Origin of the sequence: Streptomyces sp. NPDC048192 (genome assembly GCF_043202415.1) — a bacterium.
In the GTDB taxonomy this organism is placed as follows: Bacteria; Actinomycetota; Actinomycetes; order Streptomycetales; family Streptomycetaceae; genus Streptomyces.
Genome location: NZ_JBIDAL010000002.1, coordinates 56,163 through 111,129, shown reverse-complemented (window position 1 = coordinate 111,129; position 54,967 = coordinate 56,163). Strand labels below are relative to the sequence as shown.

The following is a 54,967-nucleotide window of genomic DNA, read 5'->3' as shown; positions in this document are numbered from 1 at the left end:
CGCTGCGATCAGCCGGGGCACGCGGACCGGGGGCCGGTGCCGGACGAACGAGCGGTATGCGGCTATTTCGTGGCGGATCCGCTCGGCCCACGCGGGCGAGTGGTCCAGCAGACACTTGGCCACGGCCGTGCCGCGCCCCGCCGTCCCGACCAGGAGGACGGACCGTCCGCTGCGCCGCAGCACCTGCGCCGGAGTGAACTCCGGGCAGATCCGGTGCACCGCGGCGATCGCGGTGCGCAGCTGCGCGCCCTGGGGGCCGGACAGGTCCAGCCTCCCGCTGAGCGGCTGGGGGCCGGGCTGGCCCGGGACCCGCCGGAGCCGGCCCGCGACCGGCGCGGGGCCGCCCGGGCGCGCCGCCGGGTCCAGGTACGGTCCGCCACCCGCCGGGCGGGTGCGAAGCGGCCGGGGCGGGGCGGACACGGAGGACGATGCTGCGTACATGGGAGATACAGATCCCTTCGTGTGCCTGCGGTGCCTGCCTGTGGTGCGTGCTCGGCGCACATGCCAGGGGCCGGGGCTCGTGAGAGCCCGTACTCCGTTCGCATGCACTGCGAGCATCCGCCTGCCCGGCCCGGTCGCCCGGGTGCACCCTGGGGAATGCACCCGCCGGGCTCCGTGAGGTGCGAGCGGCGACCGGGTCGGGATGGCGCGTTCCTACTCGACACCCGATGCCCAGTGGCACACCATCTGGCGGACCCTGGCGAACCCTGGCGAATAGTCGCCCGGCAACCTTCACCGGGCTAGTGTCCAACTCAGCCGAGAACCTGGGGGCTTACGTGAGCGGACAACCCAACACCCGTCTGGCGGACCTGTTCGGCCTGGCCGGCTGGTCCAAGGGTGAACTCGCGAGGCTGGTCAACAAGCAGGCGGCGGCCATGGGCCACCCCCAGCTGTCGACCGACACCTCCCGGGTCCGCCGCTGGATCGACATGGGAGAGATCCCGCGCGATCCGGTACCGCGGGTGCTGGCGGCCCTGTTCACCGAGCGTCTCGGCCGTGTCGTGACCATCGAGGACCTCGGTCTGGTACGGCACGGGCGTACGGGGAAACGGCAGGGCGACGGGATCGAGGAACATCCCGACGGCGTGCCGTGGGCGCCCGAACGGACCGCCGCGGTCCTCACCGAATTCACGGGAATGGACCTCATGCTCAACCGACGCGGCTTGGTGGGCGCGGGTGCCGTGCTCGCCGCGGGATCCACGCTCAGCAGTGCCATGTACGACTGGTTGCACACCGACCCGGCCCTGAAGGCCGACGCCCCTGTCCAGGGCGATCCCCTGCACGCCGACCCCGCTGGGTACGACCGCTACGAGGCCGCCCCCATCGGGTCGCAGGAGATCGAGGAACTGGAGAACTCGGTCAAGGTGTTCCGCGCCTGGGACGCGGCCCGTGGCGGCGGGCTGCAGCGCAAGGCGGTCGTGGGCCAGCTCAACGAGGTGGGCGGCATGCTCGCCTACCACCATCCACCCCATCTCCAGCGGCGCCTGTGGGGCGTCGCCGCCAACCTCGCCGTCCTGGCGGGCTGGATGTCGCACGACGTCGGCCTGGAGCCCACGGCGCAGAAGTACTTCATCATCGCCGCCCATGCCGCCCGGGAGGGCGGTGACCGGCCGCGCGCCGGCGAGGCCCTGTCGCGGGCGGCCCGGCAGATGGTGCACCTGGGCCGGCCCGACGACGCGCTGAACCTGATGAAACTCGCCCAGTCCGGCGCCGGCGACCGGCTGCAGCCGCGCACGAAGGCGATGTTCCACACCATCGAGGCCTGGGCGCAGGCGTCGATGGGCAAGGGGCAGGCGATGCGGCGCACGCTCGGGCAGGCGGAGGACCTGTTCGTCGCCGACCGGGGCGACGAGGCACCGCCGGACTGGATGCAGACCTTCAAGGACGAGGATCTGTACGGCATGCAGGCGCTGGCCTACCGCACGCTCGCGGAGTTCGACCCGAGCGCGGCCACGCACGCCCAGTACTACGCGGAGAAGGCGCTCTCGCTGCGGATCGACGGACGGGAGCGGTCGAAGATCTTCGACCATCTGTCCATGGCCTCGGCCTGCTTCATCGCCGACGATCCCGAACAGGCCGACCGCTACGCACGGCTGGCCCTGATGTCGATGGGCTCGAACTCCTCCCGGCGCACCTGGGACCGGCTCCGTCAGATGTACCGGCTGACCGCGGAGTACGCCGGCTATCCGAAGATCCACGAACTGCGGGAGGAGATCCGGCTCGCCCTGCCCAAGCCGAGGTCGAAGGGCGGCGACAGCGCACAGGCGTGAGCGCACGGGCACCGGTCCCGCGCGCGGGACCGCGGGAGCGGCCTTTGCGCCTTCACTTCACACGGTGCACGCGTTCACGCGGTGACCCTGGCGACGAGCACACAGGCGTCGTCCTCGCGTGCCGCTCCGCCGAACGCCTCGACCACCGTCCGTACGCAGTCCTGCGCGGTGCGCGCCGCGCCGAACCGCGGGGCCAGGCCGAGCAGGCGGTCCACGGCCGCGCCCGGGCCGTGCCCTGGCACCAGTCCGTCGGTGTGCAGCAGCAGGACGTCGCCCGGCCGGAGGGCCTCTTCGGCCTGTCCGTAGACGGCGCCCGAGGTGGCGCCGAGCAGGACGCCGTCCGGCGCGTCGAGCAGACGCCCCGTTCCGTCGCGGTACAGCAGCGGGGCGGGGTGTCCCGCGCGCGCCCAGACCAGGGTGCGGGTGTCGGGCCGGTAGCGGCAGCAGACGGCGCTGCCGAGGGCGGGCTGCACGGTGGCGTCCAGCAACTGGTTGAGCATGCCGAGCAGTTCACCGGGCCGGCTGCCGGCCAGCGCCATGCCGCGCACGCCGCCGAGCAGCATCGCCATGCCGGTGGCGACGGCCACCCCGTGCCCGGTGAGGTCGCCGACGCTGAGCAGCGTCTCGCCGTCGGACAGTTCGAGCGCGTCGTACCAGTCGCCGCCGAGCGGTGTGCGGTGGGCCGCGGCGAGGCGGCGGGCGGCGAGGTCGAGGGTGCGCGGGCCCTGGTGCGGGAGCCGCAGGGAGCCGCGCCATGGCGGCAGCACGGCTTCCTGAAGCTCGACCGCGATCCGGTGCTCGGTCTGCTCCTGCCGGCGGTGACGCTGCAGCGAGTCACGGGTCTCGTGCACGGTCGTCCGGCAGCGGCGCAGTGCGCTGACGTCGCGCATCACGGCCCACATCGAGGCCGCGCCGCCGTCGGCGCCGAGCACCGGTTCGCCCATCATGTGCACCGCCCGCACCGAGCCGTCGGGCCGTACGACACGGAACTCGCCGTCGATGGGTTTGCCGTCGACCAGGCAGTCCGTCACCAGCGCGGTCAGCTGAGGCCGGTCGTCCTCCAGCACCAGCGAGGGCAGCTCGTCCAGGGTGAGGGCGGGGGAGTCGGGGTCCAGGCCGAGGATCTGGTACAGCTCCCCGGACCAGGTCGCCTCGTCCGTCAGCAGGTTCCACTCCGCGCTGCCGACGCGGCTGAGCAGCGAGCCGTGCGGGGCGCCGGCGGGTACCGGCCGGGCGGCGGGCGCCTCGGTGCTCTCGGCGGCCGGCCCGTCCCTCAGCTGGGCCAAGTGGGCGTCCAGGTCGTCGAGTTGGTGCAGCGCGAGGTCGTACAGGGCGCGCTGCCAGCGTTCCTCCGGGTCCGAACCGTCGCTCGGGGTGTCCCGCCGTACGGCGTCCACGTCGCCCTTGAGCCGCCGCGTCTGCGAGATCAACGCCTCGACCGAGCCGCGTCCGGGCGGCTGGGCGGCTGAGCGGTCCGTGGAGACCGGTGACGGCATGACGCACTCCGTTGGGGAACGAGACGGCCGGGGGACGACGGGGGACCGTTACCGACTCTGGCACAGCCCGCGACGCCCCGTAAGGGATTCGGCAACACACGATACGGTGGTGCTTTTGGCATATGCCAGAGTCTTCCCGGAGTGATTCCCGCACACGAATGCCGTACGCGTCCGGCAGGTCAAGTCTTAGTCCCGCTACGGCAGTTGCCTGGTGCAGGCCGCCTTTCCCCCGACACTCACGCGTGTGTTCGTCGCTCTTGTGTTCCCCTGCGCGCGATGCGTCTTGTACCCGCCGAACTCTGACCGGAATTCGCGGCATGCGAGAAGCCCGTACGGACTCCATTAAGGCATGGATGCCATCACCGTCGCACAGCTCGCCCAGGCCCGGCTCATCACGGCCGAGGACCAGGAGATCCCCGTGTCGGCCACGCTGCGGTACACCACCGACGACCCCTTGGCCGTCTTCGTCGACTTTCCCGCCGAGGCGGCCCTGGACGGCGAGGAGGTCACCTGGATCTTCGCGCGTTCCCTGCTCGACCAGGGGCTGCGGGCCCCGGCCGGCCACGGCGACGTCCAGATCTGGCCCTACGGCCGCACCCGGACGGTCCTGGAGTTCCACTCGCCGCACGGCCTGGCCCTGCTGCAGTTCCCCTCCTCGGCGCTGCGCCGCTTCCTGCTGCGCACCTACGGAGTCGTGGACGCCGGACAGGAGGACCTGGCCGGGGTCGTGGAACGGGGGCTGAGCACGCTGTTCGGCGGGGTGTAGGCGGGTGCCGGCGTCAGCGGCCGGCCCCGGCGCGGAGGTCGTACAGCCCCGGCCGCGGGGCGAGGTCGACCGCCACCCGGCCGCCGCTCTCCAGTGCCCGGACCCCCGCCTCGGCGACGACGGAGGCGGCGTAGCCGTCCCAGACGCCCGGGCCGGTGACCTCACCGCGCCGGGTGGCGTCCACCCAGGCCTGCACCTCGCGGTCGTAGGCGCCGGCGAAGCGGACGAGGTAGTCCTGCGCGACCTCCTCACGGGCGCTGCCCGCCGTGGAGACCACCATGCCGTGCTCCTCGCCGATGCGTGCGCTGCCCCTCTCGCACACGGCCTCGCAGCGCACCTGGTAGCCGAAGCCGCAGTTGACGAAGACCTCGACGTCGACGAGTGCGCCCCCGGCGGTCTCGAACAGCACGAACTGCGGGTCGAGCAGGCCCCCGGGAGCACCCGCGGACGGTGCGGGGCGCAGGACCGTGACCGCCGTCAGCTCCTGGCCGAGCAGCCAGCGGGCCGCGTCGATCTCGTGCGAGACCGAGCTGTTGATCAGCATGGCGCTGGTGAAGCCGGCGGGGGAGGAGACGTTGCGGTGGGTGCAGTGCAGCATCAGGGGCCGGCCCAGCGTGCCGCCGTCCAGCAGCGCCTTGAGCCGGCGGTACTCGGCGTCGTATCGGCGCATGAAGCCGATCTGCGCCAGCCGGCGGCCGAGCCGCGCCTCGGCCTCCACCACCCGCAGCGCTCCGGCGGAGTCCGGCACCATGGGCTTCTCGCACAGCACCGGCAGCCCCCGCGCGAACGCGGCGAGCAGCGCCTCCTCGTGGGCCGGGCCGGGGGAGGCGATCAGCACGGCCTCGACACCGGGCGCGTCGAGCGCGGCCACCGGGTCGGCGTGGACGGTGACCGCGTCGCGGCCGGCCACGGCGTCCCGGGCCCGCTCGAGGTCGGGATCGGCCACCGCCGCGACCCTCGCCCCGCTGACCACGTGGTCGAGGCGTCGTATGTGGTCGGCCCCCATGTGCCCGGCCCCCAGTACCGCCACTCCCAGCAGGTCACCCATGTGTGCGCTCCCTTACGCCGACGATCACGCCGTAGCGTACGCCGGGCGGGGAGCGCCGCCGGGGGAGGGCCGGGCGGCCGGGGCCGGGGTCCTCAGTAGCGCAGGACCCCCGCGATCCCGTTCGCGTCGCCGAGTGCGCCGTCGGGCACGAAACGCACCTCGGCGCCCGTCTCCAGGCACTGCTCGACGATCTCGTCCACGATGTCCTCGCGGGAGTCCAGATCGCCGGGCACGGCCGGGACCAGGTGGCTGCCGAGGTCGCTGACGGTCGCGCGGAAGTTCTCCTCCACGGCCAGCAGCCGGACCCGGCCCTCCCGGGCGCTCTGCCACAGCTCGTCGAGACCGGCCGCGTAGGTCCGGCGGCCGCGCGCCGAGGTCAGCTCCTCCAGCACGGCCGTGGTGTCCTTGCGGGCCTCCGCCTCCAGCGCCGGCCGCAGCGCCTGCCAGACCGCCTCCGGGCCGGCGTGCGCGAGGCCGCCGCGCGGAACGTGCACGGCGCACCTGGCGACGCTGCCGGCCTCGTCGAGCAGGGACAGCGCGGCCTGTTCGCCGGTGACGTACAGCGGCCGGGGCTGCTCGCGCAGGACAGCGCTCATGGCCGTGTCGGCCTCCCGGAGGAACTGCCGGGTGCCCTCGTCGCGGAAGGTGCTGGGCAGGTCGCCGATCCGCATCTGCCGCTCGGCGTCGAAGTTCTCCTGCCGGCGCTGAAGCGGGAAGCCGCCGGAGCGGTCCTCCACCACCCGGTCCTCACCGCCGCTCCACAGCGTGACGCGGTCCGCGGAGACCGACAGCACCCAGAAGGGACGCTCGGCGACCTGTGCGGCGACCAGGTTGCGGGTGAGGAAGGTGTCCGAGAGCACCACCCGCTCGGGGACGGCACGGGCCAGGGACCAGACCTGGTGTTCGCCGGGCGCGGCGAAGATCGCCAGGCCGTCCTCGGCGTGCGTCAGGTCCACCTCCGCCAGCGCCCGGTCGAGCTGCGCCACGACCTCGTTGCGGCGCTCGCGGGTGACGGCGGGATCGGACTCCAGGCGCCTGCGGGCCTCGGTGACGACGTTGCGCAGCCGGACGGGGTCCTGGCCGCTCTCTGGCTCACGGCGGTGCGTCGGGGTCAGCACGGACACCGCCGGATACGGACGCGGCCGCCGCAGTTCGGCGAGGGTCGCGGGACTCAGTGCGTGCTCCATGACAGCACGATAGGTCGGATTCACATGTACGGCATTCGGGGTAATCCGGACCGGATGCGGCTGTGGGCCGCGGTGCGCGGACCGGTGACGCGGGGGCCCGCGCACCGCTACCCTACCGGCCAGTAACCGGATCGTGGACCGGTTCGTGGCGCACCCAGGAGGCCTGACATGCCGCAGCTCGACGTCGCCGGAGCGGCCCTGACGTACGACGACGAGGGCCCCCGGGACGCGCCCGGGGCGCCCCTGGTCTTCGTGCACGGCTGGACCGCGGACCGGCACCGCTGGGACCACCAGATCGCGCACTTCTCCGCAACGCGCCGAGTGATCCGGCTGGACCTGCGCGGGCACGGGGAGAGCACCGGCGCCGGGGTGCGCACGATCGCGGAACTGGCGCACGACGTCCTGGCGCTGCTCGATCACCTCCAGGTCGAGCGGTTCGTCCTGGTCGGGCACTCGATGGGCGGGATGGTGGCGCAGACCATCGCGCTGGCGCACCCCGAGCGCGTGGAGCGGATGGCGCTGGTCGGCTCCATCGGCCGGATGACCTACAGCCGTGGCCGGGGCCTGCTCATGGCGGTGTCCACCCGGGTGCCGTACCGGCTGTTCGTGGCCGCCAACATCCAGCGCGCCTTCGGGCCCGGGTATCCCCGCGAGGAGATCCGCGCGCACATCCGCGCCTCCGCCGCGACCCCGCGCGAGGTCGTGATGACGCTGTACGCGGCGATGCGCGCCTTCGACGTCCTGGACCGGGCCGCCGAGATCCGTACGCCCACGCTCATGGTGCACGGCTACCACGACGTGCAGCTGCCGGTGCGGCAGATGCTGCGGATGGCGAAGGCCTATCCGGACGCGGTGGTCCGCATCCTCGACGCGGGTCATGAGCTGCCGCTGGAGAGGCCGGCCGAGCTGACCGCCGTACTGGACCGGTTTGTGACCGAAAAGATCTGAAGCACTCGGCGCTTGGGGAAGTTTTTGCCTGTGGCCGGTTCATGGCGGGGCCGGCCCGGCGGCACGGGCGGCGCGGGATTTCGCGTAAGCAAAACCCGTCCGAAATCATGGGGGTGCAGGTGTCGTCCGTGTTGCCCCCGAGTTGACTGCCTCGGGCAACCGGCGGAGGCTGGCGATATAGGTGCTACTTACAACTGGTTTGCCGGCCGGCCCTGGCTCACCCGAGGAAGCCCAGGTGAGCGCCGGAGCCGGCAGCGAGCCGGAGGCAGGAGACAGCGCATGTGCGGCATCACCGGATGGGTGTCCTTCGACCGTGACCTGACCGCCGAGGCCACCACATTGCATGCGATGACCGAGACCATGGCCTGCCGCGGCCCGGACGACCGCGGCACCTGGACGCAGGGCCCAGCCGCGCTCGGGCACCGCCGGCTCGCGATCATCGACCTCCCCGGCGGCCGTCAGCCGATGTCCGTGGACACCCCTGAGGGAGCCGTCGCCCTGGTGTACTCGGGTGAGGCCTACAACTTCACCGAGCTGCGCCGCGAACTCAAGGAGCGCGGCCACCGGTTCACCACCGACTCCGACACCGAGGTCGTCCTGCACGGCTACCTCGAATGGGGCGACGCCGTCGCCGAACGGCTCAACGGGATGTACGCGTTCGCCGTGTGGGACGGCCGCCACGACAAGCTCGTGATGATCCGCGACCGCATGGGCATCAAGCCGTTCTACTACCACCCCACCCCCGACGGCGTCCTGTTCGGCTCCGAGCCCAAGGCGATCCTCGCCAACCCGCTGGCCCGCCGCCGGGTGACCCTGGACGGGCTGCGGGAGCTGTTCGTCATGGTCAAAACGCCCGGACACGCGATCTGGGACGGCATGCGCGAGGTGGAGCCGGGCACGGTCGTCACCGTCGACCGCTCCGGCCTGTCCACCCGCGTCTACTGGCAGCTGCAGACCCGGGCGCACACCGACGACCGCGACACCACCATCGCGACCGTGCGCTCGCTCCTCGACGACATCGTGCGCCGCCAGCTGGTCGCCGACGTGCCGCGCTGCACCCTGCTCTCCGGCGGCCTCGACTCCTCCGCCATGACCGCGCTGGCCGCCCGGCAACTCGCCGCGCAGGGCGAGAAGGTGCGCAGCTTCGCCGTCGACTTCGTCGGCCAGACCGACAACTTCGTCGCCGACGAACTGCGCGGCACTCCCGACACGCCCTTCGTGCACGACGTCGCCGAACTCGCGGGCACCGACCACCAGGACATCGTGCTCGACGCCCAGTCCCTCGCCGACCCGGCCGTACGCGAGCAGGTGATCCGCGCCCGCGATCTGCCGGCCGGCCTCGGCGACATGGACGCCTCGCTGCTGCTGCTCTTCCGCGCCATTCGGGAGAAGTCCACCGTCGCCCTGTCCGGCGAGTCCGCCGACGAGGTCTTCGGCGGCTACCTGCAGTTCTTCGACGAGGAGGCGCGCCGCGCGGACACCTTCCCGTGGCTGGCCACCATGGGGCGCCACTTCGGCGAGGACGCCGGCGTCCTGCGCTCGGACCCGTCCAAGTCCCTGGACCTGGAGAGCTACATCGCCGACGGCTACCGCACCGCCGTGGCCGGCATCGAACGGCTCGACGGCGAGAGCGACTTCGAGTACAGGATGCGGCAGATGAGCCATCTGCACCTGACCCGGTTCGTGCGCGCCCTCCTCGACCGCAAGGACCGGATGAGCATGGCCGTCGGCCTGGAGGTCCGGGTGCCGTTCTGCGACCACCGGCTGGTCGAGTACGTCTACAACGCCCCCTGGGCGCTGAAGTCCTTCGACGGCCGGGAGAAGAGCCTGCTGCGGGAGGCCGCCGCGGACGTCCTGCCGCGCTCGGTGTACGAGCGGGTCAAGAGCCCGTACCCGTCCACCCAGGACCCGCAGTACGCCCGCGCCCTCCAGGACCAGGCCAGGGAACTGCTCGCCCGGCCCGCGCACCCGGTCTTCGACCTCGTCGACCGCGACCGGCTCCGCCGGGCCGCCGAACGCGAGGCGCCGGTCAGCACCCAGGCGGCCCGGCGCGGCCTGGAACGCGCGCTGGACCTCGCGCAGTGGCTGGAGCTCTACCGGCCCGAGGTGATCACCGGCTGAGGCCGATGGCCCGGTCCGCCGCCGCCCGCGTGGGCTGCCACCACGTCGTCACCGGCTCCCACACCACGACCTGCGTCCCGGCGCCGAGCCGCGCCGCGGTGAAGGAGCGGCCCCGGTGGGCGGCCGAGGCGGCCACGGTCACGGTGTCCACCCGGCGGGCCTCGGGGTCCGCCGGGTCGGCGACGGTCCGCACGTCGGCGTAAGCGGTCCGTCCGGCCGCGAGCGGGTAGTCGCCGGCGCCGCCCTCGGGCGTCGGCTGCGCGGCGCCGTCCAGGTCGCCGAAGGTCACCGTGGGCACGCGGTCGACGGCACAGGCGCGGGAGCCGTGGTTGGTGACGCCGAGCCGCAGCACGGCCGGAACGCCGGGCACGGCCCGCGCCCGGACCGTCAGCGCCGCCTCGGAGCAGCGGGCGGGCCGGACGGGATCGGCGGTGGCGGCCCGGCCCTGCGGCGCGGTCAGCAGCAGGACCGCGGCGGCGGCCGAGGCGGCGGGTACGGTGAGGGCGGCGCGGACGCGCATGGTGGTTCCCCCTGTCGTGGCGGGCGTATCGGGATGCGGTGGCCGGAGTCTGGCTGCCCGGTGTGACGGCCGGGCGGCCCGGCAGGTTGCGCCGGGTGCGCGGCCGTCAGCCGGACGGCCCCGTGGCGGCGTCAGCCGGCGGTGTCCGTGGTGGCGCTCCAGTCGCGGCCGTCCGCGGGGCAGGAGCTGCCGCTGGGCGGCAGTGAGCCGTAGAGCAGGAAGTCGTCGATCTTGCGGTGCACGCACGTGGAGGAGGAGTAGCCGGTGTGGCCCTCGCCCTTGTTGTCGAGGACCACCGCCGACGGGCCGAGCCGCGCGGCCGTCTCCTGTGTCCACCGGTACGGCGTCGCCGGGTCGCCGCGCGTACCCACCAGCAGCATCTTCGCCGAGTCGACGTCCTTCACCCGGTCACGGATGAAGTCGGTCCCCTTGGGACGGCCGTAGCACATGAGCAGCTGGGTCAGCCGGTAGCGGCCGAAGACCGGTGAGGCCTGCTCGTAGCGGGCCCTCAGGTTCCTGAGGTCCTCGGCGATCCGCGCCGCTCCGGGCCGGTCGGGGTCGTCGGCGCAGTCGATCGCCATCAGCGCGGCCTCGAGGTTGTCCGCGGGGATGTCCTGCGGGTCGACCAGGCCGCCGTTGCCGTGCCGCCCGCTGCGGGGCAGGCCCGAGCCGCCGGCGGCGAAGTTCAGGATCCCCCGTGTGTCGCCGTCCTGGACCAGGGAGGCCAGGGCGCGCTCCAAGGAAGGCCACAGCTGCTTGCTGTACAGGCCCTGCGCGAGGGCGCCCACCAGGTCCTGCCCGGAGAACGAGCCGCCGAAGTCCGCCGGCACCGGGTCGGCGTCGAGCGTGCGCACCAGCCGGACCACCTCGTCCCCGGCCGCACGCCGGTCCTGGCCGAACGGACAGGCGACATCCGTCGTACACCAGTCCAGGAAATCGTCCAGCGCGGTCTGCTGCCCCTCGGCGCCGGCCAGCCCCTGCTCGGACAGCGGCTCGGTCAGAGTGTCCACGCCGTCCAGGGCGAACCGGCCCACCTTGTGCGGGAACTGCGCCGCGTACACCGCGCCGAGCCGCGAACCGTAGGAGAAGCCCAGGTAGTTGAGCTTCTTGTCGCCCAGGGCCTGGCGGATGACGTCCAGGTCGCGCGCGGCGTTCACGGTGCCTATGTGGGGCAGCACCGGGCCGGAGGCGCGGACGCACTCCGCGGCGGCCTGGCGCAACCGCGCGAGCAGCGCCTTCGGATGGTCGAGGTCGGCGTCGCCGGCCGTCGCGGACGCGGCCTCGTCACTGCCCTCGCCGCAGCTGACCGGGGAGGAGCGGCCGACGCCGCGCGGGTCGAAGGTGACCACGTCGTAGCCGTTGGTCAGGTCCATGAACTGCGCGCCGTCGGTGGCGAGTCCGGCGACGCCCGCACCGCCCGGGCCGCCGAAGTTGAGCAGCACCGAGCCCTGCTTCTTCCCGGTCGCCCGGTAGCGGGCGAGGGCCACGTCCAGCGTGCCCGCCCGGGGCCGGGCGTAGTCGAGCGGGACGGTGACCTTCCCGCACTGCATGTCCGGCGGCATCTCGAGGCCCTTGCACGCGCTCCAGGCCACCTTCTGCCGGTAGAAACGGGCCAGGTCGGGCTGCGGCCGGTCGGCGGCGGCCGCGGGCAGGCCGGCTCCGAGCAGCGCCAGGGCGAGGACTCCGGTACCCGCGCAGCGCCGCACGGCGGGCCGTGTGGACAGCTTGGCCAGCATCGATCCTCCCGGGACGCCTGTCGCGGACCGGGCACGGCGCCCTCGGATCACCATAAGCGGGCCCCGCACGGCCCGCCTCCCGGCGAGCGGGACGGCCTGAGGCGCCGAGCTCTGGCCCCCATCGGACCCATTTGATGATCATTGAGGCCTTTACAACAGGTTCGATGCCACTGTCCCCCGACGGGGTGAAAGAGCGATCAGCCATAACCCGGATGGTTCACCCGCGTTTTACGGGGTGCGGGTGAGTGCCCGCGACAAGTCTGGAAGGCAGGGAACCTATGAGACGGGCTACCCGTAACGGTGTGATCGCCGTCGCCGCCGCGTCCGGCGCGATGGCCGTGGCGCTCCCCGTGTCCGCCGCCTTCGCGGCCGACGGCGCCACCGCCGACGGCTCCGCGGCCGGCTCGCCCGGGCTGATCTCCGGCAACGGCATCCAGCTGCCGGTGGACGTACCGGTGAACGTGTGCGGCAACACCGTGAACGTGGTGGGGCTGCTCAACCCGGCCGCGGGCAACACCTGCGCGAACCACGGCTCCGCGAAGGCCTCCGGGAAGGACGGATCGTCCGCGTCCGGCGGCGCCTCGGCCCGCGGCGGCGCGCACGACTCGCCCGGCGTGCTCTCCGGCAACGGCGTGCAGCTCCCCGTCGACCTGCCGGTGAACGTCAGCGGCAACACCGTCAACGTCGTGGGCGTGGGCAACCCGGTCCACGGCAACGAGTCGGTCAACGGCCCCGGCGACGAGCACAGCCCGGCCCCCACGCCTGCGGCCCCGAAGCCTCCGGCCCCGACCCGGCACGTTCCGCAGGCGCCGGCTCCCGTGGCACCGCCGACGACGTCCACCCTCGCCCACACCGGTGCGGACGCCACCGTGCCGGCCGTCGCGGGCAGCGCCGTCCTTCTCGTCGCGGGCACCGCGCTCTACCGCCGCTTCCGCCCGGGCCGCACGGGCTGACGTACGGCCCACCCCCTCCCAAGGGCCCCACCGGACGCCGGCCCGGTGGGGCCTGGGTGACGGGCGCGTGCCCGGCGCAACGGCTGATCTCCCCGTGGCGCGGCTCCTGTTGATCCGGAAGGATGCGGAACGCCAGTCCGGTCCCGACGGAAATGGAGCGCATCGATGACCTCTGCAGCCCCCCACGACCTCGTCGTCACGCAGGCCACCCTGGACGACTGGCCGGTGATCGCCGGATGGGCGGCGGCGGAGGGCTGGAATCCCGGACTGTCCGACGGGCCCGCGTTCTTCGCGCAGGATCCCGACGGGTTCTTCCTCGGCCGCATCGACGGGGAGCCCGTGTCGGCCGTCTCCGTGGTGAACTACGGCCCGGCGTACGCCTTTCTGGGCTGCTACCTCGTCCGTCCTGACCTGCGCGGACACGGCCACGGCCTCACCACGTGGAAGACCGCCCTCGCCCACGCAGGCAACCGCACCGTCGGCCTGGACGGGGTCGTCGCGCAGCAGGACAACTACCGGCAGTCCGGTTTCGAACTCGCCCACCGCACCATCCGGTTCACCGGCACGGCCCCGGCGGGCGAGACACCGGCGGGCGTCCGCCCGGCCGCGGCGGACGACCTCGCCGCGATCACCGCCTACGACAGCGCCTGCTGCCCGGCCGACCGCCCGCGCTTCCTCGCCGCATGGCTCGCCGCCCCCGGACACCGGGCGTTCGTCCGCCACGACGGCGCGCGGCTCACCGGATACGGCGTGCTCCGCCCCGGCCACGACACCCTGCGCATCGGCCCCTTCTTCGCCGACACCGCGGACGACGCCCGCGCCCTGTTCACCGCCCTCACGGCCGAGGCCGCCGGACGCGAGGTCTGCGTCGACGTGCCCGAACCGAACACGGCGGCTGTCGCGCTCGCCGAAGAGGCCGGATTCCGGGCCTCCTTCGAAACGGCCCGTATGTACACCGGCCCGGTCCGCGAACACGCCCGGCACCGCGTCTTCGGAGTCACCACACTGGAACTCGGCTGACGCAGAGGGGCGTTGCGCGTGCAGACGGCTGGCGCTCCCGCCTGCGGCGAGCCCAACGGCCCGTCGAGGCGCGTGACTTCATGTACGTCCGGCTTGCTCAGCTGACCCGCAGGGGTGTCGCGTGTGAAGGTGCCCGTGGCGCTCCGGCTCTGGCGAGCCCAACGGCCCGCAGAGGCAGTCGCGCGTGCAGGCGGCTCTCGGGCGTAATCCCGTTGCCCCGGACGTGCCGGCGTGATCGAGTTCTGTGCATGGATCATTCGGCGGTACTCGCCCTCTACGACCGGGACATGCGTGAGAACCCGGCTCCCGACGGCCCCGGCGCCCGGATCGAGCGGGCCGGTGCGGTGGTGCGTCACGTCGCGGACCCGCAGGGGTGGAACGGCGTGCTCTGGTCCGCCCTGGACGCGGCGGGCGCGGACCGGGCGATCCGGGACCAGATCGCGTACTTCACGAGCCTCGGCCGCGACTTCGAGTGGAAGCTCTACGGCCACGACCGGCCGCACGACCTCGGCGCCCGGCTCCTCGCCGCCGGATTCCGCGCCGGGCCCGAGGAGACCCTGATGATCGCCGAGACGGGCAGGCTCGCCCTGGACGCCGAACCACCCGCCGGCGTCCGGCTCGTGCAGGTCACCGACCGGGCCGGCGTCGACCTTCTCGTGGACGTCCACGAGAAGGCCTTCGGCACCGACGGCACCCGGCTGCGGCACCGGCTGCTCGCCCGCCTGGCCGACGATCCCGGTACCGTCGTCGCCGTGGTCGCGCTCGCCGGGGACGAACCCGTCAGCGCCGCCCGCATGGAACTGACGCCCGGCGCCCGGTTCGCCGGCCTGTGGGGCGGCGGCACCGTCGCGCACTGGCGGGGCCGGGGCGTCTACCGCGCCCTGGTGGCCCACCGCGCCCGCGTCGCCGCCGCCCTCGGCTACCGCTACCTCCAGGTCGACGCCGCAGCGATGAGCCGCCCCATCCTGGAGCGGCTCGGCTTCCACGCGGTGAGCACCACGACGCCGTACCTGTACGGTGGCTGACGGCGCGTCAGCGGCTGACGCGTGAGCGGTCCAGCGCCGCGATCCCGACCGCGGCCAGCGCGATCTGGATGAACCACTCGATCCAGTCGGGCCCCTTGGTGTCCGCGACCCCGAACCCGGCGGCGATCGCCGAGCCCAGCAGCGCGGCCACGATGCCGACGACGATGGTCCACAGGATGCCGATGTGCTGCCGGCCGGGAACGACCAGGCGGCCCAGCACGCCGATGACGAGGCCGATGACGATGGCGCTGATGATGCCCGAGATATGCATGTCCACCCCTTGTGGTGTTGCCTCCCCTCCCTCGTCTTCCCGCTGTGAGCGGAGGCAGTCCGCTCCGGTTATTGCCGGGACTTTCTGTTCACCGGCCCTTCATGCCATGTACCTTTCAATCAATCGACGCGTGTAGAACCCTCAAGCAGGCTCTACGCGCGCAGACTTGGCGCCCCCACCGCCTCTCCCCACCCCCTCACGGAGGTTCGCCGGATGCCTGGATCCCGCAGATCCCGCCGCAGACTCACCACCGCCCTGGCCGGTTTCGGGCTGCTCCTGACCGGAACCGCCGTCCAGGTCGGCAGCGGCACCGCCGCCCACGCGGCGACGACGCACCGCATCCTGTTCGACAACGCCCACGCCGAGACGGCCGGGAACGCCGACTGGATCATCTCCACCAGTCAGCCCGACCCGCTGGGCCAGGACTCGTCCCCGTCCACCGAGACCGACTGGACCGGCGCCCTGTCCTCCTGGGGCGTGGCCCTGCAGAAGACCGGCAGCTACAGCCTGAAGACGCTGCCGTCGGGTTCCAGTCTCAGCTACGGAGGCTCGTCCACGACCGACCTGTCGAACTTCGACACGCTGGTCCTGCCCGAACCGAACACGCTGTTCACGAGCGCCGAGAAGACGGCGATCATGAACTTCGTGAAGAACGGCGGCGGTCTGTTCATGATCTCCGACCACACCGGGGCCGACCGCAACAACGACGGCTACGACGCGGTCGAGATCCTCAACGACCTGATGACGAACAACAGCGTCGACTCCACCGACCCGTTCGGCTTCTCCATCGACTCCCTCGACATCTCCTCCGGCTACCCCGCGGCGATCAACGACAGCACCGACCCGGTGCTGCACGGCTCCTTCGGCACGGTCACCAAGAGCCTGATCGCCGACGGCACGACCGCGACCCTCAAGCCGTCGGACAACGCGAACGTCAAGGGCCTGGTCTACCGCTCCGGTTACTCCGGGAACACCGGCGCCTTCTTCCTCACCAGCACCTTCGGCAGCGGCCGGGTCGCCTTCTGGGGCGACAGCTCCCCGATCGACGACGGCACCGGCCAGTCCGGCAACACCCTGTACGACGGCTGGAACGATTCCGGTGCCACCAACGCGGCCCTCGCCCTGAACGCCACCGCGTGGCTCGCCGGCGCGGGCGGCACCAGCGGCGGCGGCGGTGGTGGTGGCACCGGCACCTGCACCGCCGGCCAGCTGCTCGGCAATCCGGGCTTCGAGTCGGGCAGCAGCGCCTGGAGCGCCAGCAGCGGGGTCATCACCAACGCGACCGGCGAGAAGGCTCGTTCGGGCTCGTACTACGCCTGGCTCGACGGCTACGGCACCGCCACCACCGACACCCTGTCCCAGTCGGTGACCATCCCGTCCGGCTGCTCCTCGGCGACGTTCAGCTTCTGGCTGCACGTCGACACGGCCGAGACCTCGACCAGCACCGCCTACGACACCCTCAAGGTCCAGGTGCTCAGCAGCTCGGGCACGGTCCTCGGCACCCTGGCGACGTACTCGAACCTCAACGCCGCCTCCGGCTACACCCAGCGCAGCTTCAACCTCAGCGGCTACGCCGGGCAGACCGTCACCCTGAAGTTCACCGGCACCGAGGGCTCCCAGTACCAGACGTCGTTCGTCGTGGACGACACCGCGCTCACCGTCGGCTGAACCGGCCGGGGGCGGGCCGCACCGGCCCGCTCCCGCCCGCTCAGGCCGCCGGGACCGTGCGCTCCGGAGTGTTCCAGCCGGAGACGCGCACCCTCGGCGCCGAGCCGTGCAGATCGGCCGTCCGGAAGGTGGCGGTCAGCGTCGCCGACTCGCCCGGCCACAGGCTCACCTCGTTGTCCGACCAGCGCACCGGCAGCACCGGCTCGCCCCGCGCGTCCACGAGGTGGACGTCCGTCAGCAGCGCCGGGGTCCTCCCGCTGCCGGTGTTCCGCAGGGTGACCGTCGTGGTCGACGTGCCGGCCGACGACCGGGTCGCCGCGGTCGCCGACACCGGAGGCTGCGCCATCGTGGCGAGCCCCGTCAGCTCGGCGTAGCCGGTCGTCGGCGTGTAGTACCAGGTGGTGCCGCTCCAGTCGAGCGTGTCGGGCCGGGTGGAGAGCCAGTACACGTTCCGGCTCACCTCCCTGCCGTTCGCGTCCGTCAGCTCAAGGCGGACCAGATACGTCCGCGGGAGGCCGCTCACCGACGATGGCAGGGTGAGAGCGGTGCTGTGCGCGCCGTCGCCGGGCACCGTCAGACCGGTCACGGCCTTGTCGTAGCGCTGGACGCCGTCGGGGTCGAACAGCGTGGCCCGGGCGGTGAGGCCGGTGGCGGAGGCGTGCCGGTGGTTGACGACCACGACCGAGCGGTCGTCGTACGAGTACTGGATGTGCAGCGGCTCGTTCGCCTTCTTCGCGCCGAAGTACGCCCCGCCCTGGTCGAGGTAGCGGTCCGTCAGCTGCCAGTGCAGAGAGGTCCAGCCGCTGTCGAACATCCAGTGGATCACCCCGGTCGAGGGCTTGGACGTGTCCGTGGCGTTGCGGTCGTACGCCTCGAACTGGGCGCGGACGTTCTCGTACTGGGCCAGCTGGGCCTTGCGGACGTAGTCGGAGAGGCTTTTCGGGGCGCCGTAGCGGCCGGTGAGGGCTGCGTCGTAGATCTTCAGTGTGCCGAAGACCGGGGACGGCGAGCGGTGGTACTGCCGGTCGTCCGGGTTCTTCCAGAGCGTGTCCCGTTCCGCGGGGGTCAGCATGCGGCGCAGCGTGTCGAGGGTGGGGATGCTCGGGCCCGCGCTGGTCTCGGAGTTGAAGCCGGTGGCCCCGCCCTCGCGCTTGGCGTACCAGTAGGCGGGCGGCACCCAGTCGTAGGGACCGGTCATCTTCATTCCCGAACTCCCCAGCCGGGGCGAGGACTTGGCCGAGGCGGCGGAGATCACCGGGTCGGGCCAGTCGGCGGCCTTCAGGGCGTCCAGGTAGGTCTTCTCGATCCTGGCGTCGGGGGCGAAGTCGCTGCCGACGAGGAAGGAGATCACGCTCGGGTGGTCGCGCAGCCGGGCGGCCTCGGCGGCCATCGACGCCTGCGCCACGGGATAGTCGGCCTCCGTCCACGTGTCACCGGTCTCACTGCCGTTGACCTGGCCCTCCCACTTGTCGCAGCACTCCCAGCCCGGCAGTGTGAGGACGCCGTAGCGGTCGGCCAGGTCGAAGAACTCGTCCGGCTCCAGATGGCCTTCCAGCCGGATCGTGTTGAGCCCCAGGTCGACGGCGTACTTCAGCCGGTCCTCGGCATAACCGCGGTCCCAGCGCAGGAACTCGTCCGGTGACCAGCCGCCGCCCCTGATCAGCAGCTTGCGGCCGTTGATCAGATACCGGCGCGCGCCGTCCGCGTCCAGCGGCGCCCGGACGTCACGGACGCCGAAGCTCTCGTGCACGGTGTCCGACGCCGTACCGGCGACGGAGGCGGTGAGGTCCAGGGTGTACAGCGGCTGCCCGCCCATCCCGGCGGGCCACCACACCTTCGGCGAGGTGAGGTGCAGGCCCGGGGTGTCGGCGGGGGAGAAGGCGACGGTCCTGGTCTCATGGGCGGCCAGCGGAACCCGCCGGGTGAAGGCCGTGGCACCGATGCGGCCGGTGATCTCGGCGGTGACCGGGGTGCCGGTCTCGTTGCGGGCCTGCGCCTTCACCGTCAGGTCGGCGGAGGCGAGCGACGGCACGGTCAGCCTGGCGATCACATGGGCGTCGCGCAGCGCCACCGGGCCGCCCCGGCGCACCAGCACGTCCCGGACGATCCCCATGTTGTGGTCGGGCGGCGGCTGGAGCCAGTCGATCCAGCCCATGGTGAGGTCCGCGTCCGGATCGTTGGGCCGGACGCGGAGGGCGACCGTGTTGGCGCCGGGCCTGACCAGCGAGGTGACGTCCAGTTCGTGGCGGGTGTAGGCGCCGGTGACCTCCGAGGCGGTCGCCGCCCGGTGGCCGTTGACGTAGACGTCGGCCGCCGAGATCACCCCGCTGAGGTCGAGGTAGGTCCGGCGCGCGGTGTCCTTGACGGTGAAGTCGGAGCGGTACCACCAGGGGACCTCGAAGTCGGCCCGCGGGATCTTCTGCTGGTTGGTGGAGAAGAACGGGTCGGCGTACACGCCGTCGGCGAGCAGCGCGGCCAGCACGGTGGAGCGGCGGCCCGCCGGGTACCAGCCCTTCGCCGGATAGCCGGGGGAGGAGACGGCTTCCGGGGAGTCGGTCACCTTGGCCGAGGACTGGATGGCGTACCCGGCGAGCGGGGTCTCGGTGCCGGCCGCGGAGGGCACACGGGTGGCCCGGGCCACCGCCGGTCCGTGTGGCGGTGACGGCGGCCGGGCGCCGGCCCATGCGCCGCCGGCCAGTGAGCCGAGCAGGCCGAGGGCCAGCGCCGCGACGGCGTACCGGCGGGCGGGGGCGGAGCGAGGAGGCATGAAGGGCTCCCGGCGATGTTAAGTTAGGAAACTTTACTAACCTGGCTCAAGGTAGGGGGCCTTGCGGGGCGTGTCAACGACCCCGCGACCGGTGTCGTTTGACGGTTCTTCAGTCAGCCGCCGTTCGGGTCTGCCGACCAGGGGCATGGCATGCCGTCGCCTGCCGGACGGTCAGGCTCCGGCGCCGGTCCTGCGCTCGAACACCACATCACGGGCCGTGTCCAGCGCCGTGGCGACCGCGCCGAGCAGCACCGCGTCCTCGCCGAGCCGGCTCGGCGCGATCCGCGGGCGCAGCGGCGTGAGGGCGCGTACCCGCTCCTGGACCGGGCGCAGCAGCAGGTCGACGCTGTGGCCCACGCCGCCGCCGAGCACCACCAGGTCCGGGTCCAGCACCGCGGCGGCCGCCGCCACGGTGTGCGCGATCCGCTCGCCCTCCAGTTCCACCGCCCGCCGCGCCGCCGGATGGCCCTGCCGGGCCGCGTCGAAGACCGCCTTCGCCGTGAGCTGGCCGCTCATCCCGAACTCCCGGGCGGCCTCCACCACGGCCACCCCGGACACCGCGTCCTCCAGCCGCTCCGGCTTCTGCCGGCCCGGCCAGGGCAGGAAGCCGATCTCGCCGGCCAGCCCGTGGGCCCCCGTGAACAGCCGCCCCTCGCTGACCACGCCCATGCCGAGTCCGGTGCCGATCAGGATGTACGCGAACAGCCGGCTGCCCGCGCCGACGCCGTACGTGTACTCGCCGAGCGCGGCGAGATTGGCGTCGTTGTGCACTTCCAGCGGTACGCCCAGTTCCTCGCGCATCCGGTCGACCAGCCCCGCGCGCCCCCAGCCCGGCAGATGCATCGCGTACCGCACCCGGCGCCGCTTCTCGTCGTAGACCCCGGGTGTGCCGACCACCCCGTGCACCACCTCGGCCGGGTCCACGCCCGAACCGGCGATCACCTGACGGGCGGTGTCCACGATCAGGTCGGCCAGCGCGGCCGAGGTGCGGGCCCGGTTGCGCACGTCGGTGCGGGCGACGAGCGTGCCGTCGAGGTCGGCGACCGCCACCCGGAGCCAGCCCCGGCCGATGTCCACGCCGAGCGCGTGCCCCGCGGCCGGGTCGGGGGCGTACAGCACGGCGGTGCGGCCGCGTTCCGGGGCGTGGGTGCCGACCTCGTGGACCAGGCCGGCCGTCTCCAGGGAGGCCAGCGCGCTGGAGACCGTCGGCTTCGACAGGCCGGTCTCCCGGGCGAGTTGGGCGCGGGAGGCGGCGCCGAGGGCGCGCAGCCGGTCCAGCAGGAGCCGCTCGTTGGTGCTGCGCAGCCGTCGGCGGCTCCAGGGCTGTGCTTGCTGCTCTTCGACGTCCCAGGCGGCCATCGGACCATTCTCAGGTATTACCGGCGCGTACTTGACGCGTCTAGTAAGGCTCCTTAACTTTATCGCCCAGTCAGCCCGCCGGGCGCCGTCGAGCGCGCCCGTGGCGTCAGGAGCCCCCATGTCCGGTAGCCCGCCACCCACGGGTGGTTTCGTCCGCCGTGTCGGCCTGTTCCAGGCCACGGCCATCAACATGAGCCAGATGTGCGGCATCGGGCCGTTCGTGACGATCCCGCTCATGGTCGCCGCGTTCGGCGGCCCGCAGGCGGTCATCGGCTTCGTCGCGGGCGCCGTCCTCGCGCTCGCCGACGGACTGGTCTGGGCGGAGCTGGGCGCCTCGATGCCGGGCTCCGGCGGCAGTTACGTCTATCTGCGGCAGGCCTTCCAGTACCGCACCGGCCGGCTGATGCCGTTCCTGTTCGTGTGGACGGCCATGCTCTTCATCCCGCTGATCATGTCCACGGGCGTCGTCGGCTTCGTGCAGTACCTGGGCTATCTCGCCCCGCACCTCGGGCGGACCGCGGGCGACCTGATCGGCCTCGGTGTCATCGCCCTGGTGGTGCTCCTGCTCTGGCGCGGCATCGAGCACATCGCCCGGATCACGGCCGTGATGTGGACCGTGATGATCGCCTCGGTGCTGATGGTGATCGCCGCCGCGGCCACCGACTTCAGCCCGCACCGGGCCTTCACCTACCCCGCGGGCGCCTTCGACCTGACGAGCGACCACTTCTGGCTCGGCTTCGCCGCGGGCCTGACCATCGGGATCTACGACTACCTCGGCTACAACACCACCGCGTACATGGGCGCCGAGATCAAGGACCCCGGCCGCACCCTCCCGCGTTCCGTCCTGCTGTCCATCGTCGGCATCATGGCGATCTATCTGCTGCTGCAGATCGGCACCCTCGGCGTCGTCGACTGGCACCGGATGACCGACCCGCACGACATCGCCTCCACCTCGGTCGCCTCGGCGGTGCTGGAGGACACCTGGGGCAAGGGCGCCGCCGACACGGTGACCGTGCTCATCCTGGTCACGGCGTTCGCATCCGTCTTCACCGGTCTGCTCGGCGGCTCCCGGGTGCCGTACGACGCGGCCCGCGACCGCGTCTTCTTCCGGCCGTACGAGAGGCTGCACCCCCGCCACCGCTTTCCCGTGCTGGGCCTCGCGACCATGGGGGCGATCACCGCGGTCGGCTTCCTGATCGGCCGGCACACCGACCTCGCGACCCTGATCCAGCTGCTCACCACGGTCATGGTGATCGTGCAGGCGCTCGCCCAGATCGTGGCCCTGACGGTGCTGCGCAGACGCCAGCCGGGCCTGCGCCGCCCGTACCGGATGTGGCTCTACCCGCTGCCGAGCGTGGTCGCGTTCACGGGCTGGTGCGTGATCTACGGCTACGCCGACCGGAACTCCCCGGGCCGCCACCCCATCGAGTGGTCCCTGGCCTGGCTGGCGCTCGGCTGCGTGGCCTACGTCGTGTGGGCGCGGCTGGAGAAGGTGTGGCCGTTCGGGGCGAAGGAGGTCAGCGAGGAGTATCTGGCGGGCGCGGACCCGGACGTGGCGCCGACCGGCTGACGGTCCCTTCACGGCGACACTCCGCACCGGCCTCCCCGGCCCGGACCCGCGTCCGGACCGGGGAGGTTTCGCATGTACGTCCGCCCGCCGGCAGACGCGGGCCGGGGTGGCCGGGCCCGCCGTCCTTGACATGCAAGTAATTGCCTGCATAACGTTGAGTGTGCGATCAGAGGACGACACCGGAATGGACAGGGTCTTCAAGGCGCTGGCGGACGACACGCGCAGGCGCCTGCTGGACCGGCTGCACGAGAACAACGGCCAGACCCTGGGCGAACTGTGCGAACGCATCGCCATGACCCGCCAGTCGGTCACCCAGCACCTGACCGTCCTGGAGGGCGCCAACCTGATCAGCACCGTGCGGCGGGGGCGGGAGAAGCTGCACTACCTCAACCCCGTACCGCTCCACGAGATCCAGGAGCGGTGGATCGACAAGTTCGAGCGCCCGCGCCTGAGCGCGCTCGGCGCCCTGAAGCGACGAGCCGAGGAAGCCATGACCGACAAGCCGAGTTTCGTGTACGTCACCTACATCGCCAGCACACCCGAGAAGGTCTGGGAGGCGCTCACCGACGCGGACCTGACGGCCGCCTACTGGGGCCACCGCAACGAGTCCGACTGGCAGCCGGGATCCCGCTGGGCGCATGTGCGCACCGACGGCTCCGGCGTCGCCGACGTGGTCGGCAGGGTCGTGGAGAGCAAGCCGCCGACCCGCCTGGTCACCACCTGGGCCGCGCCCGACCAGGAGGATCAGGAGGACCGGCACTCCCGCGTCACCTTCGAGATCGTCCCCCACCAGGACATCGTCCGGCTGACGGTGGTCCACGAGGACCTGAACGACGAGGGCGAGCGCTCGGACGTCGCCGGGGGCTGGCCGGCCGTGCTGTCCAACCTCAAGTCGCTGCTGGAGACCGGCCGGACCCTGCCGCAGGAGCCCTGGCTGGTGCCGGGGCGCTGAGCGGCATGCGCGCGGCCGGTCCGCCTGGGCGGACCGGCCGCGCGTGCTGCCGGTTCCTCCTGTGCTTCCTTCCTGGTGTCTCCGGTTACGGCCGGGGGGCGGGGGTGCTGCGCGCCGCCGTACCGGCACAGACCAGTCCGAGGACGAGCGCCAGCGCGCCGATGACGACGTTGTTGATGATCACTCCCTGGTCCGGGCCGCTGCCCACGATCCAGGGCGCGATGATCATCCAGATGCCCATGGCGCACATGGCCCAGCTCAGGCCGTACATCCGCTCGGGAGCCCGGGTGAATCCGAGAGCCAGCAGACCTATCGCGATGCCCATGATCAGGTTGTGGGTCATGAGCGCGGGCTGGCTCGCCGTGTAGTGCACGATCCACGGAGAGGCCGCGCAGTAGAGGCCGAGCAGGAAGACCGGGCCGTCCACGAGCGCCACGTCACGACCGCCGAGCATGCGGGCGTAGCGTGCCCGCATTTCGGAGACATCGGGGTGGGTCGACAGATCACCCCTGTGCACGTTGGCCATGTCTCGTCTCCTTTGACTAGCAGGCCAGATCGCGTCTGGTGCGGTGCGCCGGTAGCACCGCATATGCCCATTTTGCTCTTATTTTTTCTTTATGTGTAGGCCTGTGATGCTGTTGTGACCACGCGTGCCGACCGGGTGAGGGGGAAACACGCAGTGACATGGCCGCGCTGATTCCGGGCAGGGGACAAGTACAGGATGTACATTCCGACCGCTGTCGACTGCGGAGGTGACCGGCTGTCATGGAGGCGAAGGTGCTGGAGCGGTTCCCCGCCGGGGCCCCGCGAGGATCCTGGCCCGCGGAGGAGTACGCGGCCGCGCGCCGCGCCGAGGGCGAGCGGGTGACCGTGGTGATGGACCTGAAGTCCGACGCCTTCCTGGTGGTGGCCGAGACCCCGGACGAGGACGGCTGAGGCCGACGCGATCGCGGGGCCGGGGCGGAGGTCACGCCGGCGGCGGCTCCCGCGCCGCGGGGATGTCACAGCTCCGGCAGCTCCCGCGCCCCGCGCACGAACGCCGCGTGCAGGTCCTGGGCCGCACGCGGCACCGACTCCGTGCGGCGGCGCTGGAGCATCAGCAGCACCCGGGTGGTGTCCCCGGTGATCGGCCGCCAGACGACCGCCCCGGAACGCTCCAGCGGATCACCGACGACGCTGAAGTCCGGCAGCACCGTCGCCCCGAGGCCCTCGGCGACCATCAGCTTGCCCATCTCCGCGCCGTCCGTCGAGTAGGAGAACGCCGGCGCACGCCCGGCCAGCAGCCGGTGCACATACCGGTGCATCACATAGCCGGTACGCATCGCGATCAGCGGCACGCCGAGCAGGTCGTCGGCGCCGACCGCCGGCAGCGCGGCGAGCGGGCTGTCCGGGCGCAGACACACCACAGGGCGCCCGCGCAGCAGTTCCGTGGACTCCACGCCGGCCGGCACGTCGTCGCCCTCCAGATGGTTGACCAGCCCCAGGTCGAACCCGCCCTCGACCAGCCCGCGCTGGATCTCCGTCTGCTGCGCGCCCACCACTTCCACCTGGGTGACCGGATGCGCCGCCCGGAACTCCCGCAGGACCGGAATCAGCAGCGGCACGGTCGCCGCGTTGACCGTGCCGACGCGCACCATGCGGCTGATGCGATGCTGCTCGCCGGCCGCCGCCCGCAGCCGGTCCACCGCCTCCAGCACGCCCACGATGTGCGGCAGCAACTCCCGCCCGGCCACGCTCATCGTGGCCCCCGAGCGCTTCCGCTCCAGCAGGTCGACCCCGAGTTCCCGCTCCAGGTTCCGCACGGTCTCGCTCAACGCGGGCTGGGACAGGCGCAGTTCGTCGGCCGCCCGGCGCAGTGAGCCGAGCCGGGTGACGGCCGCTATGTATTCCAGCTGTTCGGTCCGCACCTGCCGCAGAATGCAGGCGCACAAGGAGCCGGTTCAAGGTTTTTCCTGTCACGCCTTCGTGAAATTCAATGGTCCGCCATACGAGAACGGTCGGGTTTTCCTTGACGGTGCTCGCCGGCGGCTGCCACGATCAACGGCATGACGATGCGACTGGACCTCACGCGGCGACGCCATGTCGACCTCGCACGCGTCTCCAGCGCCTCCTGTTGCTCCGCGGCCTGATCGCCCGACTCCGCTCCCCGATCCGCCGCTCTGCGCTCCACCTCCGGCACCTCCCGACGTTTTCCGGTGCCTTCCCGTACCCGGAATTCGGCGTGCCCGGGAAATCCTCCGAGTAATTCCGCATCAGGAGTCACGCATGCCCGCAGCGCCCGTGAAATTCGCCTACTGGGTCCCCAACGTCAGTGGGGGACTCGTCACCAGCACGATCGAACAGCGCACCGACTGGGGCTACGACTACAACCGCGAACTCGCCGTCCTCGCCGAGAACAACGGCTTCGAGTACGCCCTCAGCCAGGTCCGCTACATGGCCGGTTACGGCGCCGAGTACCAGCACGAGTCGACCAGCTTCAGTCTCGCCCTGCTGCTCGCCACCCGGCGTCTGAAGGTCATCGCCGCCGTCCACCCCGGGCTGTGGCACCCCGGTGTCCTCGCCAAACTCGGCGCCACCGCCGACCACCTGTCCGGCGGCCGCTTCGCGGTGAACGTCGTGTCCGGCTGGTACAAGGACGAGTTCACCGCCCTCGGCGAACCCTGGCTCGAGCACGACGAACGCTACCGCCGCTCCGAGGAGTTCATCACCGCCCTGCGCCGGATCTGGACCGAGGACCACGCCGAACTCGCCGGAGACTTCTACCGGTTGCGGGACTTCTCCCTCAAACCCAAGCCCCTCGCCGTGCCCGGACGGCCGCACCCGGAGATCTTCCAGGGCGGCAACTCCACCGCCGCCCGGCGGATGGCCGGCCGGGTCTCCGACTGGTACTTCTCCAACGGCAAGGACTTCGACGGCGTCGTCGAGCAGATCCAGGACGTGCGCGCCTCCGCCGCCGAAGCCGGCCGCAGGGCTCCGAGGTTCGGCCTCAACGGCTTCCTCATCGGCCGGGACACCGAGGCCGAGGCCCGCGAGACGCTGCGCGAGATCGTCGCCAAGGCCGACACCGAGGCGGTCGAGGGCTTCGGCGCGGCCGTGCAGCAGGCGGGCCGGTCCACCGCCGACGGGAAGGGCATGTGGCAGGACTCCGCCTTCGAGGACCTCGTCCAGTACAACGACGGCTTCAGGACCGGCCTCATCGGCACGCCGGAACAGATCGCCGAACGGATCGTCGCCTACCGGAAACTCGGCGTCGACCTCCTCCTGCTCGGCTTCCTGCACTACCACGAGGAGGTCGAGTACTTCGGCAGGCGGGTGCTGCCGCTCGTCCGCGAACTCGAGGCACAACTGCCCGAGCACACCCCCGGCCCCGTCCCCGCCCACGCCTGACACCGGAGGGCACCCGCATGAGCTGCACCGCCACGCCCACCGACTGGTCCACGCACCCCACCCCGCACAGCGCCGAGGACCGGATCGCCCGCGCCACCGAGGCGGCCGCCGTCCCCGCCACCGACACCGTCACCGCCCGGAACCGCGCCTGCGCCGCCCCGCACGCCGAGGTCCGCCTGCCGGAGGACTCCGGCCCCGTCACCCTGCTCGGTCCCGTCGCCCACAAGCGCCGCGAGGCCGGCCGCCGGGTCCTCGAGGGCGAACTGCCCGAACCCACCCGGTACTCCTGACCGATTCCCACCCGGGCGCCCGTCCCCGCACGAGCGCCCGGCGCACCCCAGAAACGAGGCACCCATGGCCACCGTCCTGTCCGTCTCCGGCAGTCCCTCCGCCTCCTCGCGCACCGGCCGCCTGCTGCACCACCTCGGCCGGCGGCTGACCGCCCAGGGCCACCGGGTGATCCCGCTGGACGTCCGCACCGTCCCGGCCGAGGCCCTGCTCGGCGCCGACTTCCGGCACCCGGCCGTCGTCGAGGCCACCGAACTGTTCGCCCGTGCCGACGGCGTCCTGATCGGCACACCCATCTACAAGGCCTCGTACTCCGGTGTCCTGAAGGCGCTGCTCGACCTGCTCCCGCAGTACGCGCTCACCGGCAAGACCGTGCTGCCGCTCGCCACTGGCGGATCCACCGCCCACGTCCTCGCCATCGACTACGCGCTGCGCCCGGTGCTGCACTCCATGGGCGCCGCCCATGTCCTGCAGGGCTGGTTCACCCTCGACAAGGACATCACGGTCGGGGAAGACGGCTCGGTGACCGTCGCCCCGGCCACCGCCGAGGCGCTGGAGCACGTGGTGGACCAGTTCTCCGCCGCCCTCGACCGTGTCCCGGCACTGGCGACGGCGAGCTGACCGCCGTGACCGCACATGTCATCGCCGACGACGCCGAGGCGCTCGCCGTCGCCGAGGCCCTGGCCGCGGAGTTCCGTGCCGGAGCGGCCGAGCGGGACGCACAGCGGCGGCTGCCCCGGGCCGAGGTGGACCGGCTGTCCGCCTCCGGGCTGCTCGCCGTCACCGTGCCCGCCGAGCACGGCGGCGCCGACGTACGCGCCACGACCCTGGCGGAGATCTTCCGGCTGCTCGGCTCGGCCGACGCGAGCCTCGCCCAGATCCCGCAGAGCCACTTCGTCTACGTCAACGTGATCCGCCGGCAGGGGACGGACGAGCAGCGGAAGTTCTTCTTCGCCGAGCTGCTGGCCGGCCGCCGGTTCGGCAACGCCCAGTCCGAGGCGGGGACCCGGCACGTCCAGGACATCCGCACCCGCCTGGAGCGGCGGTCCGACGGGTCGTACCTGCTGACCGGCGTCAAGCACTACTGCACCGGTGCCCTGTTCGCCGACTGGATCCCGGTGGCGGCCCGCGCCGAGGACGACAACCTGCACGTCGCGTACGTCTCCCGGGGCGCCCCCGGGGTGAGCGTGGCCGACGACTGGGACGGCATGGGGCAGCGGACGACGGCCAGCGGCACCGTCCGCCTGGACGCCGTACCCGTCCCCGCCGACCGGGTCCTCCCGCACCACCTCACCTTCCACGGGCCCCAGCTCCACGGCGCCTTCGCCCAGTTGCTGCACGCCGCCATCGACGCCGGCATCGCCGGGGCGGCGCTGGGGGCGGCCGCGGAGTTCGTGCGCACCAAGAGCCGGCCCTGGTTCGAGAGCGGGGCCGAGACCGCGGCCGGGGACCCGCTGCTCGCCCAGCGCTTCGGCGAACTCGCCCTGCACGTCAGGACGGCCGAGGCGCTGCTGAAGGAAGCCGCCCGCACCGTCGACACGGCCCGCGAGCACCTCACCGACGACTCGGCGGCCGAGGCGTCCATCGCGGTGGCCGCCGCCAAGGTGCGGGCCGCCGAGGCCGCGGTGGAGGTGGCGAGCGCGCTGTTCGAGGTGTCCGGCACCCGCTCGGCCCTCGACTCCCTCAACCTGCACCGCCACTGGCGCGACGCCCGCACCCACACCCTGCACGACCCGGTGCGCTGGAAGGTCCTGCACATCGGCCGGTACGTGCTCGACGGAACCCGGCCGCCCCGGCACGGTCTGCTCTGACGGACACTCGCGAACGGAGACCCACGTGTCCCTCACCTTCCACTGGTTCCTGCCCACCAACGGCGACAGCCGCCATGTCGTCGGCGGCGGCCACGGCACCCCGGCCACCGCCTCCGGCCGGGACCGGCCGCCGACGGTCGCCTACCTGAGCCAGATCGCCCGGGCCGCCGAGGACCTCGGCTTCGCGGGCGCGCTCACCCCGACGGGTGCCTGGTGCGAGGACGCGTGGCTGACCACCGCCATGGTCAGCCAGAACTCCGAGCGGCTGAAATTCCTCGTCGCGTTCCGGCCGGGCTCCGTCTCGCCGACGCTCGCCGCGCAGATGGCGTCCACCTTCCAGCGGCAGACCGGCGGACGGCTGCTGCTGAACGTGGTCACCGGCGGCGAGAGCCACGAGCAGCGGGCCTACGGCGACTTCCTCGACAAGGACGCCCGGTACCGGCGTACCGGCGAATTCCTGCACATCGTGCGCGACCTGTGGGACGGCAAGAGCGTCGACCTGCACGGGGAGCACCTGCGGGTCGAGGACGCCAGGCTGAGCCGGGCGCCCGATCCGGTGCCCGAGGTGTACTTCGGCGGTTCCTCGCCCGCGGCGGGCGAGGTCGCGGCCAGGTACGCGGACGTGTATCTGACCTGGGGGGAGCCGCCCGCCCAGGTCGCCGGGAAGGTCGCCTGGATCCGAGGGCTGGCCGCGGCACACGGCCGCGCCCTCCGCTTCGGCATCCGGCTGCACGTCATCACGCGCGACAGCTCGGCGCAGGCCTGGGCGGAGGCCGACCGGCTGCTCGACGGCTTCGACCCGGAGACGGTGCGGGCGGTGCAGGCGGGGCTCGGGCGGAGCGAGTCCGAAGGGCAGCAGCGCATGCTCGCCCTGCACGGCGGCAAGCGGGAGAACCTGGAGATCCATCCCAACCTGTGGGCCGGGATCGGCCTCGTGCGCGGTGGAGCGGGCACCGCCCTGGTCGGCAGCCACGACGAGGTCGCCGAACGGATCAAGGAGTACCACGCCCTGGGCATCGACGAGTTCGTCCTCTCCGGCTATCCGCACCTGGAGGAGGCGTACTGGTTCGGCGAGGGCGTGCTGCCCCGGCTCGCCGGGCAGGGCCTGTGGACCCATCCCGCCGGCCAGGTCCCGGCTGCTTCGGCCCAGGTGCCGTTCGCGAACTGACCGGCCTGCGCGGCCGGCCCGGCCGCACCGCGGAGCCAGGACACGAGAGCCGAACGACGCCGCCGGGGCGGTGACATGAGGTCTGCCGCCGCCCGGTCCGTGCCCGACCCGACGCCGAGGAAGTGGTCGTGGTGCCGTGTACTGCGCTGCGCATGAGTTCCCCTCGGACGCCGAGTCGGTGTGGTGGCGGCCGGAATGCGTGGCCGCGGGGGAGTGCGGCACGGTGGTCGCCGGGACGGCCGTGGTGGTGACCGCCGCCACGGCCGACGGCCACCGGAGCCGGGGGCAGGCCCGCCGTCCGTCGGGCGGCGCTCGACGCCTTCGGCCCGCACGGCCTCGCCCGTCCGGCCCAGGCGCGGGCATGCGCGGCTGTCCGCTCCGGGATCGCGAACAGGCCCTTGCCGCGCTCCCGTTCAGCCCATGGCCCCGCACCGCACCCGGCTGCGCCGGTCCACTCGTCCTGCGCCCTCGGCGCCGCGACCCGGGCGCAGGCCTCGCCTTCGCCGCGGCGGCCACGGCCGGCCACCCGGACCCAGGGTTGCCTGCGGAGGCGGTGGTGACGACCGGAGGGAGGCTCGGACACCGCCCGGCCGGCGGTCCTCGGTCAAGCGCAGCCCAGCGCTCGCAGATGTGCCGTGCGGTTCTCCGTCGTCTGCCCCTGCACCAGGAGGAACAGCGCCTCGCGGGCGAGGCGCTGGGCGCGGTGGGTCAGGGTCATCGAGCGGCCGCCTCCGGCGACCACCGCCGCCGTGGTGGCCGTACGCAGTAGCTCGTACGCCTCCGCGCGCACCGCAAGCCGTTCCGTGACCCGCTCCAGCGGTGCCGGATGGTCGGCCAGGGCATAGGCGCGCCGGCGGATGTCGGTGAGCCGGGCCGTGAGGGGAGCCGCGGTCTGCGGATCCAGCAGGGACAGGGCGGCCTGCGCGACGCCGAAGACCGCCGGGTTGGTGTGCAGGGTCCTGGCCCGGTCCACCGGCGCCCATTGCTCGTAGGGCATCCGCAGGGCCACCGCCTCCTCGGGCAGCCACAGCCCGGAAAGCTCCAGCGACACCGTGCGCGCGGCGGTGAGCGCCGCGAGACGCATCGGCTCCGAGGCCCGCAGCCCCGGCTGCTCGCGGGCTTCGGCGAACGCGAGGAGCACCTCGCCCGCCTCCGTCACACCGGCGAGGAGCATCACGTCGTTCAGCCCCCACCCGGTGTACCAGGGCACGGTTCCGTCGAACCGCCATCCGCCGCCCTCCCGGCGGACCCCCACCGGGACGCGCGGATACGACCGCACATGCGCGTACGCCACCCCGGACAGCAGCTCCCCGCGCGACAGCCGGCCCAGCAGCCGTTCCCGCACGGGTGGTTCACCCTTGGCCAGGATCCTCACCGGCGTGTGGTGCTGGGTCTGCACGAACCACGTCGAGCAGCACGCCCCGGCCAGGATCTCCGCGGTCCGACGCAGCACGTCCGGCGGCGCGCCCGAGCCGCCGTACTCGACCGGAGCGGCCACGCCGAGCAGCCCCGACCGTCTCAGCGCCTCGATGTGACTGACCGGGACTCCCTCCTGGTCGACCCGCTCGGCCTCGGGCGCGAGCAGGTCCGTGGCGAGCCGGTGGGCGCGGTCGACGAGCGGGTGCGGGGCGGTGGCTGTCATACGGAGGATTCTTTCGGAGACGGTGCGGCCTCGTCGCGCGGCCCGGCCGGTCGGGCCACGGCCCCGAAAAGCCATCGCGTGTGCTCGGCTCGTCCGGTACGGTCCCGAGCGTGTCGCCGCTGCGGGGAGTCCGACCGCTCCGCGGGCGGCCGGTCCCGGGGTTCGCCACGCTGAAAGCAGGTTTCGTCCATGGCATGTCGTATCAGTGAACTCGTGCTCGGCTGCCGCGATCCCGAGGTGCTGGCGCGGTTCTGGTGCGAGGTCCTGGACTTCGTGGTGCTCGACCGCGAAGAAGGCTGCATCGAGATCGGACCGCGCGAAGGGTTCGGCGGCCCCCAGCCGACGATCATCCTCAGCCAGAGGGACGAACCGGAGCCGGGGAAGACCCGCCTGCACATCGACGTGAACCCCACCGACCGGGACCAGGACGCCGAGCTCGAACGCCTCCTGAAGCTCGGGGCGCGCCCGGCCGACATCGGCCAGACCGGCGAGGAGCAGTGGCACGTGCTGGCCGACCCCGAGGGCAACGAGTTCTGTCTGCTCAAGGCCCGCCTCAACCCGGTCTGACGATCCTGCGTACCCGGCGCGGCCCGGGCCCGCCGGCACACGACGGCCCACCGCATCGGCGCTCGTCGCTGGAGCAGCCCGCCGTCCTAATTCCCTTGCACGGCAAGGAAGATGTGCGAGACTCCGCCGAATGACCGCTGAAACGATCACCGCGGAAGCCTCCGGCACCTTCGCACTCGGTGACCTGCCCGTTCACCGCATCGGCCTCGGAGCCATGCGGCTGACGGGCAGTGCCGCGTTCCACCTCGGCGCGCCCAGCGACCGCGCCCGCTCCATCGCCGTGCTGCGCCGGGCCGTGGAACTCGGCGTGAACCACATCGACACCGCCGCCTTCTACTTCTCCGCCACGCGCTCCGCCAACGAACTGATCAACACGGCCCTCGCCCCGTACGCCGACGACCTCGTCATCACCACCAAGGTCGGTCCCTTCCGCGACTACTACGGAGAGTGGGGCGATCCCGCCCGCCCCGACCAGCTGCGCGGTCACGTGGAGGAGAACCTGCGCCAGCTCGGGCGCGACCACCTCGACGTGGTCAACTTCCGCCGTCAGAACCAGGATTCGATCGCCGAGCACTTCGGCGTGCTCGCCGAGCTGCGCGCCGCCGGGCTGATCCGGCACCTGGGCATCTCCGGTGTCCAGCCGCGCCACCTCGCAGAGGCCCTGGAGATCGCCCCGGTGGTGTGCGTGCAGAACCGGTACGCCCTCGACCGCCCTGACCCCCTCGACGACGAGATGCTCCGCCTGTGCGGCGAGCACGGCATCGCGTTCGTGCCGTTCTACGCCGTCGCCGGCAACGCGGGAGCGCGGGCGGCGGCCGACGACCACGACGACACCGTGCGCGACATCGCCCGCGCCCACGGGGTCGGTCCCGCGCAGATCCGCATCGCCTGGACCCTGCACCAGGGCCCGCACGTCCTCGCCATCCCCGGCACCGGCAACCCCGACCACGTCGAGGAGAACATCGCCGCCGGCGCCCTGCGCCTCACCGCCGACGAACTGTCCCGCCTGAACACGCTCCACGGCCGACGAACTGACACGCCCCGGACCGCGGTATCCCGGGGTCATCCGGGGTGGCGCTGATCACTACGTCCGCCGGGGCTTGAGGCCGGGGCGCGTGTCCCGCGGCGTCGCATCGTTGCCCAGGGCTGGGCTTGGCCCAGGGCTGGTGCCTGGGCCGGAGGCGAGGCCGGGGCTTGGGCCTGGGGCGAGGCCGGGGCTTGGATGGGTCTGTGCCGATCGCGGTGCCCCGGGTCATTGGGGGTGGCGGCGGATTACGACGGCCGTCCGGGCCTGGGGCCGGGGCGCGTGTCCCGCGGCGTCGCATCGTTGCCCAGGGCTGGGGGCTTGGCCCAGGGCTGGTGCCTGGGCCGGAGGCGAGGCCGGGGCTTGGATGGGTCTGGGCCGACCGCGGTGCCCCGGGTCATTGGGGGTGGCGGCGGATTACGACGGCCGTCCGGGCCCAGGGCCAGGGCGCGTGCCCCGCGGCGATACACCCGTGCCCGGGGGATCGGATTGTGCCGACCGCGGTATCCCCGGGGCCACCCGGGGCGCAGGCTGAGCACTACGGCCGCCCGAGCCCGGCGCCAAGGCGTCTGCCCCGCGGCGACGCACCTTGCGCGGGACTGGCGCCGGCGCCGGGCGCGGGCCGGAGCCCCGATGGGCCCGGGGCCCGTACCCGTCGCCGCGCGCACCGAACCACCCGCCCCCAACCCGGCCGCCCTCCTCGGGGAAACCGCCCCTGCCCCCCGGCCCCCTCACCGGAGGTGCCCGGCAGCCTCCGGCCGGGCGGCGGCGGGCCGGTCCTTCGGACGGTGGCCCACGGGCCGGTCGGGTCGAGCCGTCCGGCGCTTTCCGCCCGCCCCTGTTCGCGCTGCTCCGTCCGCGGGCGGCGGGCACCGCGAGCGCTCCTCGCATAATGGGCGCGGGGGCACAGCCGTGCGAACGATCTGTTGACTACTATCGTGTAGACGGTCGCCCGGGCCGCCAGACCAAGACGGGGTGAGGGACGTTCCATGACCGAGGCTAAGGACGAGCGCCGGCCGGCCGGTGAGCTCGAGGCGAGCGTCATGGCCGCGCTCTGGGCCGCCGGCGCCCCGCAGACGGCTGGCCAGGTGCAGCGCAGCCTCGGCGCCGACCTGGCCCGCACGACGGTGACCACGATCCTCACCCGCCTGTACGACAAGGGCGTCGTCGAGCGGCACCGCCAAGGCCGCGGATACGCCTACCTCGCGGTCCGCGACGTGCAGGACGCCCACGGTCTCACCGCCCGCCGCATGCACAGCGAGCTGGACCGGGACAGCGACCGCGAGACCGTCCTCGCCCGGTTCGTCGCCCAGCTGAGCCCCGACGACGAACGCATCCTGCGGGACCTGCTCGAAGCCGGCGAATGATGACCGCACTGCTCCTGCTGCCCCTGCTGCTGCCGTTCGCCCTGCCGGCGCTGGCCCGCCGGGCCCTGGGCCGGCTCACCCCGGTCGCCGCGCTGTGGGCCGTCACCGTCTGCGCGGTCGTCCTCGCCGGCTGCTCGCTGGCCGCGCTCGGCTCGTTCATGCTCATCGGGCTGCTCAAGGTCCCGCTCTTCGCGGCGGTCGGCGAGCTGATCCACCCGCTGCGCACCGCCTCCGATGTCGTCGTGCTGCCGGCCGCCGCGACCTCCGTCGGCGCCCTCGCGGTCTGCGGCTGGACCCTCGTGCGCTCGGTGCTGCGCCAGACCCGCGCCTTCCGCGCCGCTCAGGCAGAGGCCGGGCGCCGGCCCGCGGCCGGTGATCTGTGTGTGGTGGACTCGGCCCGTCCGGACGCCTACGCACTGCCCGGCCGTCCGCACCGCATAGTCGTCACCACCGCCATGCTGCGCAGCCTGGACGGCTCCGAGCGGGAGGTGCTGTTCGCGCACGAGCGGGCCCACAACGACGGCCGCCACCACTACTTCCTCGCCGCCGCCGAACTCGCCGCGCACTGCCATCCGGCGCTGCGTCCGGTCCGGGACACGATCCGCCTCGCCGCCGAGCGCGTCGCCGACGAGGCCGCCGCCGCCAGCGTCGGCGACCGGCGCCTGACCGCCCGCGCCGTCGCGCGCGCGGCCCTCGCCGGCCAGGGCGCCGGCGCCGAGCGCCCCGGCTTCGTGCCGGCCGCGACCACCGGTCCCGTTCCGCAGCGCGTCCAGGCCCTGCTGGCCGCCCCCCTCGTACCGCGGGCCGGCCGTGCGATCGCCGCCCTGCTGATCACCTGCACGGCCGTCTCCTGCACGGCCTCCGTCGCCGGACTCGCCGACGTCCACCACCGCGTGGAGATCGCCCAGGGCGACGAGGCTCCCTGAGCCGAGACGCCCGCCCTGCACCAGATCCCGGACGCCCGCCCTGCACCAGATCCCGGACGCCTGCCCTGCACCAGATCCCGGACGCCTGCCCTGCACCAGATCCCGGACGCCTGCCCTGCACCAGATCCCGGACGCCCGCCCTGCACCAGATCCCGGACGCCCGCCCCGCACCAGATCCCGGACGCCTGCCCTGCACCAGATCCCGGACGCCCGCCCTGCACCAGATCCCGGACGCCTGCCCTGCACCAGGTCCCGGACGCCTGCCCTGCACCAGATCCCGGACGCCCGCCCTGCACCAGATTCCGGACGCCTGCCCTGCACCAGATCCCGGACGCCCGCCCTGCACCAGATCCCGGACGCCCGCCCCGCACCAGATCTCCACCGGCTTCTCGCCACCAACCAGGCAATGCGCGTAGACCAGGACTGGCGCGCACACGCGTTTTACGTATAACCTCACCCGCTAACCACCCCCACCGGAAGGTCCCGATGCGACGCGTCGCCCTGGTCACCCTCGTCGTCGACGACTATGACGACGCCATTCGCTTCTACACCGAGGCCCTGGGTTTCCGGCTCGCCGAGGACGCCCCGCGTCCCGACGGCTCCCGCTGGGTCGTCGTGGAGCCCGGCGGCGCCGCCGGCACCGGTCTGCTGCTGGCCCGCGCCAAGGACGACACCCAGCGGTCACGGGTCGGCGACCAGACCGGCGGCCGCGTCGGGTTCTTCCTGCACACCGACGACTTCGCCCGCGACCACGCCCGGATGACCGCGGCCGGCGTGGCCTTCCTGGAGGAGCCACGGCACGAGCCGTACGGCATCGTCGCCGTCTTCCAGGACCTCTACGGCAACCGCTGGGACCTGCTGCAGCCCGCCGGCTGACTCCTTCCCACCGCTTCGAACCGCCTGCTCAAGGAAAGACCCGCCATGACTACTACGCGCGTAGACACCGATGTGATCCGCCGCCTCCCCAAGGCCGTGCTGCACGACCACCTCGACGGCGGCCTGCGCCCCGCCACCCTCGTGGAACTGGCGGCCGAGGTCGGTCACACCCTGCCCGCCACCGATCCCGGCGAACTGGCCGCCTGGTTCTTCGAGGCCGCCAACTCCGGCGACCTGGTGCGGTACATAGCCACCTTCGAGCACACCCTCGCCGTCATGCAGACCCGTGAGGGCCTGCTGCGCACCGCCGAGGAGTACGTGCTGGACCTCGCCGCCGACGGTGTCGTCTACGCCGAGGTGCGCTACGCCCCCGAGCTGAACACCCGGGGCGGGCTGTCGATGCGCGAAGTCGTGGAGACCGTCCAGGAGGGGCTCGCCGCCGGCATGGCCAAGGCGGCCGCCGCCGGCACTCCCGTCCGGGTCGGCACGCTCCTGTGCGGGATGCGGATGTTCGACCGCGTGCGTGAGGCCGCCGACCTGGCCGTCGCCTACCGCGACGCCGGGGTCGTCGGCTTCGACATCGCCGGCGCCGAGGACGGCTTCCCGCCCGCCGACCACCTCGAGGCCTTCGAGCACCTGCGCCGCGAGAGCGTGCCCTTCACCATCCACGCCGGCGAGGCGCACGGCCTGCCCAGCATCCACCAGGCCCTTCAGGTGTGCGGCGCCCAGCGCATCGGCCACGGGGTGCGCCTGACCGAGGACATCGTGGACGGCAAGCTCGGCCGGCTCGCCTCCTGGGTGCGCGACCGCCGGATCGCCCTGGAGATGTGCCCCACCTCCAACCTGCAGACCGGCTGCGCCACCTCGATCGCCGAGCACCCGATCACGGCCCTGAAGGACCTCGGGTTCCGGGTCACCCTCAACACCGACAACCGGCTGGTGTCGGGCACGACGATGACCCGGGAGATGTCCCTGCTGGTCGAGGAGGCCGGCTGGAGCGTCGAGGACCTGCGCACGGTCACGGTGAACGCCGTCAAGAGCGCGTTCCTCCCGTTCGACGAGCGCAAGGCCCTCATCGAGGACGTCGTCCTGCCGGGCTACGCGGCCGCGCTCTGAACGAGCCCCCTGAGGTAGGCGGCCTGTCCGACGTGCTGAAGGTCGTCGGACAGGACGCTCACCAGTCGCACGCCCAGGCTCACCGGCGGATCCCAGCGCTCGTCCACGATCCGCTCCAGATCCTTGGCGGCCAGTGAGCGCAGCGCGCCGAGCGTCTGCTCGTGCACGGCGTCGTAGTACCCGGTGAGCAGGTCGGCCGACTCGACCCGCACCTTCGCGACCTTCGCGGGACTGTGCCCGTACCCGGTGTCGTGCCGGGGCAGGTCGAGGCCGAAGCGCTTCTCCCAGCCCTGGCTCAGCCACACCTGGTCGAGGTCGAACGCGTCGGCGACGTGGTCGTCCTGCACCCGGGTGAGATGCCAGACGAGCCAGGCGATGGAGTTGGCGTCGGGCGCCGGACGGTGGTGCAGCGCGTCCGGGCCGAGGCCGTCGAGGGCGGCATGGACTTCTTCCTGGATGCGGCCGTAGCCGTCGATGAGGATGTCCTTGGCATGCATACCGTCCACCATCCCAAACAGCGGGCGGTCACGCGCCCGGAATCCGGCCGAGGTCCGCTGTGCGGCGGGCGGACGTCAGCAGGAGGGCTGGGCACCCTCTCGCGGTAGGAGGCCCCCTGTCTCGCCGGCGGTCTCCAGCAGGGTGACGAGCGCCCGGGCGGCGGGGCTGGTGGCGCGGTCCGGGGGCAGCAGCGCCACGGTCTCGTACTCCGTCTCGCCCGTGCCCTTCAGGGGCAGCGCCGTGAGGGAGGGCCGCTTGTGCCGGAAGTGCCGGGGTGCGACCGCGATCCCCAGGTTCTCGTCCACCAGGTCCAGCAGGCTGTGCACGTCGTTGACCTCCAGTGCGACCGTGCGCCGCACCCCGGCCGCGGCGAACGCGGCGTCGGTGGTGCGCCGCGGGCCCCAGTCCGGGTGGAAGTCCACGAAGACCTCGCCGGCCAGGTCCTCCGGGGTCAGCACCGCCCCGGCCGAGGCCAGCCGGTGCCCGGGATGGCACAGCACGGTCATCGGCTCGCTCGTCAGCGACACCGAACGCAGCTGGTCGCTGTCCGCCTGGGTGCGGTAGGCGAAGGCCAGGTCGAGCCGGCCGGCACCGACCTCCTCGGCCAGCGCGCCCGAGCCGGCCTGCCGCAGCCGGATCTCCACGTCCGGGTGCCGGCCCCGGAACGCGGCCAGCAGCCGGGCGACGTGCACCCCGGCGATGCACTGCTCGGTGCCGAGGGCCAGCGTGCCGCGCAGCACGCCCTGCACCGCCGCCACCGCCTCGTGCGCGGCGCGCACCTGCGCCAGGATCCGCTCGGCCTCCCCCAGCAGCGCCCGCCCCGCCTCCGTGAGCGTGACCCGGCGGGTGGTGCGCACGAACAACGGCGCCCGCAGCTCGCGCTCCAGCGCCCGGATGGACGCCGACAGGCCCGACTGGGACACCATGAGACGTTCGGCGGCCCGGGTGAAATGCTGGTCCTCGGCGACGGCGACGAAGTGCTGGAGATGGCGCAGTTCCATGATTGAGAAGCCTAGCCGCACAATTCCATCGGATTCTTCTGTTGGACCGCTGCCCGGCCCGCGGGGAAGAGTGGGACCGGCGACCGGGAGCCCGCCGCTCCCGGGAGCCGGGAACACCGTGTGCCAACCCCTCTGGAGTCGCGTTGTACACCGCACACCCCGACCGCTACGCCGACATGCCCTACCGGCGCACCGGACGCAGCGGACTGAAGCTCCCCGCGCTGTCCCTCGGCCTGTGGCACAACTTCGGCCCGGACCGGCCTGTCGAGACCCAGCGGGCGATCCTGCGCCGCGCCTTCGACCTGGGCGTCACCCACTTCGACCTCGCCAACAACTACGGCCCGCCGCCCGGCGCCGCCGAGTCCGCGCTCGGTGAGGCGCTGAGGGCCGACTTCGGGCCGTACCGCGACGAGCTGGTCATCTCCACCAAGGCCGGCTACCTGATGTGGCCCGGCCCCTACGGCGAATGGGGCTCGCGCAAGTACCTGCTCTCCTCCCTGGACCAGAGCCTCGCCCGGATGGGCCTGGACTACGTCGACATCTTCTACTCGCACCGCCCCGACCCGGACACTCCGCTGGAGGAGACGATGGGCGCCCTGCACACCGCGGTGCAGCAGGGCAAGGCGCTGTACGTCGGCGTCTCCAACTACTCGGCGCAGCAGACCCGCGAGGCCGCCCGCATCCTCGCCGAGCTCGGCACCCCGCTCCTCATCCACCAGCCGCGCTACTCGATGCTCGACCGGCGCCCCGAGGACGAGGGCCTGCTCGACGCCCTGGACGAACTCCAGGTCGGCTCCATCGTCTACTCCCCGCTGGAGCAGGGCCTGCTGACCGGGCGCTACCTGGACGGCATCCCCGAGGACTCCCGCGCCGCGAGCGACAGCCCCTTCCTGAGCAAGGACGCGGTCACCGAGGACCTGGTCGCCCGCCTGCGCGCCCTCGACGAGATCGCCGCCTCCCGCGGCCAGACCCTGGCCCAGCTGGCCCTCGCCTGGGTGCTGCGCGGCGGCCGGGTCACCTCCGCACTGGTCGGCGCGAGCAGCCCGCGGCAACTTGAGGACAGCGTCGGCGCCCTCGGCAACCTGGACTTCGACGCCGACGAACTCGCGCGGATCGACGCGATCGTGAAGGACTGAGCCGCCGGACCGGCGGGCGGGGGGAGGTGAGCCGCTCGCTCGCCTCCCCCCGGCCGTTCACCGCCGGACCGGCCGTGTCAGGCCGTCGCCGGCACCCGGTCGAGAAAGCCCAGCACCTGCCGGATGCGGCCCTCGTCGTCCAGGGTGACGACGTCGAACCCGGCCACGGGCGCCGAGCCGTCGGCCTCGTTGACCAGCTCCCAGCCGAAGCGCGCGGTGTCGTGGTGCCCGTCCACCGCGCCGAGCGGGCGGAAGACGAACCCGGGAAACTGCTCGTGGGCCGCCGCGATCACGGCCGCGATGCCGTCGTGGCCGCGGACGTCGGCGAGCGGGTCGGTGTAGCCGCCGTCGGCGGTCCAGGCGGCGGCGACCGCCTTCTTCAGCGCCTCCGGCTCGGTGGCGTTCCAGGCCTCGAAGTAACGGGCGGCGGCGTTCTCGTAACGTTCGGTGTTCACGGACATGCTGCATCAGCCTCCATCGAGGTCGTAACCGCTGGTCGGACCCGGATCCGTGGCGTCGCCGATCCGGTGTGACCACCATGCCGGAGCACCGGGGAGCGGGTCGATTACCTGCCGGGTAATGGCCACGGCCCCTAACTCCCGCCGCATTCCGGCCAGAACGGGCGGTGAATATGCCAACAGACTGGCCGGAAACTCGTGGTGACAGTGTTTCGGCCGTGGCGATACTCGAACAACAGGGGCACTTCACCGCACAGGAGCCGCACGGAGAGCGAGGGCCGGACCGGCAGCAGCGAGGCGACGGGGGAGTGGGACGTGCACGACGAATTCCTGTGCCATGTCACGGCGTACGGCATGTGCGACGGCCGGCGCATCGGGGTACCGCTCGGCACCTATCGCGCGCCGACGCTGGCCCTGGCCCTGTGGTGGCTGCGCGACCGCGCCTCCTGGATCGCCGAACGCCTGGATCCGAGCCCGGAGGACCCCGCCTTCCCTGCGGGCTCGCTGGTGCCGGTCGCCGGCACGGTGGCCGACGTGCCCGCCCTGCTGCGCGCCTGGTGCGCCGATGACGCCTGGCAGGAGCGGGTGGCCGAGGAGCTGGCCGGCGGGCGGCTGGTGCGGATCGCCGCCAGCGACGACACCACCGAGTACGAACTGCTCGCCGAGTCCGTCGACGCGCTGCGCATGCAGCGCACCCTGCCGGCGCTCGTCGTACCCGTCGCCTGACACGTGTACGCCGCCGCCGCTTCCCCCCGGACCCCGGAAGGGACTCGGGCGCAAAACCGGGTGAATCGGTAGAATTCTGGCCATGACGGAGCGGCCGGTCGCCTTCACGGCGCCCGAACTCCTCGTGGAGACCGACACGGGCTCCACGGTGATGAGCCCGGGCCACGACTACCACGTCGGACGCGACCCGCTCAGCGACATCGTCCTCGACGACGCCCGGGTCTCGTGGCACCACGCCGTGCTGCGCTGCGACCGCGACCGCTGGACGCTGAAGGACCAGCACAGCACCAACGGCACCTACGCCGACGGCCACCGGGTCGACGAGTGGGGCGTGCACCCCGGCAGCGTCATCCGTTTCGGCAACCCCACCGACGGCCCCCGCGCCGTCCTCACCGGCGCCCCGCCGCCCGCCCCCGGCCGTCCCTCCGCGGTGTCGCAGCCGCTGCTGACCGGCACCTTCCGCCGGCCCAGCAGCGTCCGCCCGCTGCCCGTGCGCTCGGCGCGCATCGGCCGGGCCGCCGACAACGACCTCGTGGTGGACGACCTGGTCGTCTCCCGCCGCCACGCCGAACTGCGCGCCCACCCCGACGGCACGTACGAGATCGTCGACCTCGGCAGCCACAACGGCACCTACCTCAACGGCCGGCCCGTCACCCGCGCCCCCATCCGCCCCGGCGACGTCGTCGGCATCGGCCACTTCGCCTTCAGCCTGGTCGGCGACGAACTCCAGGAGTACGTCGACACCGGCGAGATCTCCCTCGACGTCCAGGACCTCACCGTCGCCGTCGACGGCGGCCGGAAGGTGCTCCTCGACCACGTGTCCTTCCCGGTGCCTCAGAAGTGCCTGCTCGCCGTGGTCGGACCGAGCGGCGCCGGAAAGTCCACGCTGCTCAACGCCCTGACCGGGCAGCGCCCCGCCGACCGGGGCACCGTCCTGTACGACGGCCGCGACCTCTACCGCGACTACGCCGAACTGCGCCAGCGCATCGGACTCGTCCCGCAGGACGACATCCTGCACCCCCAGCTCACCGTGCGCGCCGCGCTGTCGTACGCCGCCGAACTGCGCTTCCCCGAGGACACCGCCCGGACCGAGCGGCGCGCCCGGGTGGACGAGGTCGTCCGGGAGCTGGGCCTCGAGCAGCGCGCGGACCAGCCCGTGCACAGCCTCTCCGGCGGCCAGCGCAAGCGGGTCAGCGTGGCCCTTGAACTGCTCACCAAACCGTCCCTGCTCTTCCTGGACGAGCCGACCTCCGGACTCGACCCCGGCATGGACCGGTCGGTCATGCACATGCTGCGCGGCCTCGCCGACGACGGCCGCACCGTCATCGTGGTCACCCACAGCGTCCTCAGCCTCGGCGTCTGCGACCGCCTGCTGGTGCTCGCCCCCGGCGGCAAGGTGGCCTACTACGGGCCGCCCGAGGACGCCCTCGCCTTCTTCGGCTTCGAGCAGTGGCCGGAGGCCTTCGAGGCCTTCGACCGGGACCCGGAACGCGACTGGGCGCGCGAGTACCGCGAGTCGCCGTTCCACCGGCACTACGTCACCGAGGCCACCACCCAGCCCCACCACCCGGGCCCCGCCCCGGTTACCCCGGCGCCGCCGCCCCACCCGCGCGGCTGGGGTGCCCAGCTCGGCACCCTGATCCGGCGGTACGCGGCCGTGCTCGCCGCCGACCGCACCTTCCTGGCCGTCATGATCGCGCTGCCGTTCGTCATGGGCGCCATGGCCCGCGCCCTGGCGGGCGGCCGGCTCGGCCGGGACACCGCGATGAACGCCCTGCTCATCCTGTGCGTCGGCGCGGTGCTGACCGGCGCCGCCAACGCGGTGCGCGAACTCGTCAAGGAACGCGTGGTCTACCGGCGGGAACGCGCCGTCGGACTGCCCCGCTCCGCCTATCTGCTGTCGAAGGTGGTGGTGCTCGGCACGGTCAGTGTCGTCCAGGCCGTCGTCCTCACCCTGGTCGCCCTACTCGGCGTCGATCTGAACAGCCCCGGCGGCAGGGGCGTCCTGCTGCCGCCGCTCGCCGAGATCGCCCTGGCCGTCGCCCTGCTCGCGTTCACCGCGATGATGCTCGGCCTGCTCGTCTCCGCGCTGGTCCGCAAGGAGGAGGTGACGATGCCGCTGCTGGTGCTGCTCGCCATCGTCCAGGTCGTGTTCTGCGGGGCCCTGCTCAAGCTGCACGGTGTGCCCGGTCTGGAGCAGCTGTCCTGGCTGGTGCCCTCCCGCTGGGCGCTCGGCGCCATGGCCGGCACGGTCGGACTCTCCGGGACCGTCCCCGGCAAGCTCACCGCCGACCCCCTCTTCCGCCACTCGACGGGCGTCTGGCTGCTCGATCTGGCCATGCTGGTGGTGCTCTCCGTCCTCTACGGGCTCGTCGTCGCACGGCTGCTGCGCCGGCAGGAGCCCGCCGTGATGCGGAAGTAGCGGAAGCAGGCGAACGCGATGACCCCCACGCGGAAGCAGGCGCCCCGATGAGCAAGGCGACCGGTCCCGGATTCCGGCCCACGCACGTGGTGCCGCGGCACGGCATGCCCGCCTGGGAGGCCCCCGACCCGGCCCGGCCCACCGTGCCCCTCGACCCGCTGCTGCCCGTCGAACTCGTGGAGCGGCGCGGCGACTGGGGACACGTCCGCTGTTCCAACGGCTGGGCCGCCTGGGTCGACGGCCGCCGCCTCGTCGCCGTACCCGACGACCCGCCCACCGCCGACGGCCCGGCCGCCACGGCCGCCGACCCGCGCCCGCTGCTCGCCCGCGCCGGACAGGCCCTGGCCGACTACCGGTCCGCCGTGGAGGGGCTGGCCGCCGGCGCCCTGGACGGCGAGGACTTCGCCGACCGCACCGCCGGCCTGCGTATCGGCCTCGTCGTCGACGGCGAGTCGATGTGGCTGTACGACCCCGAGGAAGGCCGCTGGGTCTACGGCGACGGACGGCGGCTGACCACCTACGCCACCGACCGGCGGGTCACCGGCGCGGAGGACGCCGGGCACGCCCCGACCCGGGTGGTCGCGCCCGAGGGCGAGCTGTGATGGCGCCGGGTGCCGGCCGGCGGATCGCGGGCTACCTCATCGAGAGCGAGATCGGGCGCGGCGGCATGGCCGTCGTCTACCGCGCCCGCGACCTGCGGCTGGAGCGCACGGTCGCCCTGAAACTGCTCGCCCCCGAACTCGCCCGCAACGACACCTTCCGCAAGCGGTTCACCCACGAGTCCCAGGTGGCCGCCGCCATCGACCACCCGCACATCGTGCCGGTCTTCGAGGCGGGCGAGACGGACGGGGTCCTCTACATCGCCATGCGGTACGTCGCCGGAAGCGATCTGCGCCGCCTGCTCGACCTGCGCGGACCGCTGCCCCTGCCGGACGCGGTGCGGATCGCCGCGCAGGTGGCCTCCGCCCTCGACGCCGCCCACGACCACGGGCTGGTGCACCGGGACGTCAAGCCCGGCAACATCCTGATCGCCCAGGGCATCGACAGCGACCACCCCGAGCACGTGTACCTCACCGACTTCGGGCTCACCAAGAAGTCGCTGTCGCTGACCGGGTTCACGAGCGTGGGCCAGTTCGTGGGCACCCTCGACTACGTGGCCCCCGAGCAGATCTCCGGGCGCCCGGTCGACGGCCGGTGCGACGTCTACAGCCTGGCCTGCGTCGTGTACGAGAGCATCGCCGGCCGCCCCCCGTTCCTGCGCGACGACGACATGGCCCTGCTCTGGGCGCACCAGTACGACGAGCCGACCCCGCCGAGCCGGGCGCGCCCCGGTCTCCCCGCCGGGGCCGACGCGGTCTTCGCCAAGGCCCTCGCCAAGAGCCCCGACGCCCGCTACCCCACGTGCCTCGACTTCGTCACCGCCCTGCGGTCCGTCACGGACACCACCCGCCCGGCCGCGTCGCACCCGGCACAGGCGCCCGGCACACAGACGGACCACGCGGTGGCCGCACCGGCACCGGACCAGCCGGGGGCCGGGCCATCGCCGGACCGCGCGACGGCAGGCCCGCGTCGTCCGGACCGTCCGACGTCCGGCCGCACAGAACCTGCCGCGGTGCCGACCGGGGCCCCGGGCCCACCGCACTGGGCCGGGCCGGTGTTCCCCACCTGACGCCACCCACGCGCACAAGCGCCACCCGCCTCGCCCATGCCCCGCCCGCCATGCTCGGCACCGGTCCGTCTCGCGCAAGGCTCGTTTTCCTCGCCTGACACCAGTCACCGCGCCCAGGACTCGTCGGCCTCGCGTGAAACGGGTCGCCCCGGTCAGGACGCCCCGCTCGCCTGGCACCGGCCCGCCCCGCCCGGGACCGGTCCGTCTCGCGCAAGGCTCGTTTTCCTCGCCTGACACCAGTCACCGCGCCCAGGACTCGTCGGCCTCGCCTGAAACGGGTCCGCCCCGGTCAGGACTCGCCCCGCTCGTCTGGGCCCCGGCCCGCCACGCCCGTCGCCCGCCCGCCCCGCCTGGGACCGGTTCGCCTCGGCTAAGGGCCGTCCACCTCGCCGAGCCTGCGTACCCCCTTGGCCAGCAGGCCGCCCAGGAAGCCGGCGGCCAGTCCCCACAGGGCGCCCAGGCCCACCGCCTGCCACAGCCGGGGTCTGAGGAACAGCTCGCCGGACAGGCCGCCGCCGAGGTCCCCGATGCCGAGCAGGGAGAGGCCGTAGTGGGCCGAGACTCGGCCGGTCAGGCAGATCATCAGGACCGCCAGCGCCAGCGCCACCGCCAGATGGACGGCGTGCTGCCACAGCCGGATGCGGGCCGGTGAGCGGGCCGCCATCCGGAAGGCCACGGCCAGCAGCAGGATCGCGTCCACGGCGATCAGCCACCACCAGCGGCCGTCGTACGCGGTGAGCGAGCGCAGATTCAGTTCGGAGACGTCCGGTGTGCGCAGAAGCACGTCCAGGACGTGCGGCATCGGCAGACCGAACGGGCCGTCCACCCGGCCGTTCCAGGTGGCGCCCAGGCCGATGGTGAGGGCCAGCCAGGCCAGATTGGGCAGCCCCAGCAGGATCACGGCGAAGGTCGCCGGGGCGTGCCCGCGGGTCGCCGCCGTGACCAGCGCGGCGACGAGGGCGACGACGACATAGGCGAGCAGCAGGACCACCGTCGCGTGCGCCGCCGGACGCACCGACTCCTGGCAGCGCAGCAGCCGCCCCGGCAGTGGCGCCCCGCGCGCCACCAGCAGCGCCAGCAGCAGCACCCCGGCCAGCCACAGCAGGCCGAACAGCACCGTCAGCGGCACGTCCGTGGTGAACCCGACACGGGGCGCCGAGTCGAACAGCCCGGTGAGATCGCTGAGGGTGCCGTTGCCCACGTCGACGGCGAAGGTCTGCCGGGCGCCGAGGGCCAGCCCGATCAGCGCGAGCAGCCACAGCACCGCGATCCGGGCGGCCCAGCCGGCCAGTTCCCGGGCCGACGCCACCGCCCGGTGCCGCAGCGGACGCAGGAAGCCCGCGCCGATCACCAGGGCGCCGACCAGGGTGACCGACAACGGGATCACGGTCAGCCCGGCCCGCGTCTGCGCCAGCACGCCCGCGTTGCCCGCCAGGTCCACACTGCCGCCGACCGACGTGACCAGGGTCGCGGCCACCACGCGCGGGAAGGCGGCGTCCGGCAGGCCGGTCGCCCCCGCCGCCCACAGTCCGAGCGCCGCCGCCAGCGCCATGGCGGCCAGCCCGGACAGCACCGCGGCCAGGGCCTGCGCCCAGCCGTGACGGGCGGCGGGCCGCGCGGAGACGGTCGGAACGCTCACGAGGGACACGCTAGGCACCCACCGGGCGGCCCGCCCGCCGAGGGGGGCCGTCCGCGTCGGCTTGCGGCCCCCATGCCGGGACACACAATGGGATCAACGTGCAGCCGAATGCCAGCAAATGCACCCAAAAGGTTTTGACTGAGCAAGCCGCGTGTCGCACCGCGTATCGCGACGATCGCGACGGGAAGAAGTGCTCGTGAGCGCCGAACCTCCGTCTTCCGGCCGCCCGACCGGGCCGCCCTCCGGCCCGCTGGCGGGCTCCTCCCGGCCGCCCTCCGGGCCACCGCCCGCGGGACCGCCGCCCTCCGGGCCGGGCGGAGCCGGGGGGCCGCACGTGCCGTGGTGGAAGTCGGTACCGCGCGTCGCAGGCATCACCGCCGTGGTCGTGGCCGCCGTGGTCCTGGCGGTGGTCTTCACCCGTCCGGGCGGCGGCTCCTCCGCCAAGGGCGGCGAGGTCTTCCTGCAGTCCGCGGACAGCAGCGGCGAGGACCCGTTCACGGAATCGACGGCACGGCAGAGTTCCGCGCCGCCGCCGCCCTCGGCCTCCGCCGCGCCCTCCGGCCCGGCCAACGCGGTGCAGGGCGTGGACGGCGGGGCGCCCGGCCTGTACGGCGGCACCAGGAGCACGCCCGCCTGCGATGTCGGGAAGCAGGTCAGGTTCTTCCAGTCCGACCCGGCCAAGGAGAAGGCCTTCGCCTCCGTGGCCGGCGTCCAGCCGTCCGGCGTGCCCGCCTACCTGCGCTCGCTGACGCCGGTGCAACTGCGCGTCGACACCCGGGTCACCAACCACGGCTACCGCGACGGCGCCCCCACCTCCTACCAGTCGGTGCTCCAGGCGGGCACCGCCGTGCTGGTGGACGGCCACGGTGTGCCGCGCGTGCGCTGCGCCTGCGGCAACCCGCTGACCCCCCCGGTCGCCCAGAAGACCGCGCCGAAGCCGGTGGGCGCGCGCTGGCCCGCGTACCGGCCCTCGAACGTGGTGGTGGTCGTCCCCGCACCGAAGCCCGTCGACGTCTTCGTGCTCTACGACACCCACCACGACGACTGGATCCACCGCCGGCGCGGCGACCACGACTGCCGCCACGACCGGCCCGCCCCGCCGCCGAAGGCCGGGCACCCCTGGACGGCCCCGCCCCGGGCCGCGTCGCCGTCGTGCCCGCCGGGCACGAAGCACTGCCCGCCCCCGTCCGGCAAGCCGAGCCCGTCGGCGTCGTCGTCCCCGTCGGCGTCCAAGCCCTCCCCGTCGTCGCCGTCGCCGTCCCACTCCTCGCCGTCGTCGGGTCCCTCGGGTTCACCGGCGCCGTCCTCCCCGGCCTCGTCCCCGGCGTCGAAGTCTCCGGCGACGAAGCCGACGCCGTCCCCCTCCTCGGTTTCTTCCGCGTCCTCGGCCCCGTCGCCCTCGGCGTCGACGTCCGCGGAGTCCAAGCCGGCGTCGTCGCAGACGTCCTCCGCCGCGTCGCCCTCCTCGGTAAGCTCTGCCCCGGCCCCGGTGACCAGCGGGACGCCCGGCGAACCGGCGACGACCACCCCCGGTGGGGGCCGGACGGCGTGAGCCTCGCCACTGTGCGCGGTGGGCGAACGCCTCGGGGGACTGCCGGGCCCGGCTCGGGGTACGAGGACAGGTGCACCACGCGACCGGCCGGATCCGGCTTTCCGAGAGAGACAGCATGAGCAAACACCTGGGCGGGGATGTGATACCGAAGGGTTTCGACGTTCCCGTGGAACCGCTGCGCCGCGCCGCGCACTACACGGGCGAACCCGGATGCATTGCCGAGGCGCGCGACTTCGCCGCCCGCTTCCTCGAGCAGTTGCGCACCGAATGGTGCGCGGACGCCGACCGCCGCGCCGGCGGGGAGCTGCTCCTGCTCGTGAGCGAACTCGTCACCAACGCCGACCGGCACAGCAACGGTCCGTACATCCTGGAACTGGAGGGGACGGACAGCGAGGTCACGGTGTCCGTCTACGACAGCAGCTCGGCCCTTCCCCGCCGCTTCCCCAAGAACCCCGAACGCATCGGGCGGCACGGCCTGGAGATCGTGCACGCCCTCGCCTCCGAGGTCACCGCGGAGCGCGTCCCGGTGGGCAAGCGGATCCGCGCCCGCTTCCGGCTGAACCGCTGAGGCCCCGCCCTCCAGCTGAACCGCCCCGCCTCCGGGCCTCCGGCTGAACCGCTGAGGCGCCCCGCGGAACCGTCCGCTGGGGCGCCCCGTCGAAAACGGTCCTCGCCCCGGCAGGGGCCGGACCGGTGTCAGGCGCAGCCGAGTTCGCCGAGCATCCCCTCGCGCAGCCGGGTGATGATCCGCTTGATCAGCCGGGACACATGCATCTGGGAGCAGCCGAGCCGTTGCCCGATCTCCGCCTGGGTGGCCTCCTCCACGAACCGCATGTGGATGATCTGCCGGTCCCGTTCGCCGAGTTCGGCCATTAGCGGGGCGAGCGCGTGGAAGTCCTCGACGAGCCGCAGCCCTTCCTCCTCCACGCCGATGAAGTCGGCGAGCACCGCCTCGCCGTCCTCCGGTCCGTCGCCGGTGAGCGCCGCGTCGAGGGAGGCCGAGTTGTAGCCGTTCGAGGCGATCTGGGCCTCGATCACCTCGTCCTCGGTGATGTTCATGAGGGTCGCCAGCTCGGCCACCGTCGGGTCCCGGTCCAGCCGGCTGGACAGCTCCTCGCGTGCCTTGGCCAGCTCCACCCGCAGCTCCTGGAGCCGGCGCGGCACGTGCACCGCCCAGGTGGTGTCCCGGAAGAACCGCTTGATCTCACCGACGATGTACGGCAGCGCGAAGGAGGTGAACTCCACCTCGCGGGACAGCTCGAACCGGTCGATGGCCTTGATCAGGCCGATCATGCCGGTCTGGACGATGTCCTCCATGTCGTCGCCGCGGCCCCGGAACCGCCCGGCGGCGAACCGCACGAGCGACATGTTCATCTCGATCAGGGTGTTGCGCGCGTACTGGTACTCGTGCGTGCCCTCCTCCAGCTCGGTGAGCCGCTGGAAGAACTGGCGGGACAGCTCCCGCGCGTCACGCGGTGCGACGGATGCCGGGTCCGCGATGCCAGGCAGTGACCCCTCGCCCGTCCCGTCCTGCTCGGTCCTCTGGGTGACCTCTGCTTCCGACCGGATCCCGGCGGTGTTCATTACCTCTCCCACGGTAGTCACGGTTCTGCGGCTGCCGCCTGAGCGGCCTTCTGCTGTTGTACTGCTCGCCGTGTGCCCGCATACCCCCGGCCCGGCGTTGCATGCCTGACCGCGCGGTGTGCTCACCCCCCGGGTACCCCCGGTCACGTACGGCATGCATGCCGCTTCGCCCGGCGGCCGAAAACGTTCGGCGCCCGCCCGGCGGGGCGGTTTCCCTCAGGGCGCAATGCCCGCCCCTTGCCCCACGGCCACCGGTTCCTACGCTGGCAGGATGAGCAACCAGGTGAGCGACGAAGCCCGAGTCATTCCCCTGCGACCGGCGCCCGCCCGTCCTTCGGCCCCCCGGTCCGAGCCCGCGGCGGACAAGGAGCCGCTGTGGCGCGACCTGGTCGGCGGGGTGCTGCGCCGCGAGCGCCGGGCGCAGGGGCGCACCCTCAAGGAGGTGGCCGACGCGGCGCGGATCTCGCTGCCGTATCTGTCCGAGATCGAGCGCGGCCGCAAGGAGGCCTCCTCGGAGGTGCTCGCGGCCGCCGCGGACGCCCTAGGCCTGGGCCTCGGCGGACTGCTGTCCCTGGCCCACGGCGAGCTGACCCGCCGCACGGCCGCTCCCCGGCGCCGCCCGGCGGCCGCACCCCACCGCCCGTACAACGGCCTGTGCCTGGCGGCCTGAGCCCCGCAGACCTCGTGGCCGGGGCGGTTCGGCGTCCCGGCCGATGAGTTTCGCCGCGAGGACCCGTCTACATGGATGACCGCGTTCCCTCGCCCAGGAGGTCCCCATGTCCGCCGACGGTTTCACCACATGTCTCTGGTTCGACGGCCAGGCCGAGGAGGCCGCCGAGTTCTACGTCTCCGTCTTCAAGAACTCCGCCATCGGCCGCGTCGGCCGCTACAACGAGTCCGGGCCCGGCCCGGCCGGCTCCGTGATGGCCGTGGAGTTCACGGCCAACGGCCAGAAGTTCGTCGCGCTCAACGGCGGCCCCCAGTTCACGTTCAGCGAGGCCGTCTCGTTCCAGATCTTCTGCGCCGACCAGGCCGAGATCGACTACTACTGGACCGAGCTCACCGAGGACGGCGGCGAGCCCGGCCCGTGCGGCTGGCTCAAGGACAAGTACGGCCTCTCCTGGCAGGTCGTCTACGACCGGCTGATCGACATGATCGGCGACCCGGACCAGGAGAAGGCGTCGCGCACCATGAAGGCCATGATGGGCATGGGCAAGCTCGACGTCGCGGAGCTGAACAGGGCGTACGCGGGGGAGTAGCGGGCACCGGCGCTCCCCGCCGGCCGCCGGTCTCCCGTCACCCGGCCTCGGCGAGGATCTCGGCGATCACATGCCGGGAGTTCTCCGCCAGGGCCGGGTTGGTGTCCCAGTAGTACGGCAGCTGGATCAGCGCGATCGACAGCGCCCAGCCCCGCCCCCGCGCCCACTGCGCGTCGTCGGCGCCGGCGGCCCTGCGGAAGGTGTCCCGGGCCGGGGCGGGCAGCAGGTTCCAGGCGACGATCAGGTCCACGGCCGGGTCGCCGGCCCCGGCACAGCCGAAGTCGATGACCGCGCTCAGCCGGCCGTCGTCCACCAGCACGTTCCCGGGCGAGAGGTCGCCGTGGGCCCACACCGGCGGCCCGGTGTGGGCCGGGGCGCGCAGTGCCTCCTCCCACAGCGCCGTGACCGCACCGGTGTCGACGCGTCCGCCCAGTTCGGCGAGGGCGGCCCGGGTCGGCGCGTCCCGGTCGCGCAGGGCGCCGACCCGATAGCCGGCCGGCGCGCCCCGCGGATCGGCGCGGCGCAGCGCCCGCACGAAGGCCCCGAGGTCCTCGGCCAGCCGCTCGGGGTCCCGCACGGCGCCGGCAGCCGGGTTGCTTCCCGGAAGCCACCGGTAGACGGACCAGGGCCACGGGTAGTCCTCGTCCGGTTCGCCGGGGCCCACCGGCTCGGGCACGGCGACCGGCAGCAGCGGCCCGAGCCGCGGCAGCCAGCGCTGCTCCAGCCGCAGGTCCGGCACGGCGCCGGGCCGCCGGGGCAGCCGTACCAGCAGGTCGGCGCCCAGCCGGAACATGGCGTTCTCCGTCCCGGAGGACGCGAGCCGGCGGACCGGCAGGGCGGCCCACTGCGGGTACCGGCGGGCGATCAGGCGCCGGACCAGCGGAGTGCCGAGGTGGATCTCGTCCGCGTGCATCTTCGGCGGCGCCGGCGGAGTCCGGCTGTCGGAGGCAGTCATCGCGGCCCATGACAGCGCCTCGGCCCCCTCCCTGTCGACGCGTTTTCCCGCGGGTCCGCGCTCAGACCCGGTCGGCCGCGATCAGCAGGTACTGGAAGCTGCCGTTGCGGTAGGCGTCCAGGAACGTGTCCTCGATGCCGGTGACCAGGTGCTCGGCCTCCCGGCGCAGCTCCCAGTAGGGGATGGTCGCCTCGGTCAGGTCCTCGACGTGGACCGGCACCAGGCGGTTGCGCGCCATGGCCTTGAAGTACTCCGAGCGCGGGTGGATGTCGCAGATGTAGTGCGCGTTGATCAGCGACACCTCCCGCGAGGCCTGCCCGTAGGTGTCGTTGTAGCAGCCGGTGATCACCACGTAGCGTCCGCCGCGGCGCAGCAGCCGGGCGTGCTCGGCGAACAGCAGGTCCAGCTCGACGTACATGGTGGACTCGTTGTTCCAGGACGCCGCGTACGCGCCGGTCTCCAGGCCGGTGTCGAGCATGTTGCGGTGGTGGTAGCGCACCTTGTCGTCGATGCCCCGGGCGCGGGCCTGCTCGTTGGCGAAGGCGGCCTGCTTGGCCGAGATGGTGACGCCGTCGGCGTGGCAGCCGTAGAGCAGATGCGCCACCACGCTGCCGCCGCCCCGGCCGCAGCCGGCGTCGAAGACCCGGTCGGCGGGGGAGAGCGGCCCGAGATGCGAGGCGAGCAACTCGGCCTGGGCGTGCTCCAGGCGGTGCAGTTCGGCGGTGATGCGGTCGCGGCGCGCCCGCGGATCGGGCTCGTCCAGCACCGACCGGTCGGCGGCACCGATGCCGTAGTGGTGGTGGTACAGGTCGTCGATCTTGCCGAGTTCCAGGTTGACCGGGTTCTCCTCGGCGTTCCAGTAGTCCGCGACCCGGTTCTGGTAGACGGACTGGGCCGGGACCGGGACGGGCATGGTCCGGGCGACGGGGGCGGAGGTCAAAGGTGGCTCCTCGTGGCGCATGTGACGGTGTTCCGGAAGGCGGCGGTCACCAGTAGTCGGGCAGGTGGTAGCGGTGGGTGTTGGTGGCGTGCCACTCGTGGTTGCCGGACACCCAGGCGGCGAGCCCCCGGGCATAGCGCTCCACCAGCGGCGAGGTCGCCGACAGCAGGGCCGACTCCTCCTCGAAGGCCGCCATGATCCGGTTGTGGATCTCGACGGACTTCAGATAGGCGGCCTTCAGACCGCGCCGCTCGTGGGCGGCGACGACCTGCGGCAGATTGAGGTGCGTGGGGTCACTGGCCAGCTCCTTGGTGAAGGAGTACAGGTCGTTGACGATCGTGGTGGCGTTGCAGGCGAGCGCGGTGATCCGCTGGATCTCGGGCCGGGCGTAGATCTGCTCGGGCAGCTCGTAGCCGTCCACGGCGTCCACGATGGACAGACAGGGCCGGAAGTTGTTGAACTGCCGCATCACCAGGTACTCCCAGACCCGGGGCATGTACCGCGTCTCCGCCCAGGCCGCCTCCGCGAGGTAGCCCAGGTGCAGCCGTGCGATGTCGTGCACGAACCGGTCGGTCTGGCTGGGCGTGGCGAAGCCCGCGAAGTCCTCCAGGGCGAAGTGGTACGACCGCAGCGGCCCGTCGGCCCGCACGCCCTGGCGCCACTCCTCCTCCAGCTCCGGGACGCCGTGGTAGGGGTCGAGCGCCGACTGGGCCATGACCAGCCGGCCGCCGAGCCCGCGGCGCGCCCCGCCCCGGCCCTCGTCCTCCTCGCAGTAGCAGGAGTCGACGATGTTCTCGGCGAGCAGCAGCTTCCCGGCGGCCGTCAGCCGGTCCAGGTCGAGCGCCCCCGGGTGTTGCAGGACGACGGCCCGGCCGAACTGGAAGCCGGAGAAGTCCCCCTTCCAGGCCTCCGGGAACAGGTCGAGGCCGCGGGCCCAGGTCTCCAGCCGGCGGTCCACCTCGGCGGCCTTCGCCGGGTCGGCGGGGACGGCCGGCCGGTGGTGCAGTCCGGGGACGGCGCCGGTGCGCCGGGGTCTGCGCAGGCGCGCGGCGATGTCGGGCGGTCCGGGCAGCGTGTACGGCACGGGGGCCGTGCCCGGCGGGTTCGCGGCCGTCATTCGGGCAACCGCCCGATCTGTACGTTCTCCAGGATTCCGGCCGCGTCGGGCACCAGGATGGCCAGCGAGTAGTAGGCGGTGACGAGGTAGCTGATGATCGCGGCGGAGTCGATGCCCATGAACCGGACGTTCAGTCCCGGCTGGAACTCCTCGGGGATGCCG

53 protein-coding genes (2 of these 53 only partly in view) are annotated in these 54,967 nt (G+C 72.9%); 32 read left to right on the top strand and 21 right to left on the bottom strand.

The window, feature by feature from the left end:
• Positions 1-441 carry the 5' portion of an aminoglycoside phosphotransferase family protein gene (locus tag ACGFZN_RS03330; protein WP_393856770.1) on the bottom strand. The gene continues 705 nt to the left of window position 1, outside the view, so 441 of the gene's 1,146 nt are visible here — the first part of the coding sequence; its start codon is at positions 439-441; its stop codon lies off the left edge, out of view.
• A gap of 335 nt (positions 442-776) precedes the next feature.
• Between ACGFZN_RS03330 and ACGFZN_RS03325 the strand changes: the two genes are divergently transcribed.
• Positions 777-2,270, top strand: coding sequence for a hypothetical protein (locus ACGFZN_RS03325; protein WP_393856769.1), 1,494 nt, complete (start codon positions 777-779; stop codon positions 2,268-2,270).
• Between the two features lie 74 nt (positions 2,271-2,344).
• On the opposite strand, the gene ACGFZN_RS03320 is transcribed toward ACGFZN_RS03325, so the two are convergent.
• The gene (locus ACGFZN_RS03320; RefSeq protein ID WP_393856768.1) at positions 2,345-3,766 is read right to left on the bottom strand and encodes a PP2C family protein-serine/threonine phosphatase; all 1,422 of its coding nucleotides are present in this window, start codon (positions 3,764-3,766) and stop codon (positions 2,345-2,347) included.
• Positions 3,767-4,115: 349 nt separating this feature from the next.
• On the opposite strand from ACGFZN_RS03320, the gene ACGFZN_RS03315 reads away from it, so the two are divergent.
• The gene (locus tag ACGFZN_RS03315) at positions 4,116-4,532 is read left to right on the top strand and encodes an SsgA family sporulation/cell division regulator (RefSeq protein WP_393856767.1); all 417 of its coding nucleotides are present in this window, start codon (positions 4,116-4,118) and stop codon (positions 4,530-4,532) included.
• Positions 4,533-4,545: 13 nt separating this feature from the next.
• On the opposite strand, the gene ACGFZN_RS03310 is transcribed toward ACGFZN_RS03315, so the two are convergent.
• The gene (locus ACGFZN_RS03310) at positions 4,546-5,580 is read right to left on the bottom strand and encodes a Gfo/Idh/MocA family protein (protein ID WP_393856766.1); all 1,035 of its coding nucleotides are present in this window, start codon (positions 5,578-5,580) and stop codon (positions 4,546-4,548) included.
• Between the two features lie 92 nt (positions 5,581-5,672).
• Entirely contained in the window at positions 5,673-6,767 is a 1,095-nt protein-coding gene (locus ACGFZN_RS03305) for a chemotaxis protein (RefSeq protein ID WP_393856765.1), read from the bottom strand.
• A 168-nt stretch (positions 6,768-6,935) separates the two neighbouring features.
• On the opposite strand from ACGFZN_RS03305, the gene ACGFZN_RS03300 reads away from it, so the two are divergent.
• Both ACGFZN_RS03300 and asnB read left to right on the top strand, forming a co-directional pair.
• Entirely contained in the window at positions 6,936-7,715 is a 780-nt protein-coding gene (locus tag ACGFZN_RS03300; RefSeq protein ID WP_393856764.1) for an alpha/beta fold hydrolase, read from the top strand.
• Between the two features lie 279 nt (positions 7,716-7,994).
• Positions 7,995-9,836: an asparagine synthase (glutamine-hydrolyzing) gene (gene asnB / locus ACGFZN_RS03295; protein ID WP_393856763.1), complete on the top strand. Its 1,842-nt coding sequence runs from the start codon at positions 7,995-7,997 to the stop codon at positions 9,834-9,836.
• Here the strand turns inward: asnB and ACGFZN_RS03290 are convergent.
• Positions 9,826-10,356 (bottom strand): DUF4232 domain-containing protein, encoded by a 531-nt coding sequence (locus tag ACGFZN_RS03290; protein WP_393856762.1) that lies wholly within the window; start codon positions 10,354-10,356, stop codon positions 9,826-9,828. The genes asnB and ACGFZN_RS03290 overlap by 11 nt on opposite strands.
• A gap of 131 nt (positions 10,357-10,487) precedes the next feature.
• The gene (locus tag ACGFZN_RS03285) at positions 10,488-12,092 is read right to left on the bottom strand and encodes an alpha/beta hydrolase (RefSeq protein WP_393856761.1); all 1,605 of its coding nucleotides are present in this window, start codon (positions 12,090-12,092) and stop codon (positions 10,488-10,490) included.
• A gap of 278 nt (positions 12,093-12,370) precedes the next feature.
• Between ACGFZN_RS03285 and ACGFZN_RS03280 the strand changes: the two genes are divergently transcribed.
• The 3 genes from ACGFZN_RS03280 (at position 12,371) to ACGFZN_RS03270 (ending at position 15,090) form a co-directional block, all read left to right on the top strand.
• On the top strand, positions 12,371-13,045 hold the full coding sequence (locus ACGFZN_RS03280; protein ID WP_393856760.1) for a chaplin: 675 nt from the start codon (positions 12,371-12,373) through the stop codon (positions 13,043-13,045).
• A gap of 165 nt (positions 13,046-13,210) precedes the next feature.
• Positions 13,211-14,065 (top strand): GNAT family N-acetyltransferase, encoded by an 855-nt coding sequence (locus ACGFZN_RS03275; protein ID WP_393856759.1) that lies wholly within the window; start codon positions 13,211-13,213, stop codon positions 14,063-14,065.
• Positions 14,066-14,313: 248 nt separating this feature from the next.
• The gene (locus ACGFZN_RS03270) at positions 14,314-15,090 is read left to right on the top strand and encodes a GNAT family N-acetyltransferase (RefSeq protein ID WP_393856758.1); all 777 of its coding nucleotides are present in this window, start codon (positions 14,314-14,316) and stop codon (positions 15,088-15,090) included.
• Between the two features lie 7 nt (positions 15,091-15,097).
• Here the strand turns inward: ACGFZN_RS03270 and ACGFZN_RS03265 are convergent, their stop codons facing one another.
• The gene (locus ACGFZN_RS03265; protein WP_393856757.1) at positions 15,098-15,361 is read right to left on the bottom strand and encodes a GlsB/YeaQ/YmgE family stress response membrane protein; all 264 of its coding nucleotides are present in this window, start codon (positions 15,359-15,361) and stop codon (positions 15,098-15,100) included.
• Positions 15,362-15,574: 213 nt separating this feature from the next.
• Here ACGFZN_RS03265 and ACGFZN_RS03260 point away from each other — a divergent pair, with 213 nt between their 5' ends.
• Entirely contained in the window at positions 15,575-17,029 is a 1,455-nt protein-coding gene (locus ACGFZN_RS03260) for a hydrolase (protein WP_393856756.1), read from the top strand.
• Between the two features lie 40 nt (positions 17,030-17,069).
• Here the strand turns inward: ACGFZN_RS03260 and ACGFZN_RS03255 are convergent, their stop codons facing one another.
• Together ACGFZN_RS03255 and ACGFZN_RS03250 are read right to left on the bottom strand one after the other, a co-directional pair.
• Complete coding sequence (locus ACGFZN_RS03255) at positions 17,070-19,796, bottom strand: exo-beta-D-glucosaminidase (protein WP_393856755.1); 2,727 nt, start codon at positions 19,794-19,796, stop codon at positions 17,070-17,072.
• Positions 19,797-19,967: 171 nt separating this feature from the next.
• Positions 19,968-21,155, bottom strand: a complete 1,188-nt coding sequence (locus ACGFZN_RS03250; RefSeq protein WP_393856754.1) for an ROK family protein — start codon at positions 21,153-21,155, stop codon at positions 19,968-19,970.
• 118 nt (positions 21,156-21,273) lie between these two features.
• On the opposite strand from ACGFZN_RS03250, the gene ACGFZN_RS03245 reads away from it, so the two are divergent.
• Together ACGFZN_RS03245 and ACGFZN_RS03240 are read left to right on the top strand one after the other, a co-directional pair.
• Complete coding sequence (locus tag ACGFZN_RS03245; protein WP_393856753.1) at positions 21,274-22,725, top strand: APC family permease; 1,452 nt, start codon at positions 21,274-21,276, stop codon at positions 22,723-22,725.
• A 184-nt stretch (positions 22,726-22,909) separates the two neighbouring features.
• A complete protein-coding gene (locus tag ACGFZN_RS03240; protein WP_393856752.1) occupies positions 22,910-23,677 on the top strand; it encodes an ArsR/SmtB family transcription factor in 768 nt (255 codons plus the stop codon).
• Positions 23,678-23,762: 85 nt separating this feature from the next.
• Here ACGFZN_RS03240 and ACGFZN_RS03235 read toward each other — a convergent pair whose 3' ends face one another.
• Positions 23,763-24,203 carry an SPW repeat protein gene (locus tag ACGFZN_RS03235; protein ID WP_393856751.1) on the bottom strand — a complete coding sequence of 147 codons (441 nt, stop codon included), beginning with the start codon at positions 24,201-24,203 and terminating at the stop codon, positions 23,763-23,765.
• Between the two features lie 239 nt (positions 24,204-24,442).
• Here ACGFZN_RS03235 and ACGFZN_RS03230 point away from each other — a divergent pair, with 239 nt between their 5' ends.
• Entirely contained in the window at positions 24,443-24,613 is a 171-nt protein-coding gene (locus ACGFZN_RS03230) for a hypothetical protein (protein WP_361988416.1), read from the top strand.
• A 65-nt stretch (positions 24,614-24,678) separates the two neighbouring features.
• On the opposite strand, the gene ACGFZN_RS03225 is transcribed toward ACGFZN_RS03230, so the two are convergent.
• Positions 24,679-25,584: a LysR family transcriptional regulator gene (locus tag ACGFZN_RS03225; protein WP_393856750.1), complete on the bottom strand. Its 906-nt coding sequence runs from the start codon at positions 25,582-25,584 to the stop codon at positions 24,679-24,681.
• 138 nt (positions 25,585-25,722) lie between these two features.
• On the opposite strand from ACGFZN_RS03225, the gene ACGFZN_RS03220 reads away from it, so the two are divergent.
• The 6 genes from ACGFZN_RS03220 (at position 25,723) to ACGFZN_RS03195 (ending at position 30,331) form a co-directional block, all read left to right on the top strand.
• Positions 25,723-25,806, top strand: coding sequence for a putative leader peptide (locus ACGFZN_RS03220; protein ID WP_393857176.1), 84 nt, complete (start codon positions 25,723-25,725; stop codon positions 25,804-25,806).
• 136 nt (positions 25,807-25,942) lie between these two features.
• Complete coding sequence (sfnG, locus tag ACGFZN_RS03215; protein ID WP_393856749.1) at positions 25,943-27,064, top strand: dimethylsulfone monooxygenase SfnG; 1,122 nt, start codon at positions 25,943-25,945, stop codon at positions 27,062-27,064.
• 17 nt (positions 27,065-27,081) lie between these two features.
• The gene (locus tag ACGFZN_RS03210) at positions 27,082-27,354 is read left to right on the top strand and encodes a hypothetical protein (RefSeq protein ID WP_393856748.1); all 273 of its coding nucleotides are present in this window, start codon (positions 27,082-27,084) and stop codon (positions 27,352-27,354) included.
• Positions 27,355-27,418: 64 nt separating this feature from the next.
• Positions 27,419-27,973 carry an NADPH-dependent FMN reductase gene (ssuE, locus tag ACGFZN_RS03205; protein ID WP_393856747.1) on the top strand — a complete coding sequence of 185 codons (555 nt, stop codon included), beginning with the start codon at positions 27,419-27,421 and terminating at the stop codon, positions 27,971-27,973.
• 5 nt (positions 27,974-27,978) lie between these two features.
• Entirely contained in the window at positions 27,979-29,163 is a 1,185-nt protein-coding gene (locus ACGFZN_RS03200; RefSeq protein ID WP_393856746.1) for an SfnB family sulfur acquisition oxidoreductase, read from the top strand.
• Between the two features lie 25 nt (positions 29,164-29,188).
• On the top strand, positions 29,189-30,331 hold the full coding sequence (locus ACGFZN_RS03195; protein WP_393856745.1) for an LLM class flavin-dependent oxidoreductase: 1,143 nt from the start codon (positions 29,189-29,191) through the stop codon (positions 30,329-30,331).
• A gap of 604 nt (positions 30,332-30,935) precedes the next feature.
• Here ACGFZN_RS03195 and ACGFZN_RS03190 read toward each other — a convergent pair.
• A complete protein-coding gene (locus tag ACGFZN_RS03190) occupies positions 30,936-31,973 on the bottom strand; it encodes an acyl-CoA dehydrogenase family protein (protein ID WP_393856744.1) in 1,038 nt (345 codons plus the stop codon).
• Between the two features lie 189 nt (positions 31,974-32,162).
• Between ACGFZN_RS03190 and ACGFZN_RS03185 the strand changes: the two genes are divergently transcribed.
• From ACGFZN_RS03185 to ACGFZN_RS03160, 6 genes are all read left to right on the top strand, one after another.
• Positions 32,163-32,540, top strand: coding sequence for a VOC family protein (locus tag ACGFZN_RS03185; RefSeq protein WP_393856743.1), 378 nt, complete (start codon positions 32,163-32,165; stop codon positions 32,538-32,540).
• A 130-nt stretch (positions 32,541-32,670) separates the two neighbouring features.
• Positions 32,671-33,621: an aldo/keto reductase gene (locus ACGFZN_RS03180; RefSeq protein WP_393856742.1), complete on the top strand. Its 951-nt coding sequence runs from the start codon at positions 32,671-32,673 to the stop codon at positions 33,619-33,621.
• A 932-nt stretch (positions 33,622-34,553) separates the two neighbouring features.
• Entirely contained in the window at positions 34,554-34,931 is a 378-nt protein-coding gene (locus ACGFZN_RS03175) for a BlaI/MecI/CopY family transcriptional regulator (RefSeq protein ID WP_393856741.1), read from the top strand.
• Positions 34,931-35,857, top strand: coding sequence for a M56 family metallopeptidase (locus tag ACGFZN_RS03170; RefSeq protein ID WP_393856740.1), 927 nt, complete (start codon positions 34,931-34,933; stop codon positions 35,855-35,857). Before ACGFZN_RS03175 ends, ACGFZN_RS03170 begins: the two co-directional genes overlap by 1 nt.
• Before the next feature lie 486 nt (positions 35,858-36,343).
• Positions 36,344-36,733 carry a VOC family protein gene (locus ACGFZN_RS03165; RefSeq protein WP_393856739.1) on the top strand — a complete coding sequence of 130 codons (390 nt, stop codon included), beginning with the start codon at positions 36,344-36,346 and terminating at the stop codon, positions 36,731-36,733.
• Positions 36,734-36,778: 45 nt separating this feature from the next.
• Positions 36,779-37,849, top strand: coding sequence for an adenosine deaminase (locus tag ACGFZN_RS03160; protein ID WP_393856738.1), 1,071 nt, complete (start codon positions 36,779-36,781; stop codon positions 37,847-37,849).
• On the opposite strand, the gene ACGFZN_RS03155 is transcribed toward ACGFZN_RS03160, so the two are convergent.
• Together ACGFZN_RS03155 and ACGFZN_RS03150 are read right to left on the bottom strand one after the other, a co-directional pair.
• Complete coding sequence (locus tag ACGFZN_RS03155; protein WP_393856737.1) at positions 37,831-38,346, bottom strand: DUF664 domain-containing protein; 516 nt, start codon at positions 38,344-38,346, stop codon at positions 37,831-37,833. The two genes, ACGFZN_RS03160 and ACGFZN_RS03155, sit on opposite strands and share 19 nt — an antisense overlap.
• A gap of 75 nt (positions 38,347-38,421) precedes the next feature.
• Entirely contained in the window at positions 38,422-39,348 is a 927-nt protein-coding gene (locus tag ACGFZN_RS03150; RefSeq protein ID WP_393856736.1) for a LysR substrate-binding domain-containing protein, read from the bottom strand.
• A 143-nt stretch (positions 39,349-39,491) separates the two neighbouring features.
• Between ACGFZN_RS03150 and mgrA the strand changes: the two genes are divergently transcribed.
• Entirely contained in the window at positions 39,492-40,484 is a 993-nt protein-coding gene (gene mgrA, locus ACGFZN_RS03145; protein WP_393856735.1) for an L-glyceraldehyde 3-phosphate reductase, read from the top strand.
• Positions 40,485-40,561: 77 nt separating this feature from the next.
• Here mgrA and ACGFZN_RS03140 read toward each other — a convergent pair whose 3' ends face one another.
• On the bottom strand, positions 40,562-40,945 hold the full coding sequence (locus ACGFZN_RS03140; protein WP_393856734.1) for a nuclear transport factor 2 family protein: 384 nt from the start codon (positions 40,943-40,945) through the stop codon (positions 40,562-40,564).
• A 312-nt stretch (positions 40,946-41,257) separates the two neighbouring features.
• On the opposite strand from ACGFZN_RS03140, the gene ACGFZN_RS03135 reads away from it, so the two are divergent.
• The 4 genes from ACGFZN_RS03135 (at position 41,258) to ACGFZN_RS03120 (ending at position 45,759) form a co-directional block, all read left to right on the top strand.
• Positions 41,258-41,668, top strand: coding sequence for a hypothetical protein (locus tag ACGFZN_RS03135; RefSeq protein ID WP_393856733.1), 411 nt, complete (start codon positions 41,258-41,260; stop codon positions 41,666-41,668).
• Between the two features lie 82 nt (positions 41,669-41,750).
• Positions 41,751-44,090, top strand: coding sequence for an FHA domain-containing protein (locus ACGFZN_RS03130; protein ID WP_393856732.1), 2,340 nt, complete (start codon positions 41,751-41,753; stop codon positions 44,088-44,090).
• 47 nt (positions 44,091-44,137) lie between these two features.
• On the top strand, positions 44,138-44,692 hold the full coding sequence (locus ACGFZN_RS03125) for a hypothetical protein (RefSeq protein ID WP_393856731.1): 555 nt from the start codon (positions 44,138-44,140) through the stop codon (positions 44,690-44,692).
• Positions 44,692-45,759: a protein kinase gene (locus tag ACGFZN_RS03120; protein ID WP_393856730.1), complete on the top strand. Its 1,068-nt coding sequence runs from the start codon at positions 44,692-44,694 to the stop codon at positions 45,757-45,759. Before ACGFZN_RS03125 ends, ACGFZN_RS03120 begins: the two co-directional genes overlap by 1 nt.
• 370 nt (positions 45,760-46,129) lie before the next feature.
• Here the strand turns inward: ACGFZN_RS03120 and ACGFZN_RS03115 are convergent, their stop codons facing one another.
• On the bottom strand, positions 46,130-47,398 hold the full coding sequence (locus ACGFZN_RS03115; protein ID WP_393856729.1) for a streptophobe family protein: 1,269 nt from the start codon (positions 47,396-47,398) through the stop codon (positions 46,130-46,132).
• Between the two features lie 196 nt (positions 47,399-47,594).
• Between ACGFZN_RS03115 and ACGFZN_RS03110 the strand changes: the two genes are divergently transcribed.
• Both ACGFZN_RS03110 and ACGFZN_RS03105 read left to right on the top strand, forming a co-directional pair.
• The gene (locus ACGFZN_RS03110) at positions 47,595-48,950 is read left to right on the top strand and encodes a DUF6777 domain-containing protein (RefSeq protein WP_393856728.1); all 1,356 of its coding nucleotides are present in this window, start codon (positions 47,595-47,597) and stop codon (positions 48,948-48,950) included.
• Positions 48,951-49,065: 115 nt separating this feature from the next.
• Entirely contained in the window at positions 49,066-49,518 is a 453-nt protein-coding gene (locus tag ACGFZN_RS03105) for an ATP-binding protein (protein WP_393856727.1), read from the top strand.
• 128 nt (positions 49,519-49,646) lie between these two features.
• Here the strand turns inward: ACGFZN_RS03105 and ACGFZN_RS03100 are convergent, their stop codons facing one another.
• Positions 49,647-50,534, bottom strand: a complete 888-nt coding sequence (locus ACGFZN_RS03100) for an RNA polymerase sigma factor SigF (protein WP_393857175.1) — start codon at positions 50,532-50,534, stop codon at positions 49,647-49,649.
• A gap of 271 nt (positions 50,535-50,805) precedes the next feature.
• Here ACGFZN_RS03100 and ACGFZN_RS03095 point away from each other — a divergent pair, with 271 nt between their 5' ends.
• Positions 50,806-51,204, top strand: coding sequence for a helix-turn-helix domain-containing protein (locus ACGFZN_RS03095; RefSeq protein WP_393856726.1), 399 nt, complete (start codon positions 50,806-50,808; stop codon positions 51,202-51,204).
• Between the two features lie 106 nt (positions 51,205-51,310).
• Positions 51,311-51,793 (top strand): VOC family protein, encoded by a 483-nt coding sequence (locus ACGFZN_RS03090; protein ID WP_393856725.1) that lies wholly within the window; start codon positions 51,311-51,313, stop codon positions 51,791-51,793.
• Between the two features lie 37 nt (positions 51,794-51,830).
• Here the strand turns inward: ACGFZN_RS03090 and ACGFZN_RS03085 are convergent, their stop codons facing one another.
• The 4 genes from ACGFZN_RS03085 to ACGFZN_RS03070 form a co-directional block, all read right to left on the bottom strand.
• Complete coding sequence (locus tag ACGFZN_RS03085) at positions 51,831-52,706, bottom strand: aminoglycoside phosphotransferase family protein (RefSeq protein WP_393857174.1); 876 nt, start codon at positions 52,704-52,706, stop codon at positions 51,831-51,833.
• A 103-nt stretch (positions 52,707-52,809) separates the two neighbouring features.
• Entirely contained in the window at positions 52,810-53,688 is an 879-nt protein-coding gene (locus ACGFZN_RS03080) for a geranyl diphosphate 2-C-methyltransferase (protein WP_393856724.1), read from the bottom strand.
• A gap of 46 nt (positions 53,689-53,734) precedes the next feature.
• Positions 53,735-54,805: a family 2 encapsulin nanocompartment cargo protein terpene cyclase gene (locus tag ACGFZN_RS03075; protein WP_393856723.1), complete on the bottom strand. Its 1,071-nt coding sequence runs from the start codon at positions 54,803-54,805 to the stop codon at positions 53,735-53,737.
• Positions 54,802-54,967: the final stretch of a family 2B encapsulin nanocompartment shell protein gene (locus ACGFZN_RS03070; RefSeq protein ID WP_393856722.1), read on the bottom strand. It continues 1,277 nt past the right edge of the window; the window shows 166 of its 1,443 coding nt (coding positions 1,278-1,443); its start codon lies beyond the right edge, outside the window; the stop codon is at positions 54,802-54,804. The genes ACGFZN_RS03075 and ACGFZN_RS03070 overlap by 4 nt, the downstream gene beginning before the upstream one ends.

Bases quoted from the DNA above. Each gene is read 5' to 3' on its own strand.
- ssuE (WP_393856747.1), top strand. From the start codon at position 27,419: ATGGCCACCGTCCTGTCCGTCTCCGGCAGTCCCTCCGCCTCCTCGCGC.
- ACGFZN_RS03160 (WP_393856738.1), top strand. From the start codon at position 36,779: ATGACTACTACGCGCGTAGACACCGATGTGATCCGCCGCCTCCCCAAG.
- ACGFZN_RS03185 (WP_393856743.1), top strand. From the start codon at position 32,163: ATGGCATGTCGTATCAGTGAACTCGTGCTCGGCTGCCGCGATCCCGAG.
- ACGFZN_RS03155 (WP_393856737.1), bottom strand. From the start codon at position 38,346: ATGCATGCCAAGGACATCCTCATCGACGGCTACGGCCGCATCCAGGAA.
- ACGFZN_RS03230 (WP_361988416.1), top strand. From the start codon at position 24,443: ATGGAGGCGAAGGTGCTGGAGCGGTTCCCCGCCGGGGCCCCGCGAGGA.
- ACGFZN_RS03265 (WP_393856757.1), bottom strand. From the start codon at position 15,361: ATGCATATCTCGGGCATCATCAGCGCCATCGTCATCGGCCTCGTCATC.
- ACGFZN_RS03250 (WP_393856754.1), bottom strand. From the start codon at position 21,155: ATGGCCGCCTGGGACGTCGAAGAGCAGCAAGCACAGCCCTGGAGCCGC.
- ACGFZN_RS03120 (WP_393856730.1), top strand. From the start codon at position 44,692: ATGGCGCCGGGTGCCGGCCGGCGGATCGCGGGCTACCTCATCGAGAGC.
- ACGFZN_RS03245 (WP_393856753.1), top strand. From the start codon at position 21,274: ATGTCCGGTAGCCCGCCACCCACGGGTGGTTTCGTCCGCCGTGTCGGC.
- ACGFZN_RS03130 (WP_393856732.1), top strand. From the start codon at position 41,751: ATGACGGAGCGGCCGGTCGCCTTCACGGCGCCCGAACTCCTCGTGGAG.
- ACGFZN_RS03255 (WP_393856755.1), bottom strand. From the start codon at position 19,796: ATGCCTCCTCGCTCCGCCCCCGCCCGCCGGTACGCCGTCGCGGCGCTG.
- ACGFZN_RS03235 (WP_393856751.1), bottom strand. From the start codon at position 24,203: ATGGCCAACGTGCACAGGGGTGATCTGTCGACCCACCCCGATGTCTCC.
- ACGFZN_RS03305 (WP_393856765.1), bottom strand. From the start codon at position 6,767: ATGGAGCACGCACTGAGTCCCGCGACCCTCGCCGAACTGCGGCGGCCG.
- asnB (WP_393856763.1), top strand. From the start codon at position 7,995: ATGTGCGGCATCACCGGATGGGTGTCCTTCGACCGTGACCTGACCGCC.
- ACGFZN_RS03270 (WP_393856758.1), top strand. From the start codon at position 14,314: ATGGATCATTCGGCGGTACTCGCCCTCTACGACCGGGACATGCGTGAG.
- ACGFZN_RS03280 (WP_393856760.1), top strand. From the start codon at position 12,371: ATGAGACGGGCTACCCGTAACGGTGTGATCGCCGTCGCCGCCGCGTCC.
- ACGFZN_RS03090 (WP_393856725.1), top strand. From the start codon at position 51,311: ATGTCCGCCGACGGTTTCACCACATGTCTCTGGTTCGACGGCCAGGCC.
- ACGFZN_RS03310 (WP_393856766.1), bottom strand. From the start codon at position 5,580: ATGGGTGACCTGCTGGGAGTGGCGGTACTGGGGGCCGGGCACATGGGG.
- ACGFZN_RS03170 (WP_393856740.1), top strand. From the start codon at position 34,931: ATGACCGCACTGCTCCTGCTGCCCCTGCTGCTGCCGTTCGCCCTGCCG.
- ACGFZN_RS03260 (WP_393856756.1), top strand. From the start codon at position 15,575: ATGCCTGGATCCCGCAGATCCCGCCGCAGACTCACCACCGCCCTGGCC.
- sfnG (WP_393856749.1), top strand. From the start codon at position 25,943: ATGCCCGCAGCGCCCGTGAAATTCGCCTACTGGGTCCCCAACGTCAGT.
- ACGFZN_RS03220 (WP_393857176.1), top strand. From the start codon at position 25,723: ATGACGATGCGACTGGACCTCACGCGGCGACGCCATGTCGACCTCGCA.
- ACGFZN_RS03105 (WP_393856727.1), top strand. From the start codon at position 49,066: ATGAGCAAACACCTGGGCGGGGATGTGATACCGAAGGGTTTCGACGTT.
- ACGFZN_RS03175 (WP_393856741.1), top strand. From the start codon at position 34,554: ATGACCGAGGCTAAGGACGAGCGCCGGCCGGCCGGTGAGCTCGAGGCG.
- ACGFZN_RS03210 (WP_393856748.1), top strand. From the start codon at position 27,082: ATGAGCTGCACCGCCACGCCCACCGACTGGTCCACGCACCCCACCCCG.
- ACGFZN_RS03240 (WP_393856752.1), top strand. From the start codon at position 22,910: ATGGACAGGGTCTTCAAGGCGCTGGCGGACGACACGCGCAGGCGCCTG.
- ACGFZN_RS03275 (WP_393856759.1), top strand. From the start codon at position 13,211: ATGACCTCTGCAGCCCCCCACGACCTCGTCGTCACGCAGGCCACCCTG.
- ACGFZN_RS03165 (WP_393856739.1), top strand. From the start codon at position 36,344: ATGCGACGCGTCGCCCTGGTCACCCTCGTCGTCGACGACTATGACGAC.
- ACGFZN_RS03150 (WP_393856736.1), bottom strand. From the start codon at position 39,348: ATGGAACTGCGCCATCTCCAGCACTTCGTCGCCGTCGCCGAGGACCAG.
- ACGFZN_RS03095 (WP_393856726.1), top strand. From the start codon at position 50,806: ATGAGCAACCAGGTGAGCGACGAAGCCCGAGTCATTCCCCTGCGACCG.
- ACGFZN_RS03125 (WP_393856731.1), top strand. From the start codon at position 44,138: ATGAGCAAGGCGACCGGTCCCGGATTCCGGCCCACGCACGTGGTGCCG.
- ACGFZN_RS03285 (WP_393856761.1), bottom strand. From the start codon at position 12,092: ATGCTGGCCAAGCTGTCCACACGGCCCGCCGTGCGGCGCTGCGCGGGT.
- ACGFZN_RS03180 (WP_393856742.1), top strand. From the start codon at position 32,671: ATGACCGCTGAAACGATCACCGCGGAAGCCTCCGGCACCTTCGCACTC.
- ACGFZN_RS03075 (WP_393856723.1), bottom strand. From the start codon at position 54,805: ATGACGGCCGCGAACCCGCCGGGCACGGCCCCCGTGCCGTACACGCTG.
- ACGFZN_RS03190 (WP_393856744.1), bottom strand. From the start codon at position 31,973: ATGACAGCCACCGCCCCGCACCCGCTCGTCGACCGCGCCCACCGGCTC.
- ACGFZN_RS03320 (WP_393856768.1), bottom strand. From the start codon at position 3,766: ATGCCGTCACCGGTCTCCACGGACCGCTCAGCCGCCCAGCCGCCCGGA.
- ACGFZN_RS03085 (WP_393857174.1), bottom strand. From the start codon at position 52,706: ATGCACGCGGACGAGATCCACCTCGGCACTCCGCTGGTCCGGCGCCTG.
- ACGFZN_RS03140 (WP_393856734.1), bottom strand. From the start codon at position 40,945: ATGTCCGTGAACACCGAACGTTACGAGAACGCCGCCGCCCGTTACTTC.
- ACGFZN_RS03290 (WP_393856762.1), bottom strand. From the start codon at position 10,356: ATGCGCGTCCGCGCCGCCCTCACCGTACCCGCCGCCTCGGCCGCCGCC.
- ACGFZN_RS03100 (WP_393857175.1), bottom strand. From the start codon at position 50,534: ATGAACACCGCCGGGATCCGGTCGGAAGCAGAGGTCACCCAGAGGACC.
- ACGFZN_RS03300 (WP_393856764.1), top strand. From the start codon at position 6,936: ATGCCGCAGCTCGACGTCGCCGGAGCGGCCCTGACGTACGACGACGAG.
- ACGFZN_RS03315 (WP_393856767.1), top strand. From the start codon at position 4,116: ATGGATGCCATCACCGTCGCACAGCTCGCCCAGGCCCGGCTCATCACG.